We start from the raw sequence: 56,766 nt of genomic DNA, 5'->3' as shown, positions 1-56,766 counted from the left end.
CCGCGCCAAGACGCAGCTCGACGCCGTCGTCGCGCTGGTCGACGCCAAGCACCTGCCGATGCGGCTGAAGGATGCGCGCGAGGCCGAGGACCAGATCGCCTTTGCCGACGTCGTCCTCCTCAACAAGACCGACCTCGTGACGCCGGAAGAACTGGCGAAGGTCGAGGCGACGGTGCGGGCGATCAATCCCCATGCCGTCATTCACCGCACCGAGCGCGCCGGCATCGACCTGACGAAGGTGCTCGGCCAGAGCGCCTTCGACCTGAAGCGCGTTCTCGAAGACGATCCGGCGTTTCTCGAAGCGGCGGCGCAGGCCCATGACGATCACGTCTGCGGGCCGGACTGCGACCATGATCACCATCATCATGATCATCACGGGCACGATCATCACCACCATGATCACGGCCATTCGCATGATCACCACGCCGTCTCGCCCATTCACGACGTGACGGTTACCTCGATCTCGCTGCGCGGCGGGCCGCTCGATCCGAAGAAGTTCTTCCCGTGGATCCAGGCGCTGACCCAGGAGCAGGGGCCGAACATCCTGCGCCTCAAGGGCATCATCGCCTTTGACGGCGATCCGGACCGCTATGTCGTGCAGGGCGTCCACATGATCATCGAGGGAGACCACCAGCGCCCCTGGCGCGACGACGAGGCAAAGCTCAGCCGGCTCGTCTTTATCGGTCGGAAGCTCGACGCCGAAGAGCTGGAAGCCGGCTTTGCCGCCTGCGCCGCGAAAGTGAAGGCGCCGGCCTGATGCCGTCGATCGCTGCCTATGAGTTCGGCGACTTCGTCGAGACCGCCTGTTTCCTGAAGGACCGCCCGGCCTTCGCGCTCGCCGACGGCACGCTGCGGCTGCCGGCCGGCGGCGAGAAGGCGCTGACGCTGCACGAGGGCGGGCTGCTTTGCGCCGTTGTCGACGAGTTCGGCAAGCGGCTCCTCAGCGGCGGCGAGGATGGGCGGGTGGTCGCCACCGCCGACGGCGAGACGTCGCAGGAATTGGCGAGCATCGGCCGCAAATGGGTCGGCGCCGTTGCCGGCGGCCCGAACGGCGCGATCGGCTTTGCGTCCGGCCGCAGCGCCTGGTTCCAGCCGGCAAAGGGCGATCTGAAAGAGCTGAAGCATGAGCGCACCGTCGAAGGCCTCGCCTTCGCGCCGAAGGGGACCCGGCTCGCCACCGCCCGCTACGACGGCGCCTCGCTGTTCTTCCCGGCGACCGACGCAGCCCCCGTCTCGCTCGACTGGAAGGGCGCCCACCTCGCCGCCAGCTTCTCGCCGGATGGCCGCTTCCTCGTCACCATGATGCAGGAAAACGCCCTGCATGGCTGGCGCATCGACGACGGCAAGCACATGCGCATGACCGGCTATCCGGCCAAGGTGAAGGACTGGTCGTGGTCGGCGAAGGGCAAGTTCCTCGCCACGTCCGGGGCGCCGGCGGCGATCCTCTGGCCGTTTTCCGGCAAGGACGGGCCGATGGGCAAGGCGCCGCTGGAACTCGGCACGAGGGGCGACTCGGTCGTCACCGCCGTCGCCTGTCATCCGGCCGAGGACATGCTGGCGGTCGGCTATCAGGACGGCATGATCCTCGCCGTGCGCTTCGCCGATTCCAAGGAAGCGCTGCTGCGCAGGGGCGGCGCCTCGCCGCTGCGGACGATGGCCTGGGACGCGAAAGGCGGCCTTCTGGCCTTCGGCGCGGAAAACGGCGAGGCCGGCGTCGTCGACATCGCGGGGTGACGCGGCGCGGATCGGGATGCTGGGCGATCCGGGCCGAGACGGCGTCGCCGCGGCGACCGACCACGCATCAGCGACGGTCGACGGGCGCCTTCCACGTGCGCTCGAGGACGCTCAGCCAGTTGCCGTGGGCGATCTTTTCGATCAGCGCCCTGCCGTAGCCGCGGCGATCCAGTGCATCGAAGAGGGCCGGCAGACCCGAGGCGTTGCCGATAGGGGCCGGGATGACGGCACCGTCGAAATCCGAGCCGAGCGCGACGCCGTCCTCGCCCAGCGCCTCGATGAGGGCGTCGAGATGCCGGACCATGGTTTCGATCGAGGTGTCGGCGTTCATCGCCCCGTCCTCGCGCAGGAAGGCGGTGGCGAAGTTGAGGCCGACGACGCCCTTCGATTCCGCGATGGCCGCCAGTTGCCGTCCAGTGAGGTTGCGGCTGACGGTACAGAGCGCGTGGACGTTGGAGTGGGTCGCGACCAGCGGCGCGTCTGAGAGGCGCGCCACGTCCCAGAAGCCCTTTTCGTTCAGGTGGGACAGGTCGAGGAGGATGCCGAGTTCGTTGCAGCGTTTGACCAGCCGCTCTCCCGCCTCGGTCAGGCCGTCCCCGATGTCGGGTGACGAGGGGAAGCGCATCGGCACGCCATGGGCGAAGATGTTGTCGCGGCTCCAGACCATGCCGATCGAGCGCAGACCCGCCGCGTGAAGGACGTCGAGCATCGCGAGATCAGCGTCGATCGCCTCGGCGCCCTCGATGTGCAGCACCGCCGCCATGGCGTCTTCTGCCCAGGCGGCGCGGATGTCTGCGACCGAGCGGCAGACGCGCAGGCGGCCGTTCGAGCCGCGCTCCAGCCGAAACAGGATCGCCGCCATGCCGATCGTCGCAGCCTGTGCGAAGACGATCTCCAACGGTTCGGGAAGGAGGCAGTCGTAGCCGCCCGGCGACATGCGATCGAAATCGATGGCGCCTTTCGGCGACGGCGGAAAGATCGCGAACATCCCGCCGCGGAAGTTCCCGGCCTTGGCCTTGACGAGGTCGATGTGACCGGGACCCGTGCCGGCGAGGAAGGCATCGATCGCCTGCTGCGACCCGTCCATATAGAGGCGCAGCAGCGCGTCGTTGTGGCCGTCGAAGACGACTGGAGCGTTCATGAAATCGGATCCTCGAAATATGGCGAAGGTCGCGAGAAGCTAAACACGCATTATCGTCCCGACCGCAACCCGTCCATCCGCACTAATGCCCGAGCGTCGCATTGCGGGCGCCGGATGTGTCCGTCCCGCGGCGGATCGAAGCTGCCTCAGCGCACGTAGCCCTCGCTCGCCGTGAGAAGGGCGCGCGTGTAGTCCGACGAGACCTTACGGTCCGCCAGCGAAGACCGGTCGAGCGCCTCCACCGCCTCGCCGCCGCGCATGACCAGAAGGCGCTCGCACATGTGATCGATCACGGCGAGGTCGTGACTGACCATGATGACGGTGAGGCTGCGCTCCTCGCGCAGCCGATTGAGGAGGTTCAAGACCTCGGCCTGGATGGAAGCGTCGAGGGCCGAGGTTGGTTCGTCGAGGAGGAGGATCTCCGGCTCGACGATCAGCGCCCTCGCGATCGCGACCCGCTGGCGCTGGCCGCCGGACAGCTGGTGCGGCAGGCGGAAGCGGAATCGCGCGTCGAGGCCGACATCCTTCAGTGCCTGGACGATGCGCTCCTCGCGGTCGGCGAAGCGGTGGATCGAAAGCGGCTCCGAGAGGACGCGATCGATCGTGTGGCGGGGATGCAGCGAGCCGTAGGGATCCTGGAAGACCATCTGGACCCGGCGAGCAAACGCCTTGTCGCGCGGTTGTTGGATGGCGCCGCCATCGATCCGGATGTCGCCGCCGGAGACCGGGGCGAGACCGCAGATGGCCCGCAGCACCGTCGACTTGCCGGAGCCGGACTCGCCGACGAGGCCGAAGGATTCCAGCGGCTTCACCGAAAAACTCACACCCTTGACCGCCCGGATACGGCGCCGGCCCTGGACGAACGTCACCGACAGATCGGAAACGGCGATCTTGCCGCCCGTCATGTGCTGCGCTTCGCTCATGCCCACGCCGCGTCCCGTTTCAGCACCTTCAGCGGCGTCCGAGGAGCACCGATCTCGGGCAGGCACTCCAGGAGACCGCGCGTATAGGGATGTTTCGCCTCATCCAGCCGCGACGCCTCGATCTCCTCGACGATCCTGCCGAGATACATGACGAGGACCCGGTCGCAGAAGGTCGAGACGAGCCTGAGGTCGTGGCTGATGAAGATCAGCCCCATTCCGCGATCCTTCACGAGATCGTCGAGAATGCGCAGGACTTCGAGCTGCACCGTCACGTCGAGCGCCGAGGTCGGCTCGTCGGCGATCAAAAGGTCGGGCCGTGGGATCAGCATCATCGCGATCATCACCCTCTGGCCCATGCCGCCGGAAAGCTCGTGCGGATAGGCGGCGAGCACCCGCTCGGGATCGCGGATCTGGACGTCTGCGAGCATGTCGAGTGCGCGGCGCTGGGCTTCCTTCGAGGAAATCCGCTCATGCACCTTCAATGCCTCGATCAGTTGCCGACCGATTCGCATCACCGGGTTGAGCGAATATTTCGGGTCCTGCATGACCATGGACATGCGGCGCCCCCGCATCGCCCGCATCCGCCGTTCGGACAGCGCCATGAGATCTGTTCCCTGGAAGGCCAGGCGGTCGGCGGTGGCGATGCCCGGCGGGCGGACCAGCCGCAGGATGGCGCGGCCGGTCATCGACTTGCCGGAGCCGGATTCGCCGACGATGCCGATGCGCTCGCGCCCGACCGTGAATGAGACGCCGCGTACCGCCTCGGTGACGCCGCGAGTGGTCTCGAAGCGGACGCGAAGGTTCTTCACGTCGAGAAGCGGCGCCTCGCTCGATGCAGGGCTCATTTCTGCGCTCCGCGGGGATCGAGGACGTCGCGCAGGGAGTCGCCCAAGAGGTTGAAGCCAAGCGAGACGATCAGGATGGCGAGGCCGGGCATTGTCGCGACCCACCAGTGGCTGAGGAGGTATTGCCGGCCGGTCGAGATCATCGCGCCCCATTCGGCGAGCGGCGGCTGCGCACCGAGGCCGAGAAAGCCGAGGCCGGCGGCGGTGAGGATGATGCCGGCCATGTCGAGGGTCACCCGGATGATCACCGAGGAAAGGCACATCGGCATGATGTGGCCGGTGATGATCCGCAGCGTACCGGCGCCCTGCAGTCTCGCCGCGGCGATGTAGTCGGCGCGGCGCACCGACAGCGTCTCGGCCCGGGCGACGCGGGCGTAGGGCGGCCATGCCGTCAGGGCGATGGCGAAGATCGCGTTGACGATGCCCGGCCCGAGCGCGGCGACGAAGGCGAGGGCCAGGATCAGCCGGGGAAAGGCGAGGAAGATGTCGGTGATGCGCATCAGCACCCGGTCGGTCCAGCCGCCTATCGTGCCCGCGACCGTGCCGACGACGAGGCCGAAGACCGGTGCCGTCAGGGCGACGAGGGCCACCACCTGCAGCGTCACCCGCGAGCCGTAGACGATGCGGCTCCAGATGTCGCGGCCGAGTTCGTCGGTTCCGAGCAGGTGGCCGCCGGCGCCGGGCGCCATCAGCCGATCGGCCAGGTTCTGCTGGTTCGGCGGATCGGAGGCGATCAGCGGGGCGAAGACCGCCATCAGGATCAGAAGGGTGATGATGACGAGCCCGACCACGGCGAGCGGATTGCGGACGAGGTCGCTCCAGGCGAACCACAGATTGATCGCTCGGGCCTGCAGCCGCGAGCCCGGCGTGTCGCTAGTCAGCCAGGCCTTCACGCTACCGGCGGGTTTGGAAACGGTCTCGCTCATCGCGCCCTCGGATCGACGACGGTATAGAGGAGGTCGGACAGAAGGTTGAGCACGATGAAGGCGACGCCGATCACCACAGTGCCGCCGAGCACGGCGTTGAGATCGGCGGCAAACAGCGCCTGGGTGATGTAGAGGCCGAGCCCCGGCCAGGCGAAGACGGTCTCCGTCAGCACCGAGCCCTCGAGCAGCGCCGCGTAGGACAAGGCGATTACCGTGATCAGCGGCACCATGGCGTTGCCGAGCGCGTGCACCCAGACCACGCGCCGCTCCGGCACGCCCTTCACCCGCGCGGCGGTGACGTATTCCTGGCCGAGTTGCTCCAGCATGAAGGACCGGGTCATCCGCGAGATGTAGGCGAGCGAGAAATAGCCGAGGACGAAGACCGGCAAGGCGATGTGGGTGATGGCGTTGAAGAACACGTCCCAGGCGCCCGACAGTGCGGAATCGATCAGGATCGATCCGGTATAGGCGGTGACGTCGAGTTCGTAGGAGAGTTCGTAGGAGACGTCGAGCCGGCCCGGGCCCCCGACCCACCCAAGTTGGCCGTAGAAGATCAAAAGCGCGATCAGCCCAAGCCAGAAGACCGGCATCGAATAGCCGAGCAGGCCGACGACGCGCAGGACATGATCCGGCCATCGGCCCTGATTGACCGCCGAGACGACGCCGGCCGGAACGCCTAGAAGGACGCCGAGGACTGTCGCCAGCGTCGCCAGCTCCAGGGTCGCGGGGAAGGCGGCGCGGACGTCTTCGATCACCGGGCGGGCGGTGAGGTTGGAGCGGCCGAAATCGCCCCGAACGACGTCGCCGAGATAGGTCGCGAACTGCACCGGGATCGGCCGGTCGAGCCCCATCTCGGCGCGCACCGCCTCGTATTGCGCCTGCGTCGCGCGCGGCCCGACGACCGCGAGCGCCGGATCGATGGGCACGAGGCGGGCGATGGCGAAGGTTACGACCAGCAGCCCGAACAGCGTGACGACGAGGCTGAACAGCGTCTTGCCGAAGCGCCCCGCGATGCGGGGCAGGAGCGACGTGCCGGCGATGGCGGATTCTTCTTCCGCCGTCGCCGGATCATGAGCGGTGTTCGAGTGGCTCATTGCCGGCGCCTGCGAATGCGCCACGGCACGGTGGCAGTCAGCAGCGAGTTCACTCGGCGGACTTCGTCACCGCCTTGTAGAAGGCCGAGGAGACGGCGCCGCCGGTCGAGAAGCCCTCGACGTTCTTCTGCATGCCGTCCTGCTCCTGCTGCTGGAACATCAGGACGAAAGGCGACTTCTCGTTGCCGATCCGCTGCATCTCCTCATATATCTTGGCGCGCTTGTCCGTGTCCTTCTCCACGACGGCGGCCTCGGCCATCGGGGTCGTCTCCTCGGCGGCATAGGCGTTGCGCCAGGAAAGATTGCCGGTCAGCTGGGCCTCGTCGGAATTGTCCGGATTTTCGGCGAAGACGGACGCGTTGGTGTTCGGATCGGGATAGTCCGGACCCCACACTTCCAGCGTCAGCTCGGCCTTGCGGGCGCGGTAGATCGACAGGACTTCCGAGCCGGTGGCCGGCTTGATGTTCACCTTGATGCCGGCCTGTCCGAGCGTGTTCTGGACCGACTGGGCGATCGCGAGGCGATCCTGGGCGTTGCGCACCAGAAGTTCGACGGTGAAGCCGTCGGGATAGCCGGCGTCGGCCAGCATCTTCTTGGCCTTTTCGACGTCGAGCTTGAACGGCTTGTCGTCGATCGCGCCGAGGAAGCCGATCGGCAGGAACTGCTGGTTGACGACGACCTGGCCCTTGAGGAACGAGTTGGCGATGCCCTCATAGTCGACGAGATACTTGATCGCCTGCATGACGCCGGGCGTCCCGAGCTCCTTCATCTTCTGATTGCCCGAGATGTAGTAGATCCGGCCACGCGGCTGCTCGAACACCTTGAGCTTGTCGTTGCTCTCGACCGCCTGGATGTCTTCCGGCGTCAGATTGCGGGCGATGTCGATGTCGCCGCGCTCGAGCAGCAGCCGCTGGGTCGCCGGTTCCGGCACGTGCCGGACGAAGACGCGCTTCATCGCAAGCTCGCTCGGATAGGTCTCGCTCGCTTCCAGAATCACCGATTCGTTCGGCTTCCACGAGCGCAGCGTGTAGGGACCGGCACCGGCCGAATGGGTCTTCAGCCACTCGTTGCCCATGTCGTCGCCCGAGGCGTTCTCCATCGCCAGCTTCTCGTCGACGATGCCGCCGACGTCGGCGGTCAGGGCGTTGTAGAGGAAGGAGGGCGCATAGGGCCGATCGACGGTGATCGTCACGGTCTCGTCGTCGACCTGCTTGATGGTCTCCTCGACGTTGTCCTTGGTCAGGCCGAACTGGGTGATGATGAAGGACGGGGTCTTGTCGAGCTTGACGACGCGCCGGAGCGACCAGACGACGTCCTCGGCGCGCACCGGATTGCCCGAGGCGAACTTGCGGCTGGTGTCGATCTTGAAGGTGAAGGTCTTGCCGTCGTCAGAGACGTCCCAGCTCTTGGCGAGGCCGGGGCCCATCTTCAGCGTCTCGGGGTCGAGCTCGATCAGCTTGTCGTAGAGGCTGTTGATGACGTCGCCGCCGGAGAACTCGAAGCTTTCGGCCGGGTCGAGGCTCTTCAGGTCGTCGATGGTGTTGGCGATGACCAGCGTGTCCGCCGGCGTCTCGGCGAAAGCCGAGGGCGCCGCCAGAAGGCCCGCGGTGGAAAGCAGCGCTGCGGCAGCCGTACGGCGAAGCGCGCGAGAGGACGGGAACGGCAGGAGGTAACCCATGGACACCCTTTCTTCTCACCCGGTTCAACGCCGGGATTGCTTTGAAGCTCAATGAGAAGCTAGGCCATCGCCCATTCCGGAGGCAAGCCCATTTTCAGCGCATGTCCACCGATTGCGGGAGGGACGGGATTGTTCCGCGACGTCGGCCCGAGGCTCTTCCCGGGCCGAATGTCGCTTTCTGCGAATGAGGGCGACCGTGTTCGCGGCCGATTGCCCGCCCCTGTTTTCCGAACTGTTTCTCCGCAGCTTGCGGTCTAGTGCGGCCCCGGCAATCGTGGGGCCTGGATGAACCTACGCTGCCGACTGGCGGCGGGGCAATTTCCAGTTCGGCCGGACGAAATGGCAGGTGTAGCCGTTCGGAATGCGTTCCAGATAGTCCTGATGCTCCGGCTCGGCCTCCCAGAAGTCGCCGGCCTCGACCACTTCGGTGACGACCTTGCCCGGCCAGATCCCGGAGGCGTCGACGTCGGCGATCGTCTCCTCGGCAATGCGCTTCTGCTCCTCGCTCGTATAGAAGATCGCCGAGCGATAGCTCATGCCGCGATCGTTGCCCTGGCGGTTGAGGGTCGAGGGGTCATGGATCTGGAAGAAGAACTCGAGCAGATCGCGAAAGCTCGTCTGCTCCGGATCGAAGGTGATCTCGATCGCCTCGGCATGGGTGCCGTGATTGCGGTAGGTGGCATTCTCGACGTCGCCGCCGGAATAGCCCACCCGGGTCGAGACGACGCCCGGCATCCGCCGGATGAGTTGCTGCATGCCCCAGAAGCAGCCGCCGGCGAGGATGGCGCGTTCGGTCGTGGAAGTCATGGCTGAGCCTCATGGTTGGAAGAGGCCATATGTGTCGTCGCGACCCTCGGTCTTCAACTCGGCGCATATGGGGCGTCCGAAAATGAGCCTCCTGCGCCGTCAGGGGTGGGGCGGCAGGGGCGATCCGCTCCGCTTGGCGGTCAGCCACTCCTTCGCGCGGTGATAGCGCAGCGACAGCTGCGGCCCGAATGTCATGTAGAAGGGCGCTGCGCGCAGTGGCTCCAGTCGCAGCGAGAGCTCCTTGTCCGGCACGCCCATTGCCCATTCCGACAGGATGCCCCCGAGCATCGAGCCGGTCGGAACGCCGCGTCCGGACAGGCCGGTGAGGCCGACGACGCCGGGCGCCAGATCGTAGAGCCGCGGCACCGTGCGGTACTGCATGTCGAGTTCGCCGAACCAGAGATACTCCCAGCGGATGTCCTCGCGAATATCCGGATGCAGCCATTTCAGCCGGTCGGTCATCACCTGCCGGGTGAAGGCGAGATCGACGCCGCGCCGGCCCATCGGGAACATCGAGGCGACGATCCGCCCGTCGCGGTCGTATTTGTAGACGTAGATGTCGCCGCGCCCGTCATGCATCGTGGTGTTCTGCGGCAGGACGTGGCGCCGCGTCTCCTCCGACAGAGGCTGGGTGGCCGCGACGAAGACGCGCATGATCCTGAAGGTCCGGTCGAGTTTCGGCCAGCCGCCCACCGTGTAGGCCCCGGTGGCGAAGACCACCTTGTCGGCCGACACCGCGCCCTTCGGCGTCTCGACCCGCCAGCGTCCGGTCTGTCGCTCGACGGCCTTGACCGGCGAGGTGGTGAACAGCCGGCCGCCCTCCTGGATCACCGCGCGGGCAAGGCCGCGGGCGTAGCCGAGCGGGTTCAGATGGCCACCTTCCTCGTGCTGCCAGCCGGCCATGAGCCTGGGCGAGCCGGTGATTTCCCGCGCCTCGTCGGCACCGAGCAGCCGGGTCTTCGCGCCGACGGCGTTGTATTCCTCGACCTTGTGCTCGAGCGTCCGGAGGTTCGCCGGCTGCAGCGCCCCCATCACATAGCCGTTCTGCTGCCACTCGCAGGCGATCTGGTAGTCGCGGATCATCGCCGCGACCCTGTCGTTGGCGCGGGTCTGGCGCTGGATCAGCCGTTCGGCCCATGGCTCGCCCAGCATCCTGCGCAACTCACTCAGCGAATAATGGGTGAAGGTCGGCGTGCAGTGGCCGGCATTGCGGCCCGATCCGCCGAAGCCGGCTTCCTGGGCTTCGAGGACGACGACCGAGACGCCCTTCCTGGCCAGTTCGAGCGCCGTCGTCAGGCCGGAATAGCCCGCCCCGACGATGCAAACGTCGGCGTCGAGGCTTTCCTCCAACTCCCGCGTCGGCGGTGCCGCCTCGGCCGTGGCGGACCAGAGGGAAGCCTCGAAGGGCGAGAAGCGGGGCCCGGCGTTCCTCAAGGCAATGTCTCCCGTCGTTCTCGCTGTCTCAGGTCACGCAATGTCGCTGCGGGCGTCCAGCGCGTCGCGCAGGCCGTCGCCGACGAAGTTGAAGCCGGTGACGGCGAGCGTGATCGCGACGCCCGGCACGATCGCCAGCCAAGGGGCCGAATCGAGATATTGCTGGGCGCCGTTCAACATGTTGCCCCAGCTCGGCAGCGGCGGCTGGATGCCGTAGCCGAGGAAGCTGACATAGGCTTCGAGCAGGATCGCCCGGGCGACGGTGAGCGTCGCCGCAACGATGATCGGCCCCATGGCGTTCGGCAGTAGTTCGCGGAACATGATCTGGCTGTTGGAGAGGCCCAGCGTCCGCGCCGCCATGATGAAGTCGCGTTCGCGAAGGGACTTGATCTCGGCCTCGACGATGCGGGTGATTTCCATCCAGCTCGTCGCGGCGATGATCAGCGTGATCATGATCGGGCTTGGCTTGATGAAGGCGGCCAGCGCGAGCAGCAGAAATATGCTCGGAAAGGACAGCATCGCGTCGACGAAGCGCATCAGCACCGCGCCGATCTTGCCGCCGTAATAGCCCGCGACGATGCCGACCAGGCTGCCGAAGACGGTGGAGATCAGCATCGCGGCGAAGCCGACGAGCAGCGATATCCGGCCCGCCATGAACAGACGGGCGGCAAGGTCCCGGCCGAGCGGGTCGGTGCCGAAGATGTGCGATCCGGTCATGGGGGGCGCGAAGCGCGCGCGCAGGTCGATGTAGAGGTCGTCGAAGGGCAGGAGATATGGCCCGATGACGCAGGCAAGGACCAGGAGGACTATGATCGCAAGGCCGAACAAGGCCAGGCGATGACGCAGGAACCGCCTGACCGCGCGCCGCTGCCACCAGCGCTGCGTCGGGGCGGGATCGGCCTTGAATGCCATGTCGGTCATGTGCTTCGCCCCCTCAGCCGAGCCGGATGCGCGGATCGATGATGGCGACCGTCACATCCGCCATGAGATTGCCGATCAGGACAAGGATCGCCGACAGCATCAGGAGGCCCATGACCACGGGGTAGTCGCTGTAGCCGAGGCTATCGAGGAACAGCCGGCCCATGCCAGGCCAGGTGAAGACGGTTTCCGTGACCAGCGCGCCGCCGAGGATCGTCGGCAACTGCAGGCCGAGCAGCGTGATCATCGGCACCAGCGCGTTGCGCAGGATGTGACGCGTCAGGACGGCCCAGCGGGTGAGCCCCTTGGCCCGTGCCGTGCGGACGAAATCCTGGTTCATCACGTCGAGCACCGCGGTGCGCATGTAGCGGCTCCAGACGGCGACGTTGACCAGCGCGAGAACGAGGCTCGGCATGATCAGATGGACGGCATAGTCGAGCACCGAGCCATCGCCGATCGTGTACATGTTGCCGGCCGGCAGCCAGCCGAGGCGCAGCGCGAAGAGATAGATGGCGATCAGGCCGAACCAGAAGGTCGGGATCGACAGCGCCACCATGGCGCCGACGGTCGCGGCATAGTCGAAGATCGAGTAGCGCTTCAAGGCTCCCAGAACGCCGACCCATGTGCCGATCAGCACCGAGATGACCGTCGAGGTGCCCATCAAGAGCAGCGTCGCCAGGAGATGGTCGTAGATGACCGAGAGCACCGGCTGGTTGTCGCGGTAGGAGCGGCCCCAGTCGCCCTGCAGGAGCCGGGTGAACCACTCCCAGTACTGAACCGGCAGCGGTCGATCGAGGCCCATCTGGTGCGCGATGCGGGCGAGCTGTGCCTGGGTCATGCCTGGCGTCAGCGCGAATTGCGACAGCGGGCCGCCGGGCGCCAGCGTCAGCACGGCGAACCCGATCATCGAGACGATGACGAGGAGAACGAGGCTCTGCCAGAGCCGTCCGAAGAGAAAGCGCAGCATCGGCAAGGTCGCTTCCGCTAGATCCGCCCCGGCCCGCAAAGGCCAGGCGACGGGTTTGAGACGTGGAACGAGGGTGTCACGGCCGGCAGATGCGCCGGCCGTGACAAGAAGGGCCTACTTGTTCCAGTACCAGGTGGCGACGTCCCAGCTGTCGATGCGCACGTTGATGTTCGGCACCACGCCCTCGACGTCGCTCTTGTGGCCGCGAACAGTCGCGTACTGGAACATCGGCAGGAACGGCAGGTCGTTGCGGATGACTTCCTGCAGCTTGAGGTAGGCCGCCTTGCGTTCTTCCGTCACGAAGGTCGATCCGCCCGCCTTCAGGAGCTTGCCGACCTCCTCGCTGTCATACTGCCAGGTATTCTGGCCGGCGCCGCCCTTGGCGGGGATCGAACTCGGGGCGAGGTAGTTCGACACGTCCGGATCCGAACCGGTGAGGAAGTTGATGCCGACGACGACGGAATCGAATTTCGACATCATCCAGTAGTCGCCCCACATGACCGCTGGCGGCAGGTTGGAGATCGTCATGTCGACGCCGATCTCCTTGAACGACTGCTGAATGAACTGCTGGGCCTGCTCACGGATGTGGTTGCCGGCGGTGGTCGAGTTGGTGAAGGCGAGCTTCACCCCATCCTTCTCGCGGATGCCGTCGCTGCCCGGTTTCCAGCCGGCTTCGTCGAGCATGCTCTTGGCCTTTTCCGGGTCGTATTCGTGCTTCGGCAGGTCGGCATTGTAGTAGGCCGACTGCTGCGGCATGAAGGTCTCGGTGGGCGAAGGCAGTCCGTAATAGAGCGCGTCGATGATCGTCTGCTTGTCGAGCGCGTGATAGAGCGCCTGACGGACCTTCGGATCCTTGAACTGCGGGCGCTCCATGTTGAAGGACAGGGATTCGACCGTGGCGGCGGGGACGACGGCGACCGACTTGCCGTCGAGATCCTTGGCCTCCTGGTATTTGTCCGGCGTGATCCACTGCAGCCCGACCACGTCGATGTCGCCGGTCTTGAACTGGGTGTAGAGGACGGTGAGGTCTGGAATGTACTTGTAGATCAGCCGCTCGAGATAGGGCCCCTCGCCGAAATAGTCCTTGTTGGCCTCGAGCGTGATGTGGTCGCCGGCCATCCGCTCGACCCACTTGAACGGCCCGGTACCGACGGGCGCGTTGTTGTAGGGCGCGTTGTTCTTGTCTTCCGCTGCGCCGAGAATGTGCTTGGGCACGATGAATGTCGCGGCGAGGATCGAGGGATAGGGCGCGTAAGGGCTCTTCAGGTCGAAGGTCAGCTCGGTCGGCGAGACGACCGTCAGGTTCTCGACCAGTTCGTGGCCGTCGCGCCGCCAGGAGCGGAAATCCGGGTCGACCAGCAGCTCGATGGTGAACTTGACGTCCTCGGCGGTGAACGGTTCGCCGTCGTGCCATTTGACGTCGTCGCGCAGCTTGATCTTCCAGTGCAGCCCGTCCTTGGAAATGCCGCCGTTTTCGACGGTCGGTACCTCCGTCGCGAGAGACGGCTGGAACTCGCCCTTGTCGTCGACGATGAAGAGGGGATCGAAGACCGAGAAGTGGATGCCCTCGTCCACCTCGATATGCGGCATGTGCGGGTTGAAGACGGTCGGCTCCTGGGAGAAGCCGACGATCACCTGACCTGTCGGTTCGGCCGGCGGCGCGGCCATGGCCGAGCCCTTGCCGAACAGCCCCGGTACGGCGAGGCCCGCAGCCGAGGCTCCCATGAGCGAAAGAACCCGGCGCCGCGACGGGCGGCTCCACGACGGGAAATGCTGGTCTGCCATGTCCATGATCCTTCTGGTTTGCCGAGTGGAAGTCAGGATGGTCAAAAGCCGCTGTCGGGTCGCACCGTCGAACCGTCGGTGAAGCGGGAGAAGCGGAATTCGGTCGGGTCGACGACCGGCGTTCGGTTCGTCACGATGTCCGCCATCAGCCGCCCGGCGCCCGGCCCGATGCCGAAACCGTGGCCGGAAAAGCCAGTGGCGACGTGGAAGCCGGGGATTTCGTCGATGGCGGAGATGACCGGAATGGCATCCGGCGTCACGTCGATGCGGCCGCCCCAGTGCTGGTCGACCTCGGCCTTGGCAAAGGCCGGGAAGGCGCGGGTGAGCTCGGTGAGCGCCTTCTCCGTCATGCGCTTTTCGGGCCTGGGATCGAGCACGCGGCAATATTCGAAGGGGCTCGCCTCGTCGAGCGACCACTTTTTCGGCGTCCGCGCCTCCTCGAAGAAACGCGACGAGAGGCGGAAGTTGAGTGAATTCCAATCCTCGCGCAGCGCCGGCAGGAAGCGCCGGGCATAGCGGAAGGAATTCGGCACGATGTCGACGACGTTCTCGTGGCCGCAGGCGATGGTGTAGCCGCCGTCCTTGCGCTTGCGGCAGGCGAAGTCCTTCGCCCAGATCGCCTGATCCGGACCGCCTTCGAGCGGCTTCGTCCGCAACACCGATGCGAGGACGGTCAACTGCGGCAGATCGAGGCCGTAGAGTCCGCAGAAGAGGTTCGACCAGGCACCGCCGGCGAGCACCACCGAGGAGCAGGCGATCGGTCCGCGCTCGGTGACGACACCGGAGACCTTGCCGCCGCTGGTCTCGATGCCGCGGACGGCGCATTCGGTGAAGATGAAGGCGCCCTTGTCGCGCGCCGCCTCGGCGATGGCCGGCGCGGCGATCTGCGGCTCGGCGCGCCCGTCGGCGGGGGTGTAGAGCGCGCCCTTCACGTCGAAGCGCGCCTCCGGATACATCGCCTTGAACTCGTCGGGGCTCAGCATCCGCGACTCGATCTGCCAGGGTTCCAGGTGGCGGATCCAGCTTGTGTAGTTCTCGACGTCCTTGTCACTCTCGCAGGTGAAGACGATGCCCGACCGCGTATAGCCGGTGGCTCGGCCTGTGCGCCGGTCGATGTCCTTCCACAGGCGCAGCGCCTCTGCCATCAGCGGCACTTCGCGCGGATCGCGGCGCGAGATCCGCACCCAGCCCCAGTTTCGGCTAGACTGTTCCTGGCCGATACCACCCTTTTCGCACAGGGCGACGCGGACCCCGCGCTCGGCGAGTTCGAGCGCCGTCGAGACGCCGACGATCCCGCCGCCGATGACGACGACGTCGACCTTCTCGGGCAGATCGAGATCGCCGTGGACGGGGGTGACGAATGGGCCGGGCATGATCAGTATTGCTCCTCGAGCTGACAGTTCACGGCAAACTCGGCGACGCTCGCCGTATTGGACAGGCCGATCAGCATGGCGACGACCTCGGCGAGTTCGTCCGGGTCGGTCATCAGCGCGGCGTCGCGATCGGTGATCGCGCGCGCCATGTCGGTGGCGACGAAGCCCGGGCAGACGGCCGTTGCCCGGATGCCGCGGGCAAAACCGGCCTGGCGGATGCCGTGGGACAGAGCCACGGCGGCGAACTTGGTCATGGAATAGAGCCCGGACTTTTCCGACTTGACCCGCTTGCCGGAGAGCGAGGCGAGGATGATCACCCGGCCGCGGCCACAGGCGGAGAGTGGCTCGAAGGCCGCTTTCACCAGACGGCGCGGCGCCTTGACGTTCACGGCCAGCATGGCGTCGAGATCGTCGTCCTCCGCCTCGATCACCGATTTCGGGATCATCAAGCCGGCATTGGCGACGACTGCGTCGATCCGGCCGAAGCGCTCCAGGGCCGCTGCCGTCCACGCGTCTTCGCCACCGGTGGCCGCGTCATAGGCGGAGAGATGCGTGTGGGCCGGGTCGACACCCTCCGGCATGACCGGACTGCGCATGCCGAGCGACAGCGCCCATCCGTCCCGCGAGAGGCGCCGGGCGACGGCCAGTCCGATGCCGCGGCTGGCACCGGAAATCATCGCGGCGGGCCTCGTCATAACCGTGTCCCCTTTGCCTGATGGCTCTTGACGATGCGCCAGTACAGCCCCCGCAGGAGGTCGATCACCTGGGCATATTCCTCTTCGGAAATGTCGTGGAAGAAGTCCCGGGACTGGCGGACGATCGCCTGGACCTCCCGCGACACCTTCTCGCCCTTCTCCGTCAGGTGAAGGGCCTGGACGCGGCCGTCCTCCGGATCGGGCTCCCGCCGGATCAAGCCGTTCTTTTCCATGTCGTCGAGGATCCGTGCCATGGCCGAACGATCCTTCATCGAAGCGGCGGCGATCACGGATGGGCGAATGCCGGGGTGGCGGTCGATCAGGAAGAGGGCCGTGATCTTTCCGGTCCCGCGAGCGACCTCCATCCCGTCCAGCCTGGCGTCGAGGTCGCGGGTCACGGCGAGATTGAGCGAGCGGATGAAGAAGCTGAGAGTGCCGTCGAGAACGCCGAGATCGACGTCCTCGACACGCGTTATCGGAGGTGTCGAACTGCGTTTGTCGTCGGCCGTCATGTCCGGCTCCGGAAGATCGTGGACGGGTTCCGGCACTTCGCCGCTCAGCCCGCCGTCGATTGCTCACCGGACTGACTATCGAAAATATGGTGGATAGTGTCAATCATTTCTGCCGGGATTTTTGGCGGTGAAAGAATTGCCTATCCATTGTGCACTGCGAAGTGGCGCAGTGCATTCACCACGCACGGAATGCCTGCGGTGGAGCCCTCGTCAGGAACTCGGCCGAGCTTTCGCATCATCGGATGCCTGTCAGGCGGCGTTTTCCCAGCGCCCGCCCGGAATGGCCGCGACGAGCGTGCGCGTGTAGTCCTCGCGTGGCGCCCTGAAGACCTGCGCGGGCGGCCCGGCCTCGACCATGCGGCCGTGCTGCATGACGACGACCTCGTCGCAGATGCGGCTGGCGATGCGCAGGTCGTGGGTGATGAAGATCATCGCGAGCTTCATCTCGTCCTGAATTTCCGCCAGAAGGTCGAGGATCTGCGCCTGCACCGAGACGTCGAGAGCCGAGACGGCCTCGTCGGCGATGATCAACTGCGGATCGAACATCAGCGCCCGGGCAATGCCGACGCGCTGGCGCTGCCCGCCGGAGAATTCGTGCGGGTAGCGCTCGAAGGCCGACGGATCGAGTCCGACTCGCGACAAGAGCCGGTGCGCCTTGGTCTTCGCCTCGGCCGAGGAGATGCCATGGGCCATCGGCCCGGCGGTCAGGATGCGCCCGACGGTCTGGCGCGGATTGAGCGATGCGAACGGATCCTGGAAGATCATCTGGATCAGCGGCCGGTGGCGGCGGAACTCCGCCTCCGGCATGCGGGCGACCTCCTGGCCGTCGAAGATGATCGAGCCTTCATCCGCATCGAGGATCTTCATCAGGATGCGGCCGAGCGTCGATTTGCCCGAGCCGGATTCGCCGACGATGCCGACGGTCTGACCCTTGCGCACCGTGAGGCTGACGTCGTCGACGGCGTTGACGATGCGCGGCGGCTTGAAGAAGGCGCCTGGGAGGCGGAAGGTCTTCTTCAGACCGCTCGCCGCCAGCACGATCGGCGCCTCGCTCGCCGCAGCTGCGTGGGCTTCGCTCATCCGCGGGACCGCCGCGACGAGGCGTTGCGTATAGGGATGGCTCGGCGCGCCGAGGACGTCGGTCGCCCTGCCTTCCTCGACGATCCGGCCGCGTTCCATGACGATCACCCTGTCGGCGATCTCGGCGACGACGCCGAAATCATGGGTGATGAACATGACGCCCATGGCCTTTTTCGTCTGGATCGTCCGGATCAGATCGAGGATCTGCGCCTGGGTGGTCACGTCGAGGGCGGTCGTCGGCTCGTCGGCGATCAAAACGGCGGGCTCCAGCGCCAGCGCCATGGCGATCATCACCCGCTGGCGCTGGCCGCCCGACAGCCGAAACGGATATTGCGTCTTGATGATCTCGGGATGGGGCAGTCCGACCTCGTCGAGCAATTCGACGACGCGCGCCTTCTTGTCGATCGTCTCGTGGCCGCGATGCGCGTCGATCACCTCGGCGATCTGATCGCCGATGGTCATCAGCGGATTGAGGGCAGACAGCGGGTCCTGAAAGACGATCGAGACGATCCGCCCGCGCATGTCCCGCAGTTCGGCAGGTGTGGCGCCGAGAAGATCCTCGCCGCGGAGGACGATCCGGCCGGCCTTGATCTCGAGGGCGTCGGGCAGGAGGCCCATGATGGCATTGGCGGTGACCGATTTGCCCGAGCCGGATTCGCCGACGATGCACAAGGTTTCACCGGCGGCGAGTTTGAAGGAGATCGCCTCGACGGCAAAATCGCGATCCATCCCGCCGGGCAGCGAGACGGTCAGCGCGTCGACCGTCAACAGCGGCTCTACGGCGGCTCGGGAGTGGGGCATCGCGGGCTCCTCGGTTTTCACGTTCGTCGATCCTGTCGATACCCGGTCGTGAATGCAATTCCCGGACCATCATCCAACCGTCGCCCTCAGCCTCGACGCCGCCGACGCGGTGATGCCCGTTCAGAGCCTAAACCAGCTTTGCGAGGATCTCGTAGGCGTCGTCGATGTCGCTCGCTATGGCGGCCCGGGCCGATGCGCCGTCCCCATCGACCATCGCCCGGAAGAGCTTGGCGTGGTGGTCGTTTGAGATCCTGAAGTTCCCGGATTCGCGCAGGAGGTGAAAGAACGGGCTCACCTGCAGCCACAGGCTCTCGATGATCGAGAACAGCGTCGGCGAGCCGGACTGCCGGTAGACGGCGAAGTGGAACTCGTAGTTCGCCTCGACATACATCTTGGCGTCCTCGGCGGCCTCGCTCTCGACGAGCCGGCCGTAGAGCCGCTCCAGTTCGGCGGTGAAGTCGGCGGTGGCGTTACCGGCCGCCCATTCCGCGGCGATCGTCTCGATCTCCAGCCGCACCCGGCGCAGGTCGTCCAGCCGCTCGCGCGTCAGCTTCGGCACGCCGATCGTCCGGCCGGAGACGACGGTGAGGGCGCCGGCGGCCGTCAGCCGCGTCAGCGCCTCGCGGACCGGCATGGGGCTGACCCCGAAAGCCTTGGCGAGCGTGGCGACGGTGATCGATTCGCCGGGGGCGATGCCGCCCTGAAGGATGAGGTCGCACAATCGGGCGTAGACGCCGGTTTGCAGCGTTTCCCGGCGCAATGGCACGACCTGGTCCTCGATTTTCGACATCCGCTTTTCACGCTCCGAACTCCGCATTTCCACCTGTCATAGCGGGATTCGGGGATGAGGTGAACACATCTTGATTTTTGATCAAAAATCAAAGACAGTGTTTCGCATTCGTCGGCACATGGCTGGAGGGCCGCACGGCGAAGGATGGTTTCGGGAGGATCCACATGACGACGATCGTGAAGTCGCTGGCGCTTGCCGCCGGGCTGACATGTGCTTTTGCGGCCAATGTTCAGGCCGCGGAGAAGCACAAGGTGTTTCTGTCGATGAGCTACATCGGCAATGACTGGCAGGCCGAGGCCGCCAACATGGTCAAGGCGCTCGCCGCCTCGAAGGACTATGCGGACAAGATCGATTTGCAGGTGCAGGTCGCCGGCCCCAACGCGCAGCGCCAGATCCAGCAGATCAACGCCATGGTGCAGGCCGGGGCGGACGCTATCGTGGTCTACCCGATTTCGCCGACCGCCCTGAACCAGGTCGTCAAGAACGCCTGTTCGAAGGGGGTGAAGGTCGTCGCCTACGACGCCGAGATCACCGAGCCCTGCGCCTACAACGTCACCATCGATCAGGAGGAGGCGGGCCGCAAGACGGCCGAATGGCTGGCCGACAAGCTCGGCGGCAAGGGCGACGTCGTCCTGGTGACGGGCGTTCCGGGAACCTCGGTCGACATCGCCCGGACCAAGGCGGCCAAGGAGGTCTTCGCCAAGCATCCCGACATCCGCATCGTCGGCGAGGCGGTCGGCATGTGGAGCCAGGCGGTGGCGCGCACCGAATTGTCGAAGCTTCTGGCGACGCGCAAGTGGGACGACATCGACGGCCTGTGGATGCAGGTCGGCTGCTACACCGCCAACGCCATGCAGCTGGAAGCGGGCAAGACCGACGACCAGCTGCTTCCCTGCGCCGGCGAGGGCTCCAATGGCGGCCGCATCCAGGCGCTGCCGAAAGGGACCGAGGTCGAGGGTGCCAACAGCCCCTATGCGCCGCTCGGCGCGCCGCGCATCTCCTACGCCTCGCCGCCTTATTCGGGGGCGCTGGCGCTGAAGCTCGCGGTCGACATGATCGAAGGCAAGGACGTGCCGCATCACACGACGCTGCCGCTGCCGCTCGTCACCAACGAGACGGTCCAGCTCTGCGAGACCGGCAGCTGGGAGGAAATGAAGAGCGGCTGCAACACCTTCAAGCCGTCGATCGTCGCCAATCCCGGCTGGTTCGGATCGATCTTCTCCGACCAGCTGCCCCAGCTCGGCCTGAACGCGGCGCTGGTCGGCCAGCCCGAGACCTGAGCGGGCCGTCGCCGCCGGGGCGATCGAGCCGCCGGCGGCGCCACCTGCGCGCATTTCATCCAGACGACGAGGGTTGAGGATGTCCAACGATCGGCCACCGGCGATCGCGATCGAGGGTCTGTCGAAGGCGTTCGGCGCCACCCGGGCGCTCGACGACGTCTCCTTCACGGTCGCTCCGGGCACCGTTCACGCGCTGCTCGGCGAGAACGGCGCGGGCAAGTCGACGACGATGAAGCTGTTGTCGGGACTGATCGAGCCCGATGCCGGGACGATCCAAGTCGACGGCCGCGCGATGCGTCTGCGCAAGCCGCGCGACGCCCACCGGGCCGGCATCCAGACCGCCTTCCAGGAACTGACCCTGGTGCCGGACCTGACGGTGCTGGAAAACATGATCATGCCCTATGCGCCGGTCGGGCTCGCCGGGACGATGCGCAAGCGGGCGGCGGGAAGGGCGGTCGCCGAGCATTTCGACCGGCTCGACGTTTCGATCGATCCGAACGCGCTTGCCGCCTCGCTCGATCTCGCCGAACGCCAGAAGATCGAGATCGCCAGGGCGCTGTTCCGCCAGCCGCAGATCCTCCTCCTCGACGAGCCGACCTCGGCGCTCGCCGGCGGCGACGTGGCGTGGCTCGGACGGATCGTCGCCGACGCCAAGCGACGGGGCGTCACCATCCTGTTCATCTCGCACCGGATGCCGGAGGTGCGCGAGTTCTGCGACCGGCTGACGATCCTGCGCAACGGTCGCCACATCGTCACCTGCGACGTCGACGACATCACCGATGCGGCGGTGGTGGAAAAGATCATCGGCCGCTCGATCTCGAAGACCTTTCCCCCCAAGCCCGCGCAGTCCGACGCGCCGGCAGCCGAGCCCGTGCTCGAACTGCGCGGCGTATCGGCCGGCACCAAGCTCCGCGACATCGACCTCGACCTCAGGCCGGGCGAGATCCACGGCGTCGCCGGGCTCCAGGGGATGGGGCAGGTCGCGCTGTTCCGCGCCTGCTTCGGCGCGACGCCGATCCTGGCCGGCGAATTGCGGGTCGACGGGCGCCCGGTCCGCCTGTCCTCGCCGGCCGACGCCCTGCATCCCTCGCTGCGCATCGGGCTTCTGCCGGAGGACCGCAAGAGTGAGGGGCTCTTCCTCAAGCTCGACGGCAGCAAGAACGCGACGCTGCCGACCATCGCCCGATTTTCGCGGCACGGACTGATCGACCGCGCCGCCGAGCGCGAGGCGACGCTCGCCGCGTTCCGTGCCGTCGAGGTGGACGATCGGGCGATCTACATGCCGGCGGGGTCGTTCTCCGGCGGCAACCAGCAGAAGATCGCGATCGCCAAGTGGATCCTGGCCGAGAGCCGGATCCTTCTCCTCTTCGACCCGACGCGCGGCATCGACGTCGGCACCAAGCACCAGCTCTACCAGCTGATGCGCGACTTCGCCGATGCCGGCGGGGCGGTGCTGTTCCACTCCACCGAAGTGCCGGAGCTGGTCCATCTCTCCGACCGCGTCTCGGTGCTCTATGAAGGCGAGATCGTCGCCCGGCTCGAAGGGGACGCGATCAGCGAAATCTCGGTGATGGCAGCGGCGCTCGGCGGCGCCGATCCCGTGGCCGTGCCAAGGCTGGAGATGATCCATTGAACCAGGCCGTCGTCATCGACAAAAGCCCGCATACGCGCGCACCGATCGGGGCTTCCAACTGGCTCGGCGGGATCGGCCGCAGCGCCGCCCGCAGCCGCGCGACGCTGGTCGCGATCGTGGTCTTCGCCTTCCTCTTCCTCGTCACCGACTGGATCAGCCCCGGTCCGATCACCTATTTCGACGTCTCGTTCCTCGCCAGCGGCGGCACGACGCTGGCGCTCGCGGCGATCGGTCAGACGCTGGTCATCCTCTCCGGCGGCTTCGACCTGTCCGCCGGCGCGGTGATCTCGCTCGTCAACGCGGTTCTCGCCGCGAATATGAGCATGACCGACATGGATGCCTCGGTCGTCGAATGGACCGCCATCGGCATCGCCGTCGGCATGCTCGTCGGCGCCTTCAACGGCATCTTCATCGCCTTCCTGCGGTTGCAGCCGATCGTCGTGACGCTGTCGACGATGTTCATCGTCCAGGGCGGCACGCTGCTGATCCTGGAGCAGCCGGGCGGTTTCGTCGCACCGACCCTCGGCGCCGTCTACATGGGCGATGCCGTGCCGAACCTCCTGCCGGCGCCGATCCTGCTCCTCGGCATCGTCCTCCTGCTCTGGGCCTGGCTCAAGCGCACGCGCTACGGCCTCGCGCTCTACGCGTCGGGTAGCGATCCGGCCTCAGCGGCGGCGATCGGCATCTCGGTGCCGTGGGTGCGCTTCGCCACCTATGTCATCGCCGGCGGTCTCTACGGACTGGCCGGGGTCTTCATCAGCGCCCAGACCGGCTCGGGCGACCCGCTGGTCGGCAATTCGCTGCTTTTGTCGATCTTCGCTGCGGTGGTCATCGGCGGCACGCGGCTCGGCGGCGGCAAGGGCGGTCCGGTCGGCAGCGTGTTCGGTGCCTTCACGCTGATGATCGTCGTCAACATCCTCCTCGCGCTCAACGTCTCGGCCTATTTCTCCACGGTGGCCGAAGGCGGGGTGTTGCTTCTCGCCGTGCTGTTCGCCTCGCTGTCACGGGACTCCGTCCTCGCCGAGCAGATCCGCCAGGGTCTCGCCGCCCTCAGGGCGCGCAGCGTCGGCCTCCTGGTGACGCAGCGCCCGAAGGTCGACCGCCGGCTCGCCTTCGCCGCGCGGCGCGGCGTCGAAACCGGCACGGCGACGCCCGTCCCGAGCTTTCTCAAGCGCAACGTCGAAACGATTCGCTATGCCGCGCCCGCCTATGTCGCGCTCGTTCTGGTGCTGATCGCGACGCAGTTCGTCCTCGGCAACGTCCTCACCAACTTCAGCTACTGGAACGCGCTCCTCGTACTCTCGACCTTCCTGGCGATCCTGGCGCTCGGGCAGGGGGCGGTCATCCTCACCGGCGGGCTCGATTTGTCGCTGCCCTGGACGATCGCCTTGTCGGGCATCCTCCTCGCCGGCATGGTGCGGGGCTCCGACCCGGCGCTCGTCTATGCCCTGCCGCTCGTCTTCGCCGTCGCGGCGGGAATCGGCCTGATGAACGGGATCGGCGTCGTCATGCTCGGCCTGTCGCCCATCGTCGTGACGCTCGCCATGAACGGCATCCTCCAGGGTGCCGCGCTGCTCTATTCGAACGGTACGCCCTCCGGCTTCGCCTCGCCCGCTCTCAGATGGTTCATGACCGGGTATCTCGGCGGCGTGACGCCCGTGGTCGTCTTTCTGGCCGCCTTCGTAATCGGCGCGACGGTGCTGCTCGGACGCACCAGTTTCGGCCGCCGCGTCTACGCCATCGGCAACAGTCTGGAAGCGGCGCGTCTTTCGGGCGTGCGCACGGGCAGGGTGGTGATCGCGGTCTACGTCCTGTCGGCGCTCTGCGCGGCCCTCGTCGGCATTCTCCTGACTGGCTTTTCCGGCCAGGCGAGCCTCGGCATGGGCGACGACTATCTGCTTCCCTCGATCGCCGTCGTGGTGGTCGGCGGTGCGCTGATCACCGGCGGCCGCGGGCACTATCTCGGCATGTTCGGCGGGGCGCTGCTCTTGACGGCGCTGCAGACGCTTCTCGCCGGCACCACCTTGCCCTACGCCTTCAGGGCCATTCTCTTCGGCTGCGTCGTTCTTGCCGCGGTCATCGCCCTTCGTGAACGCAGGACCTCCTGACATGGCAGATCAAGATCCAAACATCCTCGCCGGCCTGTCCGGCCAACGCGTCGTCGTCACGGCCGGAGCTTCCGGCATCGGCCTCGCCATCGCCAGGCTGCTTCATGCGATGGGCTGCCGCCTGGCGATCTGCGACATCTCGCCGGCGGCGCTTGATGCGGCCCGGGCCGCGCTGCCGGGTTGTCTGGCAGTCGAGGCGGACGTTTCCGACGAGGCTGCGGTCGAACGGTTTTTCGAGGCTGTCACCGACGGTCTCGGCGGGCTCGACGCGCTGATCAACAATGCCGGCATCGCCGGGCCGACCGGCGGCGTCGAGGACATCTCGCCCGCCGACTGGCGGCGCTGCCTCGACATCGGGCTGACCGGCCAGTTCCTGTGCACGCGGCTGGCCGTGCCGCTTCTCAAGGCGGCCGGCGGCGGCGCGATCGTCAACATGTCCTCGGCCGCCGGCCGCCACGGCTATGCCTACCGTACGCCCTACGCCTCGGCGAAGTTCGGCGTCATCGGCTTTACCCAGAGCCTGGCCAAGGAACTCGGCCCGGCCGGGATCCGCGTCAACGCGATCCTTCCCGGGATCGTCTCCGGCCCGCGCATGGAAGGCGTCATCCGCGACCGTGCCATGCAGCTGGGCGTGCCTTACGAGGAGATGGAGGCGCGCTATCTGGAGAAGATCTCGCTGCGCCGGATGGTGACGCCGGAGGACGTGGCGACGACGACCGCATTTCTCCTGTCGAATGCCGGCCGCAACCTGTCCGGCCAGTCGCTCGGCGTCGACGGCAACATGGAGACGCTGTGATGATCCCGTCAGAGACCACCGTCGCGATCGTCGGCTCCGGCCTGATCGGACGTGCCTGGGCGATCACCTTCGCCCGCGCCGGCTGCAAGGTGCGTCTCTTTGATCCCGATCCCGCCGTGCCCGAGCAGGCGGTGGCCTTCGTCGGCTCGGTGGCGGACGATCTCGCGGCGAACGATCTTTTGCACGGCTCGACGCCGGCCGAGACGCTCTCCCGCCTCAGCTGTCATGCCGCGATCGAGGACGCGCTCGACGGCGCGGCCTGGGTGCAGGAATGCGGACCGGAGGTGATCGCGGTCAAGCGCGAGACTTTCGCCAGGCTCGACGCGATCGCCGCGCCCGAGACGATCCTTGCAAGTTCCAGTTCGGCGCTCCTGCCCTCGGCGATCTCCGAGGGGTTGACGGGGCGTTCGCGCTGCCTCGTCGCCCATCCGATCAATCCGCCTTATCTCGTGCCGGCGGTCGAGCTCGTGCCCGCCCCCTGGACGGCGGCCGAGGTGATGGCGCGCGGCGAGGCGTTGTTGCGGGCCATCGGGCAGACGCCGCTCGTCATGGCGCGGGAAATCGACGGTTTCATCATGAACCGGCTGCAGGGGGCGCTCCTGGAGGAGGCCTTCCGGCTGGTCGCCGGCGGCTACGCCTCGCCGGAGGACGTCGATGCCGGCATCGCCGAGGGGCTGGCGCTGCGCTGGTCGTTCATGGGGCCGTTCGAGACGATCGACCTCAACGCTCCCGGCGGTGTCGCGGACTACGTCTCTCGTTATCAGGGACTCTATAGCGGCCTGTTCGAGGGCATGAAGCAGCGCGTCGACTGGGCAGGACCGGTCCTCGAAACGGTTCTCAAGTCGCGGCGCGACCGACTACCCGAGGAGCGGCTGGCCGAGCGCCAGCTCTGGCGGGACCGGCGCCTGATGGCGCTTTCGGCCCACAAGAAACGCGCAGACGAAGACGTCGGCCGCTGAAACAGGACGAGACTCTCATGAGCACCCAAGGCAAAGTCATCATCACCTGCGCGGTGACCGGCGCGATCCATACGCCGACCATGTCGCCGCATCTGCCGATTACGCCGGACGAGATCACCGAGGCGGCGATCGGCGCCGCGGAGGCGGGTGCGGCCATCCTGCACCTGCACGCCCGCGATCCCGAGACCGGCAAGCCGGACCAGACACCAAAGGCCTTCGCCCGCTTCCTGCCGCGCATCAAGCAGGGCACCGATGCGGCGATCAACATCACCACCGGCGGCAGCCCCTACATGAAGGTCGAGGAGCGGGTTCGCCCGGCCGCGCAGTTCAAGCCGGAGGTCGCCTCGCTCAACATGGGCTCGATCAACTTCGGCCTCTTTCACCTCGTCCAGAGGTACGACAGCTTCAAGTTCGACTGGGAGAAGCCGCATCTGGAGGCCACCAAGGACCTCGTCTTCCGCAACTCGTTCAAGGACATCGAGTACATTCTCGAGACCTGCTACGACAACGGCACGCGCTTCGAATTCGAGTGCTACGACATCGCCCATCTCTACAACCTGGCGCATTTCGCCGACCGGGGCCTCGTCAAGGCACCGTTCTTCGTCCAGTCGGTGTTCGGCCTTCTCGGCGGTATCGGCACCCATCCCGAAGACGTCCAGCACATGAAGCGCACCGCCGACCGGCTGTTCGGAGCGGACTTCCGCTGGTCGGTGCTCGGGGCCGGCGCGAGCCAGCTTCGGATCGCGGCACAGTCCGCCGCGCTCGGCGGCAACGTCCGCGTCGGGCTCGAAGACAGCCTGTGGGCGGGCAAGGGCAAGCTCGCGACCTCGAATGCCGAGCAGGTCACGATGGTCCGCAAGATCATCGAGGGGCTCGGCCTTGCCGTCGCGACGCCGGACGAGGCCCGGCAGATCCTGTCGCTGAAGGGCGGCGATCAGGTCGGCTTCTGAGACGGAGGGAAAGCCGATGCTGCGGATCGAACTCCTCAATGACCAGCGCGACAGCCTCGGCGAAGGGCCGCTGTGGGACGTCGCCGAACAGCGGCTCTACTGGATCGATTCCTATGGGCCGGCGGTCTATTCCTGCGACGCGCGCGGCGGCGACCGCAAGAGTTGGCGCGTACCGGAGCCGATCGGCTCGCTGGCGCTGCGGGAAAAGGGTGGCGCGATCGTTGCGCTGCGCTCGGGCTTCTTCACGCTCGACTTCGACACCGGCGCTGTCGAGCGGATCGCCCAAACCCAGCCGGGTGAGCTGCGCCCGCGGCTCAACGACGGCAAGGTCGACCGCCAGGGCCGCTTTCTCGCCGGGTCGATGGACTTCGAGGAGAGCGATCCGGTCGGCGCGCTGTTCCGGCTCGATCCCGACCTGTCGGTGCACGAGCTCGACCGCGGCATCGTCTGTTCCAATGGTCCCTGCTTCAGCCCCGACGGCGGGACCCTTTATTTCGCCGACACCGGCCGGCGCGTCATCTATGCCTACGACTACGACACCGGAACGGGCGCGGTCCGCTCGCGGCGTGTCTTCGCGAGCTTCGAGGGGATGCGCGGCCTGCCGGACGGCGCGACGGTCGACGCAGAGGGGTTCGTCTGGAGCGTCGAGGTCTATTCGGGGCGGCTCGTGCGCTTCGACCCGAACGGGGTGATCGACCGGATCGTCAACCTGCCGGTCGAGTCCACCACCAGCCTGACCTTCGGCGGTCCCGAACTCGACGTCGTCTACGTCACCTCCATGGCCCGGCCGTACCAGGGCAGCTACCACCGCCACCGCGAGGCGGGCGGGCTGTTCGCGGTCACCGGCCTCGGCGTGCGAGGTCTGCCGGAACCACGCTTTCTCGGATAGGAGCAAACGCATGCGCATCGAAGTTCTTCTCGACGTGAAGACGACGCTGGGCGAGGGCCCGCTCTGGGACGTCGACCAGGAGCGGCTCTACTTCATCGACAGTTTCGATGGCCGGGTGTTCCGCACGACCGCGGATGGCCGGGAACTGCGCGCCTGGGACGTGCCGGAAAAGATCGGCTCGATGGCGTTGCGAAAGGACGGTGAGGGCGCAATCGTCTCGCTGCAGGGCGGCTTTCACGCCCTCGACTTCAACACCGGCGACGTCGATCTCATCCACGATCCCGAGCCGGACCGGCCCGCCAACCGCATCAACGACGGCAAGGTCGACCGGAAGGGCCGCTTCTTCGCCGGCTCCATGGACACGATGGAGGAGGGGCCTTTCGGCGCGCTGTATCGTCTCGATCCGGACTTTTCGGTCACCAAGGTCGACAGCGACATCATCTGCTCGAACGGACCGTGCTTCAGCCCGGACGACAAGACCTTCTACTTCGCCGATACGTGGACCGGCGAGATCTGGGCCTACGACTTCGACGTCGAGACCGGGGCGATCTCCAACCGGCGCACCTTCACCAAGGTCGACACCGCGGGCGGCGGTGCGGCCGACGGCGCGACGGTCGACGCCGAGGGCTGTCTCTGGAATGCGCTCGTCTATGCCGGCAAGCTGGTGCGGTACACGCCGGACGGCACGGTCGACCGGGTGATCGAAATGCCGGTCAAGAAGGTCACCAGCGTGATGTTCGGCGGCCCCGACCTCGACATTCTCTACGTCACATCGATGGCCAAGCCGCCGCTGCCCCGCTTTCCCGGCGACGGCGTGATGCGCGGCAGCCTCTTTGCCATCCACGACCTCGGCATCCGCGGCGTGCCGGAGCCGCGCTTCGGCGCGTGAGCGAGATGGCCAGGCCGCGGTCGGGGCGCGCTCGTCGCAACCGGGAACTCACGTCGTGGTCCCGCCCCGATCTGCCGATGGGCAGCGAATCTGAAGACCCTCGCCCTCCTCGAGGCCGCCTATCGCTCGGCCGCGAACGGGCAGATGGTCCGGCCGGCGGATCTTTGAGCGGGCGGCCGGCCCGCCGCCGCCGGAGCAAAGCTCCGGCGCGGGTGCTGCACGGCTGACGCTTGCGGGACGCCGTTTCATCGCGAACTTGACCGCCGCGCCGCTTCGTGGATTGAAGCTCTATGGCTGGTCCGAAGATCCTCTGGTCGGCTGAAGCGCATCTGAGGAAAGCCCGTGGCGTCGCAACTCTCCCCAGGCCCCGACGGGGACAAGATCGTTCGCCGAAAACTGTCGGATCAGGTCCTTGCGCGGCTGCGCGAGCTGATCCGGGCGGGCGAACTGAAGCCGGGTGACGCGATGCCGTCGGAACGGGCGCTGATGGAGCGCTTCGGCGTCGGCCGCCCGGCGGTGCGTGAGGCGCTGCAGTCGCTGCACAATTCCGGCCTGATCACCATCAACCACGGCGAGCGCAGCCGGGTGAACGAGATCACCGCCGGCACCGTGCTCGACCGTTCCGACGAGATTGCCCGCTTGCTGCTCGATTCGGTGCCCTCCAATCTCGAGCACCTGAAGCAGGCCCGCCGGATGTTCGAACTCGGCATCGTCTGGCTCGCCGCCGAAAAGGCGACGGACGACGACGTTGCGGCGCTCAGGGAGCTCGTCGCCCACCAGCGCGCGCTGCTCGGCACCGATGCCGTGCCCTTCATCCAGACCGACATGGCGTTTCACGCCCGCATCGCCGAAATCGTCGGCAACCCGATCATCGCGGCCGTCTCGGTGGCGATGCTGCGCTGGCTGTTCGAGTATCACACCGCGCTGCTGCACTGGTCGGGCAAGGAGGACGTCACCCTTGCCGAACACGAGCGCATCGTCGATCTCATCGAAGCACACGACGCCGAAGGGGCGGTGGCTACGATGCGCGACCACCTCGACCGCTCGCTCGACCTCTACGCGCGCAGCGACGGGCCGACGCAACCGGGCGGGTGAGGGCAGGTCGGTGGGCGAGCTCGATCAGCTGGCATTCCTGCTGGCCATGCTCCCGACATCTCCTTTGAACAGCGCCATGACTAGATCGGTCTGGGTAACGAGCCCAATCAGATGGTCCGTCTCGTCTACGACGGCGACATGGTGAAGCCGAGCTTTCGCAAGGAACGGAACGAGCTCGGCAATAGAGGTATTCGCCAAGGCCTTTTGTGGATCCTTCGAGACGATTTTGTCGACCGTCATCTGCGTCGAGAACCCCTTGTTGAAGCCGTTCGCCAAGCGCCTGTCGGCGCGCAGAGACGGGCGGCCGAGACCTCTTCCGACGGCTTCCATGAAATTCTCCCGCGACAACATCGCGACGATCTTCCGGTCCTCGGTCGTGACGGGAAGAACGCTGAAATCTCGATCCTGGATGATGTGCCATGCCTCGCCGATCGTCGTCGTCGGCGAGATCGTCACTACATCGCGAGACATGACATCCCCGCAGGTCAGATTGCCGGAGCGCCGCCGATAGGCCTCCTGTTCCGCCGTCGTGAGTATGGTCATCAGATCGCTCCGATCGATGTCGACGACCTTGCCATAGCGCTTCAACACCGCGTCGAGATCGGCCAGCGTAAATCCCACGCGATCATGAGGTGATGCGTCCGCGGTCCCATGGGCGTTCTTGTTCTCCAATGCCCTGAGGTGCGGATAGCGCCTTCCCGTCAACCGATTGAAAGCAAGTGCCACGGCGAGCAGGAGCGCCGAGTTGAGGCCGATCGGAACTACGGCGAAAGCAAAACCCAAAGCATCGGCGCTCGGCCCTGCCAGAACGGCCGTCACGGCGACGGCGCCACCGGGAGGATGCAGGCAACGCAGGACGAACATCAGTGCGATGGCGAGGCACACCGCGACAGCCGCAGCCAGTAGCGGGTCCGGGATCAGCATGCGGCAAGTGATGCCGACCAGAGCGGCCGACACGTTGCCACCGATGATCGACCAAGGCTGAGCAAGCGGACTGGATGGCACCGCAAACAGAAGGACGGCCGACGCCCCCATGGGCGCGACCAGCAGGGGCACGATGGTATCGGGGCCGAGGATGAGAAGCGTGGTGAAGCCGGTGAGCGCAATCCCGACGAGAGCGCCGACGCTCGCCCGCAACTGCTCTTGCGCGGTGACATGACCGAGCTCGGGGACGAGCCGAACGAGAAATTGCCGAACCATTCGAGATTGCCTTCATGCGAAATCGATGCCGCAGTTATCAGCATTCTGCGCAAATGAAAGGCAGCGTGGTGCGGCCGGCCGAGCTGGCTGTATCTGCCTCATTGGGTCCGTCGTCCTCTCCGGATACGCCACCAAGATTCATTCGAACTGATCTGGCTCCTCTTGGACGCGTTCTGCAGATCGTCATGAGGACCGCGGCCGGGGCCGACAGAATTGACATTCCTCGCCCAATCATTATCTCATCATACCAGTTGATGCCGCCCCTCCGGGCGACGACGGAGAGACTGTGATGACGAGTGTTGCGCTGTTCGGGGCCGGTGGGAAGATGGGCGTCCGGCTGTCGAAGAACTTGGCCAAGACCGATTTCGACGTGCGGCACGTCGAGGTCATGCCGGCCGGGCAGGCGCGGCTGAAGGAAGCCGTCGGCGCCGACTGCGTCGAGCCGGATGCGGCGATCGACGGCGCCGAGGTGGTGGTGCTGGCGGTGCCCGATACGGCGATCGGCAAGGTTGCCGGGATGGTCGTCCCGAAGCTCGCGCCCGGCACGATCGTGGTGATTCTGGACGCTGCGGCCCCCTTTGCCGGCCATCTGCCGGAGCGTGCCGACATCACCTATTTCGTCACCCATCCCTGCCATCCGACGATCTTCACCAAGGAGACGACGGAGGCGGGCCGCAACGACCATTTCGGCGGCGTCGCGGCGGAGCAGGCGGTGGTCAACGCCCTGATGCAAGGGCCGGACGAGCATTACGCGATCGGCGACAAGGTCGCCCGGGCGATCTATGCGCCGGTTCATCGGACCCACCGCGTCACCGTCGAGCAGATGGCCTATCTCGAGCCGGGCCTGTCGGAGACGGTTTGCGCGTCCCTCCTCGTCGTCATGCGCGAGGCGATGGAAGAGGTGATCAAGACCGGCGTGCCACGAGAATGCGCCCGGGACTTCCTGCTCGGCCACATGAACATCCTCGGCGCGGTGATCTTCGAGGAGGTCGACGGGGTGTTTTCCGACGCCTGCAACAAGGCGATTGAATTCGGCAAGCCGATGTTGATGCGCGACGACTGGAAGAAGGTCTTCGAGCCCGACGAGATCGCGGCGAGCATCAAGCGGATCACCTGATGGCGCGAGACCTCGGCAAGACCGGGACGAACAGGGCGGCGCCGAAGCGCCGCCCTCGGATCGCGTCCGCCGGACCCGGCCGTCAGCCGTGCCTGATCGACACGGTCTTCAGTCTCGAGAACCCGTAAAGCGCTTCGAAGCCCTTCTCGCGCCCGTGGCCGGACTTGCCGACGCCGCCGAAGGGCAGCTCGACGCCGCCCCCGGCGCCGTAATTGTTGACGAAGACCTGGCCGCAATGAAGCTTACGGGCGAGCCGCATCTGCCGGCGGCCATTCTCGGTCCAGATCCCCGCGACGAGACCGTATTCCGTGCCGTTGGCGATGCGGATCGCCTCGGCTTCGTCCGCAAAGGGGATCATCACCTGCACCGGCCCGAAGATTTCCTCCTGGGCGAGCGCGTGATCCGCCGGAACGTCGGAAAACAGCACCGGCGCTACGTAGTGCCCCGCAGCCGGGGCGCTTTCGTGGATCCGTCCTTCGGCGGCGACGGTGAGTTCTGCGCGGCCCTTGGCGATGTAGCGGGCGACGATGTCCTTCTGTTTGGCCGAGACGAGCGGGCCGAGGTCGAAGCTTTCCGAGGCCGGGCCGGCGACGAGGGCGCGATAGGCCGCGGCCATGCGGTTCTTCACCTCGTCATAGATGCCGCGCTGGACGAGGACGCGGGAGGCGGCCGAGCAGGTCTGGCCGGCGGCCTGGATACAGGCGCCGACGAGGGTCGGCAGCGCCGCGCCCAGATCGCAGTCGTCGAAGACGATGTGCGGGCTCTTGCCGCCGAGTTCGAGCGTCACCGGCACGACGTTCTCGGCCGCCGCGGTCTGGATGCGCCGGCCGGTGCCGACCGAGCCGGTGAAGGAGACGTGATGGACGCGCGGGTGGGCCGACAGCGCGGCACCGACTTCGTGGCCCCAGCCGGTGACCACGTTGAGCGCCCCGGCCGGCAGCCCGGCCTCTTCGGCTAGCGCGGCGACGGCAAGGGCGCTGAGCGATGCGTCCTCGGCCGGCTTGAGAACGCAGGCATTGCCCATGGCCAGCGCCGCCCCGACCGAGCGGCCGAGGATCTGCATCGGATAGTTCCAGGGGATGATGTGGGCGGTGACGCCATGCGGCTCGCGCAGGGTGAGGACGGTGGTGCCGGCCTGATAGGGGATCGTCTCGCCCATCACCTTGTCGGCCGCCCCGCCGTAGAACTCGAAATAGCGCGCAAGGGCCTTGGCGTCGTTGCGCGCCTGGGCGATCGGTTTGCCGATATCGGCCGATTCCAGGTGGGCGAGCGTTTCGGCGCGTTCCTCGACGAGGCGGGAGAGGCGCATCAGGATGCGCCCGCGCTCCGTCGCGGTCATGGCGCCCCATTCGCCGTCGAGAGCGACTTCCCCGGCCGAGACGGCCGCCTCGACATCATCGGCGGTGCCGGCGGCGATGCTGGCGATCGCTTCGCCGGTCGAGGGGTTTTCCACCGGGATCGACGCGCCGCCCGTTGCCGGGCGCCAATGCCCCCCGATGAGAAGCTTCGCTGGGTCGAACCAGAGGCCCGTCTGTATCGTCATCGTGTCGTTTCCTTCCCTGAAGTGTCGAGCCGCCGGGATGCGAGAGGCGTGCTTCCGCTGCGGCTTTTGAAATTTGCACCGGATCGATCGTCGGCGCCCGGTCGCGCGACGCCTGCAGCGGAGCTGCGCCGCTCAGTCGTGCTGGCGAACGTGGGTCTCGATCCGCTCGCGCCCGGCCTCGATGTGGCCGCGCATCGCCGCCTCGGCCCGCGCCGGATCGCGCGCTTCGATCGCTGCGAGGATGTCGAGATGCTCCGCGATCACCGCATGAGCGACGTCGGAGTGATAGCGCAGGCGAAAGATGTGCATCTGCGTGAACAAGCGGCCGAGCGTGTCCTCGATCAACTCGTTGCCGCAGGCCGCGGCGATCGCAGTGTGGAACCGGCTGTCGAGGACGACGAGCCTGGCTCGATGATCGGCGATGTCCTCGGCGATGAGCTTCTGCATCTCCTCGGCGATCGCGCCGAGATCTTCCAGCGCCGCGGGCGAGGCGTGCCGGGCCGCCCGCGCCGCGCTTGCCGGCTCGATCAGGCCGCGCAGCTCGAAGATCTTCTCGAACTGGTCGAGCGTCGGGAGCGGCCCGACGCTCCAGCCGGAATACTGCTTCTTGACGACGAGCCCCTCCGCTTCGAGGCGGATGAGGGCGGCCCTGGTGGGTGTCTGCGACACGCCGAAGCGCCGCGCCAGCCCGTCGATGGAAAGCCGCTCGCCGGGCGGGATGCGCAGCGAGATCAGGTCGTCGACGAGGCGCTGATAGATCTCGTCCCCGAGCGAGGGGCGCAGCGTGATCTGGTCCTTCGCCTCGCTTTGCCAGTCCGCGGCCGAGCCGGATGATGCGTCCCTCGCGACCAAAAAAGTGCGTCCTTGACCGATGGCTTTCCTTTCCATACGAATATCGTATCGGATATCTGGTGTAAACACTGGGGCCGATCGGGCCAGCGCCCGGCGCGAGGGAGACGCGCGGCGCATTCGGCGGCCCTTTCAACGGGAGGAGAAATCCATGAATTGCAGGTCGATGCTCGCCGGATTGTTGCTGGCGACGAGCGCACTCGCCACGACGATGGCGGACGCGAAGGAAATGAACTTTGCCATCGTCACGCCGCCCGAGGGTCACTATGGCCAAGGTGCCAAGGCGTTCGCCGAAAAGATGAAGGAGCTTTCGGGCGGAGACTTCGTCGTCAACGTCAAGGCCGGCGGCTCGCTCGGCGGCGAGCGGGAGCTGCTGGAGGGCGAGCAGATCGGGACGATCGAACTTGCCATGACCTCGACCGGCCCAGTCGGCTCATTTGTGCCGGAGATCTACGCCCTCGATTTTCCCTTCCTTTTCAAGGATTACGCCAGCGCCCGAAAAATCCTCGATGGCGAGATCGGCCAGGAGCTGCTGTCGAAGTTCGAGGACAAGGGCATGATCGGGCTGGCCTGGTCGGAAAACGGCTTTCGCCACGTCACCAATTCGGTCCATCCGGTGAAGACGCCGGAAGACCTCGCGGGGCTGAAGCTTCGGACCATGGAGAACCAGGTCCATATCGACGCCTTCAAGGAACTCGGCGCCTCGCCGACGCCGATGAGCTGGACGGAGGTCCTGACCTCGCTCCAGCAGGGCACGATCGACGGGCAGGAGAACCCGATCCCGATCATCGTCTCCAACAACATGTGGGACATGCAGAAATACGTGACTCTCACCGGCCACGTCTATTCGCCGGCGGTGATCACCATGTCGAAGATCCACTGGGACCAGCTGTCCGACGAGGAGAAGGGCTGGATCAGGGAAGCTTCGCAGGCCGCCGTCGAAGCGACCCGCAAGGTCGTCGACCAGACCGAGGCGGATGGCGTGAAGACCATGCGCGAGCATGGGATGGAAGTCGTCGAGGACGTCGACAAGGCGGCCTTCCAGTCCGTCGTCGAGCCGACCTACGAGCGCTACGGCAAGGAATATGGCGAGCAGATGATCCAGCGGATCCGCGACGCGCAGCAGTAGGCATCGACGTGTCCGGCTCCGTCTTTTCACAGGCGGGGCCGGGCCCGCATTCTGGCAAGAGCGGTCCCACCCGTTCGTAACCGCGACGTCTGACGTGTCGATCTTGCCGAGCCGTGCGGCTCGTACTCGTCTCCGCCCGCTGACGCCCCCGATCTCAGCCGCCCGTCACTCGCAGTCCCTGTCACCCGCCGTCTCTGTCACCCGAAGGTGTCGCCGATGCGCAAGACCGCCCTCAACGTCGCCGAGCGGGTGATCTCGCTCACCCACAATCTCGCGGCCCTGCTGCTCGCATTGGCGACGCTGCTGGTCTTCTGGCAGGTCGTCACGCGCTTCATCCTCGGCGATGCGGCAGCATGGTCGGAGGTGCTGGCCCGTGGCGTCGTCATCTGGATGGTCTTCCTCGTCGCGGGGGCCGGTTTCCGCCTGAGCGCGATGATCCCGCTCGAATTCGTCCGCTCCGTCCTGCCGGACCATCTGCAGCGCGTCGTCGGCTTCGTCGTGATGGCGCTGATCCTTTGCTTTCTCGGCGTCCTCGTCTGGTTCGGCACGGCGATGACGATCCGCGTCTCGACCCAGCAGGTGGCGATGCTCGGCGTGCCGATTTCCTGGTTCTATGCGGCGATCCCGGTCGGTGCGGCGCTGGCCTCGCCCGGCGTCCTGCTCGAATTCTTCAGGCCCATCGACGGGGTTCGCGACGACGCGGCGGCGCGGGACGAGGTGTTCGAATGAACGCCGCGCTCGTCTCGGCGCTGATCTTCTTCTTCGTCCTGTCGGTTCCCGTCGGGGTGGCGATCGGACTTGCCGCGATCGTCGGTGTGGGCTTCTTCTCGCCGCTGCCGCTGCTCGTCGTTCCCCAGAAGATCTTCACCTCGCTCGACAGCTTCCCGCTGCTTGCCGTGCCCTTCTTCATCCTTGCCGGCAATCTGATGACCCATGGCGGCGTCTCGCGCCGGCTGGTCGGCTTCGCCAAGTCGCTGGTCGGCGGCGTCCAGGGAGGGCTCGCCTCGACCTGCGTCGTCACCTGCATGATCTTCGCGGCGATCTCCGGCTCCTCGGTCGCCACCACCTTCGCCATCGGCGCGATCCTCGTGCCCGCGATGGCACGGCACGGCTATCCGCTGCCGATGGCCGCGACCATCCAGGCGAGCTCAGCCGAACTCGGCGTCATCATCCCGCCCTCGGTGCCGATGATCATCTTCGGCGTCGCCACGGAGACCTCGATCACCCAGCTGTTCATGGCCGGCATCGGTCCCGGCCTCCTCGTCGCCACGGCGCTGATCTTGATGACCCAGGTCTGGTGCCGCGTGAAGGGCATTGGCAAGCAAGACGGCGAGGAGAGCGCGCCGGTTCTCACCAGCTTCGTCGACGCCTTCTGGGCGCTGATGCTGCCCGTCATCATCCTCGGCGGCATCTATGGCGGCATCTTCACGCCGACCGAGGCGGCGGCGGTCTCGGTGGTCTACGCGCTCGTCGTCGGCCTGTTCGTCTACCGGGAGATGACGATCGCCGACCTGCCGCAGATCTTCCGCTCGGCCGCCGTCTCGACCGGCGCGATCATGCTGATCATCGCCACGGCTGGGCTGTTCTCGTTCCTGGTCAGCCTGTCGGGCCTGCCGAACCTGATCGGCGGATGGGCAGAGGCGAATTTCGACAGCGCCGTCGGCTTCCTGCTCTTCGTCAACGTGCTCCTGCTCGTCGTCGGCATGTTCGTCGAGACCTCGGCGGCGATCCTTGTGCTCGCCCCGATTCTGACGCCGATCGCCATCGGCTTCGGCGTCGATCCGGTGCATTTCGGCATCGTCGTCATCGTCAACCTGGCGCTCGGCATGATCACGCCGCCGCTCGGCGTCAATCTCTTCGCCGCCGCCCAGGTGGCGAAAATCCCGGTGCAGCGGATGTTTGCCTCGCTGGTGATCCCTGTGACGGTCGTCTTCGGAACGCTGCTCCTCATCACCTACGTGCCGCAGATCTCCCTGTTCCTGCGCGATCTCTTCACCTGAGGTCTTTCGCTCGCCTTTCGGCCGATCCCGCAACGAGACTCGACGCCATGACGAAGACGGCAAAGCAGGCGAACGGATCGCGACCGTCGAAGGCGAGGGCATCGGGCCGCGTCCGGACGGAGCCGGGGCGGGGGAATACGTTCCCACCGACCTCGGCGGCAGGGCCCGGTGCAGCGAGATGAGCAAGGCGATCCAGCGGGCTCTCGCCTGACATTCGAAAACGGACGGAAGACCTCATGAGCAAACAGACCATCGGCATCGTCGGCGTCGGCATGATGGGCCACGGCATCGCCCGCAACGTCCTGAAGGCCGGCTGGCCGCTCGGCTATCTCGCCCATCCCGGCAACCAGCCGACGGCGGATCTCGACGAGGCCGGCGCACGGCGCTTCGATAAGGTGGCGGATCTCGTCGCCGCGAGCGACGTCGTCATCCTCGTCGTCACCGGCAGCGCGCAGATCGAGGAGTTGATCCTTCGCGAGGACAGCCTCGTCGACGCGCTGCAACCGGGAACGATCGTCGTCGACTGCTCGACCGGCATTCCCGCCGTGACCATGCGTGCGGCCGGGCGCGTGGCGGCGGGCGGCGGCCGCTTCGTCGATGCGGCGATGACGCGAACGCCGAAGGAGGCGGAGGAGGGGCGGCTGAACCTTCTGATCGGCGGCGAGGACGCGACCGTCGCGGAACTGACGCCGCTGTTCGAGGCCTTTTCGGAAAACCGCTTCCATGCCGGCCCGGTCGGCTCCGGACAGATGCTGAAGCTGATCCACAACTTCGTCTCGCTCGGTACGGTGACGCTGATCAGCGAGGCGGCGGCCTGCGCCGCCGAGAACGGCATTGCCGCGGAGATTCTCGTCGACTGTCTGCGGCGGGGCGGCGGCCACGGCGCGGCGCTGGAGCGGGTGGCGCCCTTCCTGCTGGAAGGCGAGACCAGCCAGATGCGCTTCACCAATGCCAATGCCCTGAAGGACCTCGGCTATTACGGCAAGCTCGTCGAGGCGACCGGAACCCGCCGGGACGTTGCCGAAGGCGTGCTCTCGGCGCTGGGATGGCTTAACGAAAGCGGCTTCGGCGAGGCGATGGCGCCGGAGGCGGCGAAGGCGTTCCGGCAGAAGGGGTAGGGCGCGAGGCCTGCCGATCGCCCCGTCGGGGTCGATCCTAGCGAAATGTCTGCAATGCTGCCGCGAGCGCCGGATGGGTCTTGGCATGGACGTCGAGCGGCGTGCCGGCCATCGCCGCCTCCCAGGCCTCGCGCATGCTGGCGACGCCGCCGGCCGGGCCGTGCGGATGTGCCATGATGCCGCCGCCGGCGGCGTGAATCAGATCGCTCGATCCCAGCCTGACGAAGGTCTCCGGCGCCTGCCGCGCCGTCTGGCCGGAGGAGAATACCGGCATGGCGAGGCAGGGCGCGTCGTCGGAAAGCGGCGTCAGGCAGGCGCGCGCCGCCTCGATGACGCTGGCGTCGTCCTCGGAGAACTTGTTCTGAAGACCGTTGACATGCATGTGGTCGCAGCCGGCCAGCCGCCAGATCTTCTGCCAGGCGCCGTAGGACCAGCCGAGCGCCGGGTGGCGCGAAAGGTAGCCCCAGCCGTTGCGATGGGCGTGGATCGGCAGCTGCGAATGGCGGGCGAGCTCGATCATGCCGACGAGACCGATCGAATTGATGCTGGCCATGACGCAGGTGCCCCCGAGGTCGCGCACGAGGTCGTGCCGGCGACGCATTTCGTCGAGATCGCCGGTGATGTTGAAGGCGAACATCGCCTTCTTGCCGGTGCGCTGGGCATGGCGATCGATCACCGCCATCACAGCGCGGGCGCGCGCCTCGAACGGGCAACCGGGCCCGTCCGACTGGAGTTCGTCGTCCTTGACGAAATCGATGCCGGCGGCGGCGAGAGTGTCGACGATCTCGGCCGTTCCCTCAGCCGTCAGCCCGATGCTCGGCTTGACGATCGTGCCGATCAGCGGGCGATCGAAGACCCCGGCGAGGCGCCGGGTGCCGTCGATGCCGAATTGCGGGCCACGATATCGGGCCGCGAAGGCCCGCGGCAGGCGGATGTCGAGGAGGCGCAGGCCGGACACCTGCTTCAGTTCGAAGAGATTGCCGGCGATGGTGGCGAGAAGGTTGGGCAGCGAGGCGCCGATGTTGTCGAGCGGCCAGGAGAGCGTCACCCGGGCCCTGGTGAAACGGCCCGTCTCGGCCGGCTCCGCGGCTTCGGGCAGCGAAGGCTCCCCGATGGTGTCGATTACCTCGATCCGTTCGACCCGTGCCGCCGCCCGCGCCTTCAGTTCCGGCGTCTCGCCGGGGACGGGCAGGAACGTGCCGCTCGACTGCTCGCCCGCCATGACCTCCGCCGCCTTCTCGACTGCGCCGGGCGTTTCGAGAAGGTAGTCGGCCTCGATGCGATCCCCGGTGGGATGGCTGGGCCCAGGCACGACGTCGGTCTGAGGCATGGATTCGATGGGGCTCGATCGATGGCATCACGTGTCATCATCTCATTATACCAGACGTCCGTTTGCGACAAGGGTCTCCTCAAGGGGCAGTCGACCTGAAGCCGTGCCCATTGCGCCGATAGCCGCTCGGGGAGATCGCGCATTTCGGCCGCGACCTCCACGGCAGCGGCTCCGATGAGCGCTGGCGCATGGACCGGGTAGCTGTGGAGGCCACCGGTGAAGCCGATCACCCGCCTGCCGGCGGGGTGGTGGGCGATGCCGGGAACCGGGGCGACGGTGCCGTTGATCTGGACGACGGCGACGCCGAGGCGGCTCACGCTTTTCTCGGTGTCCTCTTTCATGCCGCAGGCTCCTTCGACGATCCGTCGGACAGGGCATGCAGGATGGGCGTCAGCATGTCGACCGCCTCGCGGTACTGGGCGAGCAGGCGCCGGTACTGGGCGTGACAGGCCGGATCGGGCCGGGCGTGGCGGGGCGCGCCGCGACTGGCGTGCCCGGAAGCATGACCATGGCGGAGGCGCTGGAGCTCTGCGGCACGGCGGGAATGGGCGGGATGATCGTCCACCATTCGATCTCTTCGCTTTCAACACCGTTCCCCGCCGCGAGGCGGAGGCGCTTGCATGCCGAAGCGATCTCCTTCATGCGGTGGCGGCCCGTATCGGCCGAGCCTATGGTCTCGGGCAACGGCAGGCGGACTGAGACGATGAACCACCCGGCGGAAGCGGCGCCGCCGCGCAACATGCTCGAGATGATCCGGTTGATCCGGCCGGATCTGCGCAAGTCCGACCGCAAGGTGGCGGACGCGCTGCTGGAGAACCCGCACCGGATCCTCAATTCGTCGCCCGCCGTCTCGACCGGGTGCAGAACCAGCGACTCGTCTGGATGAAGCGGTACCTCGCTTAGGTGCGAAAGAACGGACTGTTCTAGGCCTAGGGGGGCACCGGCGGCCGGGCGCGTCCTCGACTTCGGTACCGTCCACAGTGGACGAGGCCGCGTGGCAGGTTCGGCTCCTTCCGAACCGTTCCAATCATGGAGGCGATGATCGCATGGCACTTTCGGGCACCGCAGCAGTCGTCATATGGAATGACGTGACCCCCGAAGCGCGGGCCGAGTTCGTTGCCTGGCACAACCGGGAGCATATCCCCGAGCGCGTTTCCATCGCGGGCTTTCGCCGCGGACGGAGGGGCCGGGCGGTCTCCGGCGGTCCGGAATTCTTCACGCTCTACGAGGTGGAGAGCGAGGCGTTTCTCGGCGGCGAGTATCTGCGCCGGCTGAACGACCCGACGCCGTGGACGCGGCGCGTCATGCCGGCGTTCCGGCACGCTTCACGCGCCTTGTGCCGGGTCGAGTTCAGCCTCGGGGCGGGGGTGGGTGGCTTCGTCGCCACCGCCGTCCTGCCGGAACTCGGCGATGCCGACGCAACCTTCAGGGGGGCCCTGCAGCGGACGGCCGAGACGCTCTTTGCGAGGGAGCCCGCGCTGACCGGCCTGCACTTTCTGCGCTGCGACGCCGGGGCAAGCCGCGCGAAGACGGCCGAACATGTCCTCCGCCGCGAAACCGGAGAACTGCCGGCCGGCATCCTTCTGGCGGAGGCCGGCGATGCGGCGCCGCTTGCCGACATGGTCGCCGGGTTTACGGAGAGGATGGCGGGCGAGACGGGAAGGCGGATCGAAACGGGACGGACCGCGATCTACCGGCACGAACTCTGTCTGTCCGCCGGCGAGGTTCTGCCGCCTTGGGACGGTGCCCCGTCTATGGGTGGCGAAGGCCCGGCCGAAGGCACCGCCTGATACGGAGCGGTCGCCTGCCTGCAAAACGGCGAACTGCGAGCCCGCTCGATCACCCGGGCGGGCTCGACCGACGGCCCGATCGATCGACCGGGCCGCCCATCGGTTCATGCATGCGGGTTCAAACGTCCGCGTTCGCCAGGCTGTTCTGGACCGCGCGGGCGAGAACGGCATTCTTGTCGGCGAGACTGCCGGCCGCCTCATAGGCCTCGATCGTCTCGAGGATCTCCTGGCGAAACGCGACGGCCGTCGCCTCGCTCAGCGCCTGATCGAAATAGTAGTCGCAGAACGGCTGGACGATCTTGGCCAACACGAAGAGCGCCACGGCGTCTTCGCCGCCCTGGGCGGCCTTCTGGAGGCTTGACTGGGCGAACTCTTCGTAGGTCCGAACGCCGAGATGGCCTTCGGCGATGATGCGCTTGACGTCGCTCAACATAAACTGCTGCTCCTAGTCCTTGGGATACGAGCTCGCACCGCCATGGGCGGCCGACCAACTCATCGGATTGTGGAGGAAGGCTTCGACTTCCTGCAGGATCGATTCTTCGAAGTAGCCCTGGTCGCGCGCCACCTTCAGGACGTCCCACCATGTGGCGAGGGCGTGCATCTGGATGCCGTTGTCCTTCAGGGTCTGCTTGGTCTCGGGGAAGATGTCGTAGTGGAAGATGACGAAGGTGTGCTCGACCGTCAGGCCGGCCTTGCGCAGCGCTTCGCAGAAGCGGATCTTGCTGCGGCCGTCGGTGGAGAGATCCTCGACCAGCACGATCCGCGAGCCCTCGCGGTAGTCGCCCTCGATCTGCGCGTCGCGCCCGAAGCCCTTCGGCTTCTTGCGGACATACTGCATCGGCATCGACAGGCGATCGGCGATCCAGGCGGCGAAGGGGATGCCGGCGGTCTCGCCGCCGGCGATGGCGTCGAGGGATTCAAAGCCGATGTCGCGCAGGATCACCGAGGAGGCGAAGTCCATCAGCGTATTGCGCACCCGCGGATAGGAGATCAGCTTGCGGCAGTCGATATAGACTGGGCTCGCCCAGCCGGAGGTGAAGCGGAAGGGCTCATCCGCGCGAAAATGGACCGCCTTGACCTCGAGGAGCATCTTGGCGGTCATTTCGGCGATCAGGGTTTTGTCGGTGAAGCTCGTCAAGTCCGGTGCCTTTCCTGGAATGAGTGAGGCCCGTCGGGCGAGCGCCAGTCTCTTCCCGACCACTGCAAATCCGCATCAGGCCTCCCCACCCTTACTCGCACCCTGCCGCCGGCTTCAATATCAAGGGCGCGGCTTTCCTCCGGTGGTTTGGCTTCGCGGGCGACCACGGCGGCATCGACGCCGAATTTGGTAAACTCGGCGGCATGCCAACACGCTATGGCCGGCGGCAGAGCCCGAACGGCCGCGGCGACGATTCGGGCGATCTCGGCGCCTCGGCTCACTGCGTCAGATCCCGCGCCACCCGCCGCATCACGCCGACGGCTGCGACGAGATCCTCGATCTCCATGTGTTCGTCGGGATTGTGCGAGCCGTTGCGGTTGCGCACGAAGATCATGCCGGTCGGAACACCTGCCTGGGCAAAGATCGCGGCGTCGTGGCCGGCGCCGCTGGGGATCGCCTCGGCCGGCAGACCCTCCGCGGAAGCCGCCTTGAGGATGGCATCGACCATCGCCGGATCGAGTTCGGCTGGATCGCTGCGCACGGCCTCGTCGAAGACGAACTTCACCCGCCGCTCGCGCTCGATGATTCGGCACTCGGATTTCAACAGTTCCTCGAACGCCCGCAAGGTGCCGCTGTCCTGGCTGCGCGCCTCGAAGCTGAAGGTGCATTCGCCGGGAATGCGCGACATGGCGTGACGGGCGGGATCGGTCTGGAAGATGCCGGCGGTCAGGACGAGATCGCCGCCATGCTGCTGGATGGTCGCCCAGTGATCGTCCATGCGCATGATCAGTTCGGACGTCGCGAACACCGCGTCGCGCCTCAGCCAGCGCGGCACCGCGCCGGAATGACCGGCCTGGCCGATGCACTGGACTTCCCGGTGGCGGACGTTGCCGCGGATCCCGGTGACGGCCGCGACGGGCCACTGACGCTCGACGAGGACCGGGCCCTGTTCGATGTGGAGTTCGAGGAAGAAGCGGATCTTCTCAGTGTCGACGAGCGGCTCGCCCGCCTCGATCCTCTCCATGGCGATGCCGGTCTCGCGCATGGCGTCGGCGAGCGTCCCCCGGCCGTCGCGGCGGCGGGTCGAGAGGGCCTTTTCGCCGAGCCGGCCGAACAGCGCCTGGGAGCCCATATAGGCGTTGCCGAACCAGGCGCTCTCCTCGCCCCGCAGGGCGAGGACGCGCAGCGGAACGCGCATCGGCGCGCCCTCCCGCACCAGCGCGATCAACGTCAAGAGCGCCGCGACGACGCCGGCGAGCCCGTCGAAATTGCCGCCCTGGGGAACCGAATCGACATGCGAACCGAAGTAGCCGCATGGCGCTTCCGGCGAGGTGTCGCCGGGCGCGGCGATCACCAGGTTTTCGCCCGTGTCCCGCCAGGTGCGAAGGCCGAACTCTCGGGCGAAGGTCTCCAGATAGTCGAGAGTCTCGGTCTCGACCGTGCTGTAGGCCGGCCGCGAGACGCCGAGGACGTCCGGCGACAGTGCCGCGACGTCGGCGAAGATCTTCTCGGCCAGACCCGCGAGGTCGGACAGGTCGGCGGTTTCGACGGGCCTTGCGCCAGCGGCGATGGGGGGCGTCAGGCTCACGCGATGGCTTCCCATTCCAGCGAGGCGTCGTGGGCCTCGGCGCTCAGCGTCCCGGTGAGATCGGCGATGCGATCGATCCCGTTCTGCCGGCAATAATCTTCCAGCCCGTCGATGACGGTGAGCATCGCGCCCGGATGGACGAAGGTGGCGGTGCCCACCTGAACGGCCCGGCAACCGACGATCAGATATTCGAGTGCGTCCGCGGCGGTCATGATGCCGCCGCAGCCGATCACCGGAATCTGGACGGCGCGCACGCACTGATACGCCATGCGCAGGATGATCGGCTTGATCGCCGGACCGGACAGCCCGCCCATGACCCTGCCGAGGCTGGCGCGGCGGGTGCGGATGTCGACGCTCATGGCAAGGATGGTGTTGGCGACGACCAGCGCGTCGGCGCCGCCTTCCTCCGCCGCCTGCGCCACGGCGGGGATCTCGCCGGTGTTGGGGGTCAGCTTCGCCCAGAGCGGCAGGTCGGTCGCCTGGCGCAGCTTGCGCATGACGGCGAGGGTGGTTTCGGGCCGCATGGCGAAGGCCCGTCCATCATCCTCGATGTTGGGGCAGGAAATGTTCACCTCGACCGCCGCGACGCCGGGAACGCTGACGCGCCGGCAGATGTCGGCGAAGCCGTCCGGCGTGTCGGCGGAGATCGAGACGACGAGCGGCACGTCGTAGTCTGCGTAAAGCGGGATCGTCTCGTCGATGAAGGCATCGACGCCCTTCGACGGGATGCCGATCGAGTTCAGCATGCCGCCAGGAACCTCGGAGACGCGCGGCGTCGGATTGCCCTGGCGCTTGCCGGGGGTGACGGTCTTGGTGACGAAGGCGCCGAGGCGCTGGAGCTCGATGATGTCGGCAAGCTCGGAGGCGAAGGTGCCGGAGGCCGGCATCACCGGATTGGCAAGACGGATCCCGCCGCAGTCGACCGACAGGTCTACCATTCGAGTGCCTCCAGGAGCGGGAAGACCGGGCCTTCGCTGCAGACCCGGCGGTGGACGATTTCGTCGCCCTGGCGGAACGGCCGGACGCAGCAGAAGCACATGCCGACGCCGCAGGCCATCTGCTGCTCCAGCGCGGCCTCGCCGAACAGGCCGAGGCGGCGGGCGACCCGCTGCGCCGCCAGCATCAGCCGGTTGGACCCGCAGACATAGAGAGCGCCGAGGCGGCCCTCGGCGTGCAGCCCGTGCAGCATGTCCTCGACGTTCTCGACCGCCGAAGTCCCCTGCGAATCGGTGACGGCGAGGACGTTGGCTCCGGCGTCGACGAACTCTGCCTCGGACATCACCAGCTCCGGCGTGCGGGCGCTGAGGATGGCGGTGACGGCGTGGCCGGCCTTGCGGGCGAAGGGCACCAGCGGCGCCATGGTGGCGAGGCCGACGCCGCGGCCGAGGAGGACGATCGGCGCGCCGTCTTCCGGCAGGGTGAAGCCGTTGCCGAGCGGACCGAAGAGGTTGATCGTGGCGTCGGGTTCGAGCTCCGCCATGGTGCGGGTCCCGGTGCCGGTCACCTTGTATAGGAAGGACAACTGCCCGGCGGCCGGATCGATGCGGTAGATGCTCATCGGCCGGCGGAAGAAGGGCTGCAGCGCGCCGCTGTGGGGGCAGAGGATCTGGAAGAACTGCCCGGGCCGCGCTTCGGCCGCGCCATCCGGGACTTCCACGGTCATCAGCCGGTACTCGGCGTTGACCGGCTCGTTGGAGACGATCCGGGCGTCGAACTCGCCGGCGCGCGGCGGCGCCAGGGGCGTCGGAGAGGGCAAAGGATGGGGCGTCGCTTGCATCGGTTTTTCCTCAGCCCAGAATGAGTTTCGGCAGGAAGGTCGACAGCTGGGGCACGTAGGTGACGACGAGGAGCGTCGCGATGTTGATCAGGACGAAGGGCCAGACACCCGCGATGATGGTCATCACCGGCTTGTCGAGGGTCGACGATGCCACGAAGATGTCGAGCCCGAAGGGCGGCGTGATCATGCCGATGCAGATGTTGAGGCAGACGATCAGGCCGAAATGGATGGGGTCGATGCCGAAGGTCATGGCGACGGGATAGAGCGCCGGCACCAGGAGGAGCAGGGCCGAGTTCGGGTCGATGAACATCCCGGCGAGGAGGAACAGGACGTTGACGATCAGAAGGAAGACCAGCCAGTTGGCGCCGATCGTCTGCATGAAGTCGATCACCAGCGCCGGGAACTGGCCGAGGGTGATGAAGTAGGAGACGAGGCTGCCCATGCCGAGGAGGATGAAGATCACCGAATTGGTGATCGCCGCCTGCCCGGCGACCCGGAAGAGGTCGCGCAAGCCGAGTTCGCGATAGACCACCGCCTCGACGAGGACGGCATAGACGACGCTGACCGCCGCCGCCTCGGTGGGGGTGAAGATGCCGCCATAGATGCCGCCGAGGATGATGACGGGCAGGCCGAGCGCCCATCCGGCGGCGCGGATCACCGCCAGCCGCTCGCCCCAGGGCATCGCCGGCGTGCCCTTGCGGTCGCTGAAGATGCTGTCGACGAAGACGTAGAGGCCGAAGGCCAGCGCCAGGAAGATGCCGATGACGAGGCCGCCGGCGAACAGCCCGGCGATCGAGGTTCCGGTCAGCCAGCCATAGATGATCAGCGTGATCGAGGGCGGGATGAGCAGCGCCGTCTCGGCCGAGGAGACGATCAGGCCGAGGGCGAAGCGCTCGCGGTAGCCGGCCTTGATCAGCTCCGGATACATGATCCGGCCAAGCGCCGCGACGGTGGCGGGAGCCGAACCGGAGACCGCGCCGAAGGCGGCGCAGCCGGCGATGGTGGTGTAGCCGATGCCGCCGGCGCGGTGGCCGAGGAAGGCCTTGACGAGGCTCGTAAGGTCGCGGGCGATGCGTCCGCTCGCCATCAGCTCGGCGGCGAAGATGAAGAAGGGAATGGCGAGCAGCGTCGACTGGTTGATGCCGGCGACGATCTTCTGGCCGACGACGATGTCGGGCAGGGCGCCGAAATAGCCGCTCTTGATCGCGAGGCCCGGCAGGCCGAGCACCAGGAACATCTCGAAGCCGAGGCCGAGAAGGACGAGGGCGAGGAGGAAGATGACGAGCGCGAGCATCAGTGGGCGTCCGCCGGGGTTGTGGCGGCCCATCGGTCGTAGACGCCGAAGAGGCTCGCGAGGTAACGGATGGCGAGAAGCGCGAACCCGACCGGCAGCGCCGCATAAAGGAGCGCCGTGGTGACGCCGAGCGTCGGGCTCGCCTGGCCGGAGCGCAGCACCAGGAGCGCGATGTCGGTGCCAAACCAGGCGATGAAGCCGCTGAAGCCGAGGCCGGCGACGTCGATCAGCTTGCACACGAGGCTCTGCGGCAGCTGCGGCAGGCGTTCGAGCAACGAGCCCATGGCGATATGGCGGCCGCGCTGGAGGGCGAGGCCGAGGCCGAGGAAGACCATCCATACCATCAGGTAGCGCGTCGCCTCGTCGACCCAGGCGATCTGGCGAAACAGATCGTCGGACAGGGCTCTGACCAGCACCGACCCGCTGAACAGCACGGTCATGACGATCATGATGCTGGCGAGCAGGAATTCTTCCACCCGCCCCAAGGTCTCGAGGACCGCCTTCATGCGGCATTTCCTTCAGACTTCAGGAAAGAAAAGGCCCGCCGCGCGGTGCACGGCGGGCGCGAAAAGGCCGGCGATTACTTTTCGCCGGTGACCTTCTGGTACTCGGCCTCGTAGGCGTCGACGATCGTCTTGCCGGCATCGCCGGCCTGGGCGAGATAGGCCTCGCGGGCCTTCGGATACATCTTCTCGCGCATCGTCTGGCGCTCCTCGTCGGTCAGCTCGCGCACGTTCATGCCGGCGTCCTTGAGGGTCTTGAGCGCCTTGTCCTGCGAGGCTTCCTTGATCGCCTCGACCTTCGGGCTGACGTCGTCGAAGGCCTCGACGATGATCGTCTGGTACTCGGCGGGAAGCGAGTTCCACCAGGCCGGGTTGAACAGGACGACGTCCTCGTTGGCGCCGTGGCCGGAGACGAGGAGGTTCTTCTGGACCTCGTTGTATTTCATCGTCGCGATCGTATCGAGGGCGTTCTCCTGGCCGTCGACCACGCCGGTCTGCAGCGCGGTATAGAGCTCGCCGAAGGGCAGCGGCACGGCGGAGGCGCCGACGGCGTTGAACTGAGCCATCAGCACCTGCGAGTCCATGACCCGAAAGCGCTGGCCGTCGAAGGCGTCGACGCTTTCCATCGGCTTGTTGGAGGTGAAGCTCTTGCGGCCGTTCGGCCAGATCGCCACCGCCTTGAAGCCGAGCGGCTCGAAGCTGTCGAGCACGGCATCGCCGAAGGGACCATCGCGCAGCTCGGACGCCTTTTTGCGGTCGGCCGGGTAGAGGAAGGGAACGTCGAGGATCGACACCGCCGGATTGAAGCCGGCGAGGAAGGCGGCGGGCGAAACCGTGCCCTCGATGACGCCGAGCTGGACGCCCTCGTTCATCTCACGCGCCTGACCGAGCTGTCCGGCCGGGTAGATGGTGAATTCGACCGCGCCCTTGGTCCGCTCCTTGACGAGGTCCGCGACCATTTCGAGGCCCTGGTGGCGCGCCTGCTGCGGCGACTCCAGATGGCCGATGCGCGCCGTGAATTCCTGCGCGGCGGCGGTGCCGGCCAAAAGCGTCGCCGCCAGTGCGACGACGCCGGCAATGCGAAAATGCGTCCCAATCATCGAAGAAGTACCCCTGCCCATGGTTGACGGAAGGCGTGAGAAGAGCCGCCCGGGGCGAGGGTGTCAAGCGGAAATCTCAAAAATGAGACGACTGGCCTTTGCCGTCGATGCCGTATCGACCGAGCAGGCCGTCGAGGAAGTCCGCCGCGGCGTCACCCTTCAGCGCTCCTTCCCACAATCTGCGCGCGATGTCCTCGTGCAGTCGCATCGGCTCCGGCGCCGAGGTGATCAGCGCGACGCCGATTCTCACGTTCGGCTGCTCGCCGAGTCGGAAGGGGCTTATCGCCAGCGTCGAGCGGTGGCGTTGGCGGAAGATCTGGAAGGTCGTCGCGGGCGTCGGCTCGAGCGCGATGCCGATCTGGACGCCCGGAGGCGGGCGGCGCAGCATGGTCGCGATCCGCTCGACCTCGCTGCGGGCGAGGTGCCGGCGCTCCGCCACGGTTTCCGGGGGCAGATCGTGGCGGCCGAGGGCGCCGTGCAGGAGAAAGCGCTCGAGGTCGGAGGAAGCGATCAGGCTGACGATCAGCGGTTGCCGTCGCTTGTACCAGCTCTTGCGCTGGCGCAGCACGGACATCAGCGCGTCCACCGACTGTCGGGCCGCCCCAAACGCATCCTCGCCGGGCGGGATCGCGTCCAGCATCACCTCCTGGAGCATCCCGTCATAGGCATCGGAGGTGAGAAGGTAGGAGACCGGACCGAACAGGCCGATGATCTGCTCGGCCTCTTCCTCGATCTGTCGCATGCGCTCGAAGAAGGCGATGGCGGTGTCGACATATTCGACGCCGACGCCGAGCAGGCTGGGCAGCGAGGTGCCGAGGACGTCGGCGATGCGCGTCAGCGTCTCGATCTTCGGGATCTCCCCTTTCTCGGCCCGGTAAAGCGCTGCCCGGGAAATGCCGAGGCTCGCGGCAACCGCTTCGGGCGTCAGCCCGCGGCCCATGCGAAAGGCGCGTAGCCGCGCGCCGATGTCGCTCAGCCGGATCGGCGCGTTCTCGCCGGTCTCGGACAGCATCTCGCCGACATCCTTGCGCCTCCACTGCGGCCACTCCGTACGGTTGCGGCCGCTCGGGTGCCGCGCTTCGCTTTCGAAGGAGTTCAGGTCGGAGCGTGTCACTCGAGGATCTCCCGAACGTTCGAGGGCGGCGCGACGAACCGCTTGGATGACGGATCTCTGCGACGAGGATTAATCCAGCTTCGCCCGAACCGGAACAGGCAAGCGTTCATCCCGTCTCGCAGCGCGAAATGGCATCGGCCGGTCGAAAATTCCAGAGAGCGCGGGCCGGCCGGCTCGCCTTCGCCGCCTGTGCACGCTTGGTCATCGCCCCAGCCGGAAGACGGCACTATGCTGATGTGGCGGCTTTGGTACGCTCGATCATATCTCAAAAATGAGATGCAGCCCATCGTCCTCTCCCGCCGTCACCGAAGTCCCTTGCAATCACCGAAGGGGCAAGGCGTGAAAGGGCCGCGCGGCGCTTGCCTCGGGGCCGAGCGCGGCGATGTGGCCTCGATCCGGATGCCGCCCGCACCGTCAGGCGGGAACGCTCGGCAAGCTTCGGATCGCTTCCAGGCTGCGCGCCATCTGCTCGGCAAATTTTGCCGCCGCGACCGGCAGGGCCCGCCCCTTCAACTGACAGACGACGAGCGGGCCGTGGGCGAGATCGCGGTCGCTGAGGACGCGGTAGACCAACTCGTCGTCCGGGTCCTCGCGCGGCGCGCCGATCTCGGCCTGGAAGGTCACGACTTCACCGGACAGGGCGAGATTGCGCAGCATCTCGAAGGAGTTGGACTGCAGCTGGACGTCGAAGCGGGTGGAGCTTCCCGCCAGGAGGTCGTCGATGATCGCGCGGGTGCCGAAGCCGCTGCTCGGCAGGGCGACCGGATAGGCGGCGCAGTCGCGCAGCCGCAGCTGGTCCTTTTCGGCCAGCGGATGGTCCCGGTGCATGATTGCGACGAGCCGCTGGCCGAGGACGAACAGGGGATGGATGTCGGGGCTGCGGTCCGGGCGAAAGACGATCGCGAGATCGCTCTCGAAGTCGCGGAGCATGCGCAGGGCGACGCCGTGATCCTGCACCTCGACGGAAAAGCGGACCTGCGGAAAGCGGCTGCGGAACTCGGAGATTTCCTGCGGCAGGAAGAACGGCACCAGGGCCTGGCTGCAGGCGATGCGGACGTTGCCGCGTCTGAGGCCGGACATGTCCTCGATCTGCGACTTCAGCCGCTCCAGATCGGCCGACTGGCCGCGGATCCACCGCACCATGCCTTCGCCGGCGGCCGTCAGGTGAATGCCCTGGGCGGTCCGCTCGAAGATCGGCGTGCCGAGGTCCTCCTCGACGTCGCGGATGCGTCGCTGCAGTGCCGAGGGCGTGATGTTCAGCTTTTCCGCGGCCTTGCGAAGCGAGCCGAGGCGGGCCGCCTCGTCGACATAGGTCCAGATCCGCATGTGACGCATGGCGCCGGCCTCCTCGTGTATACCTTCCGGCATCACGCTAGCAGTCAATCGGCGTTTGAGCTGCGCAGTCGGCGTCGCTAGGCTCGAACGATTCCCGGCAGGCCGACGGCGGCCGGCCCTTCCCTTTGCCGGCGGGTTTGACCCCCGGCCATTTTTCCCCGAGCAGGACCTGCATGAGCAAGCTGAAGATCACCGCCGGACCGTTCACCTTCGACGCCCGGCTCGAAACCGAGAAGGCGCCGAAGACCTGCGAGGCCTTCGCCAGGCTGCTCCTCTACGAGAGCAAGATCGTCCATGTCCGCTGGAGCGGCGAGGGCGTCTGGATTCCGCTCGGCGACCACGATTTCGGCCTCGGCTACGAGAATCACACCAGCTACCCGGCGCCCGGCCAGTTCATCCTCTATCCCGGCGGCATCAGCGAGACCGAGATCCTGCTCGCCTATGGCGGCGTCCACTTCGCCTCGAAGATGGGCCAGCTCGCGGGCAATCACTTCATCACCCTGACCTCGGGCCTTGAAAATCTTGCCGAACTCGGGCCGATGGTGCTGTGGCAGGGCGCCCAGGACATTCGCTTCGAACGGGCGGACTGACATCAGGCGCGCGGCGAACGGCGCGTCGCCGCCGCTCGCCCCTCCATCCGCGTCCCGTCGATGGCTGCCGCTCGACCCGCGCCGTTGCTCAGCAGCACGGCGCGTCGCGGAAGTGCCGGTGCATGGCCTTGCCGAGTTCCGGCAGCGCCTCGGCGAGCGGTCCGCCCGATTGCATTCCATGCCGGAAGCGCTCGACGAGCTCGCCTTGCAGGGCCGCGTGGTCGATGCCGGTCAGCCGCCCGTCCTTGACGATCGAGCGGCCGGCGACGATTAGCTCGGCGATGTGCCGCGCCCGGCCGTGGGCGAACAGCTGGTCGACCGGCGAGAGTTCGGCGACGAGGCGGTACTCGTCCAGCGCCGCCTCGTCGAGCAGGAGGACGTCGGCGGGCATGCCTGCCGAAAGGATGCCGCCCTCTGCCGATCCCGTGACGCTCGCACGGCCGTTGCGGGTCGCGATCCGCAGCATCCCCGGCTCCGAGATCGTTTCGTCGAAGCCCCAGCCGCGATGCAGTTCGAAGGCGAGGCGCATTTCGCTGAAGGCGTCGTCGTCCTCGTCGAAGCTGGTGCCGTCGAGGCCGAGTGCGACGTTGCATCCGGCAGCGAGCATAGAGGCGACGGGTGCGATGCCCGATTTCAGCGCGAGGTTGGAATGGGTATTGACGGCGATCGTCGCGCCGGACTCGGCGATCAGCTCGAGTTCGTCCGGTCGGGCATGGGTGCAGTGCGCCAGCGTCAGCCGCAGACCGAGCAGCCCGATCTCCTTCAGGAAGCGTATCATGCCGTCAGGGAACTCCCGGTCGGCCCAGTCCCGCTGGTAGCCGGTTTCGAGGCAGTGCATGTGGACGCGGCGTCCGGTCTCGGCAGAAGCCCGGGCGACGGCTTCGAGAAGCTCGGGCGTGCACCACTGGACGCCCGTCGGCCCGTACTGGACGTCGACGAGATCACATCCGGCCGCCTCGGCGACCTCGTCGACAAGCCTGATCTGGTCGGTCGGGGAAAGCGGCGGCTTCGACAGCCGCTGCTCGATGGTCCGACGCCCCTGCTCGGGCATCAGTGAAAGCACCGCCTCCGACGGGCCGTAGACCAGCGGGTTGCGGTCCTTCAGCGCGACCGCGAAGCCGATCCGCACGCCGACGTCCCGTGCCGCCCGCGCGACTTCGGCCGCTTCCTGCGGCAGGGCGGTGAACCCGTTCGTCCGGGTATAGTGGACCATCACCGCGCCGCAGCCGCCGAGGGCGCTGCGCCCGAGCGAGGCCGTCGCCGCGAGATAGGGATCGACCGCCGGTAGCAGCGCCAGATACTGCAGCCACAATTCCAGAGGGATGCCGAGGGCGCCGAAGGCGCTCGACCGGATCGGCCGGGCGTGATCGTGAGCGTTGACGAGCGCGGGCATGGCGAACAGCCTTGGCTCTCGTCCCGGTGCTTGCGTCGACGCGTCGGTGATCGCGGCGATACGCCCGTCCACGAGGCTGATGGCGCGGCCGCGGCGGAGGCGGTAGTCCTCGCCCTCGGCGGCCGAGGCGCAGAGGATCGTCCGTTCGGTCATGGTGCCCGCTGTCCCTCGATGCTGGTCTCTGCCATGTCGCTTGCTCCGATCGCCTCAGCCCATGGCCAGTTCGGCCTTGCGGTTGGCCCAGCCGGTGACCCGTTTCTCGATCGCGGCGAAGATCAGATAGAGGCCGATTCCCATGGCGGCGAGGATGAACAGGCCGGCGAAGGTCAGCGGCACGTTGAAGTTGGCCGAGGCGATCAGCATCATGTTGCCGATGCCGCGATTGCCGGCGACCGTCTCGGCGATGACCGAACCGACGAAGGCGAGGGTCACCGCAACCTTCAGCGAGGCGAAGAAATAGGGCATCGCCCGCGGCAGACCGACATTGAAAAGAATGTCGGTGCGGCTCGCCCGCAGCGTCCGCAGAACGTCTTCCAGTTCCGGCTCCGTCGTGGCGAGGCCGGTGGCGACATTGACCACCACCGGGAAGATCGAGATCACCACGGCCGTCAGCACGGCCGGCACAGTCCCGGCCCCGAACCACAGGACGAAGATCGGCACCACCGCTACCTTCGGGATGGAGGACAGCCCGACGAGCAGCGGGAAGGCGACGTTGTAGGCGACGCGCGAGGAGCCGATGATCATGCCGATCACCACCCCGATCCCGACCCCGAGCGCGAAGCCGACCAGCGTCGTATAGAGCGTCTGGACGGTGTGCGGCACCAGCGCCGGCCAGCGCTCGATCAGCGTCATGAGGATCTGCGAGGGCCGCGGCAGCACGATCTCGCTGATGCCGAAGGCAATGCAGGCGAGTTCCCAGACAAGGAAGAAGCCGACGATCAGCGCCGTGGAGGCGAAGCGTTCCGTGTTCTTCATGCGGCAGCTCCCGCCGGGACGGCGCCGGGTCCCGCCGCGCGGGCCTCGAAGATCAGCGAGCGCAGACGGTGGTTGAGTTCGACGAAATCGGGGCGGAAGGTGGTCTCGATCGACCGAGGCCGCGCGTAGTCGACCCTTTCGTCGACGATGATCCGGCCGGGACGGGCGCTCATCACCACGATCCGGTTGGCGAGATAGGCGCTTTCCCTGAGGTCGTGGGTGACGAGCAGCACCGTCGGCTTCTGCTCCATCCACAGCGCCTGCAGTACGTCCCACAGCTCTTCGCGGGTAAACTGGTCGAGGGCGCCGAAGGGTTCGTCGAGAAGCAGCAGCGTCGGCTCGTGGACGAGCGCGCGGCAGAGCGAGGCGCGTTGCTGCATGCCGCCGGAGAGTTGCCAGGGATAGTGGCCGGCGAAACCGCTAAGGCCAACCTTGGCGAGCAGCGCCTCGGCGCGGTCGCGATATTCGCCGTTCTTCTTGCGCCGCCAGTCGCGCCGGAACGGCTGGGAGATCTTCAAGGGCAGCATGACGTTGTCGCGGATCGACAGCCAGGGCAGCAGCGTCGGGTTCTGGAAGGCCATGCCGATGCGGATGGCGACGGCGCCGATCTCGCGGCCCACGACGAAGACGTGCCCCTCGCTCGGCGAGAGCAGCTGCGCGACGATCTTGAGGATCGTCGACTTGCCGCAGCCGGACGGTCCGACGAGCGCGACGAAATCGCCGTTCGGCACGTCAAGCGAGGTGCGAGACAGCGCCTGCACCTCGCGCTCGCCCCGGCCATAGGTGAGCGAGACGTCCTCGATCTGGATCAGCGGCCGCGACAGGCTTTCCGTGGGTGCTATCGCCCCCGGCGGCGAGGGGATGGCGGTTCGCTCGGCAGCCATGGTCATCGGGCACCCTCCGGACCGAAGCGTCCCGCGGCCGGCCGCGTCACCGCTTCCATGGTTAGGTCGACGTTGCGCGGGGCGGGCGGCGGCATCTTCTGCTTGGCCGAAACGTTGCGGCCCCAGCCGGCGGCGTCTTCCACCAGCTTGCGGTCGCGCATGACGAAGCGGCCGCGCACCAGCGTGTGGATCGGAGCGCCGACCGTCTCCATGCCTTCGAACGGGTTGATCCGGGAGCGCGAATGCAGCCCCGCCGCGCGGATCGTCTCGCGCCGCGACAGATCGACGATGGCGATGTCGGCGTCGCTGCCGGGCAGGAGCGTTCCCTTCCGGGGATAGAGCCCGAAGCTGCGCGCCGGCGCGGCGCTCGACAGACGCACATAGTCCTGCAGGCTCAGCCGACCCCGATGAACTTCCGTCAGCATCAGCGGCATCTGTGTTTCGACCCCCGGAAAACCGCAGTCGGCCTGCCAGATGTCGGCATTGACCTTCTCGGCCTCGGTATGGGGCGCGTGGTCGGTGGCGATCATGTCGATCGTGCCGTCGGCGATGCCTTCCCACAGCGCCAACTGATGGGCGCGCTCGCGCACCGGCGGATTGACCCGGACGATCGAGCCGTGCCGCTCATAGGCGGTCTCGTCGAGGAGGAGGTAGTGCGGGCAGGTCTCGCCGGTGATGTCGACGCCGCGCGCCCTCGCTTCGCGCAAGGGGCGCAACTCGTCGCCGGAGGAAATGTGCAGGATATGGATGCGCGCACCCGTCCATTCCGCCAGCACCGCCGCGCGGGACACCGCTTCCACCGCGACCAGGGGCGGGCGGGCCTGGAGATGGGCGATGGCATCGTGTCGGCCGGCCTCGGTCAGCCGCCGCTGCCGCCACTTGTTGATCGAGGCGGTT

Annotated in this window: 53 protein-coding genes (2 of these 53 only partly in view); 19 read left to right on the top strand and 34 right to left on the bottom strand. The window is 66.9% G+C overall.

What is annotated here, in order from left to right; translation table 11 throughout:
* Nucleotides 1-757, top strand: partial view of a CobW family GTP-binding protein gene (locus tag GTK09_RS04635; RefSeq protein ID WP_163461311.1) — the 3' portion only. It extends 353 nt beyond the left edge of the window; the window shows 757 of its 1,110 coding nt (coding positions 354-1,110); its start codon lies beyond the left edge, outside the window; its stop codon occupies nt 755-757.
* The gene (locus tag GTK09_RS04630) at nt 757-1,734 is read left to right on the top strand and encodes a WD40 repeat domain-containing protein (protein WP_163461310.1); all 978 of its coding nucleotides are present in this window, start codon (nt 757-759) and stop codon (nt 1,732-1,734) included. Before GTK09_RS04635 ends, GTK09_RS04630 begins: the two co-directional genes overlap by 1 nt.
* Nucleotides 1,735-1,801: 67 nt before the next feature.
* On the opposite strand, the gene GTK09_RS04625 is transcribed toward GTK09_RS04630, so the two are convergent.
* The 16 genes from GTK09_RS04625 to GTK09_RS04550 form a co-directional block, all read right to left on the bottom strand.
* On the bottom strand, nt 1,802-2,875 hold the full coding sequence (locus GTK09_RS04625) for a dipeptidase (RefSeq protein ID WP_163461309.1): 1,074 nt from the start codon (nt 2,873-2,875) through the stop codon (nt 1,802-1,804).
* A 146-nt stretch (nt 2,876-3,021) separates the two neighbouring features.
* The gene (locus tag GTK09_RS04620) at nt 3,022-3,780 is read right to left on the bottom strand and encodes an ABC transporter ATP-binding protein (RefSeq protein WP_163461464.1); all 759 of its coding nucleotides are present in this window, start codon (nt 3,778-3,780) and stop codon (nt 3,022-3,024) included.
* Between the two features lie 14 nt (nt 3,781-3,794).
* On the bottom strand, nt 3,795-4,643 hold the full coding sequence (locus GTK09_RS04615) for an ABC transporter ATP-binding protein (protein ID WP_163461308.1): 849 nt from the start codon (nt 4,641-4,643) through the stop codon (nt 3,795-3,797).
* The gene (locus GTK09_RS04610; RefSeq protein ID WP_163461307.1) at nt 4,640-5,569 is read right to left on the bottom strand and encodes an ABC transporter permease; all 930 of its coding nucleotides are present in this window, start codon (nt 5,567-5,569) and stop codon (nt 4,640-4,642) included. Before GTK09_RS04610 ends, GTK09_RS04615 begins: the two co-directional genes overlap by 4 nt.
* Nucleotides 5,566-6,663: an ABC transporter permease gene (locus tag GTK09_RS04605; RefSeq protein ID WP_163461306.1), complete on the bottom strand. Its 1,098-nt coding sequence runs from the start codon at nt 6,661-6,663 to the stop codon at nt 5,566-5,568. Before GTK09_RS04605 ends, GTK09_RS04610 begins: the two co-directional genes overlap by 4 nt.
* A 49-nt stretch (nt 6,664-6,712) precedes the next feature.
* Nucleotides 6,713-8,341, bottom strand: a complete 1,629-nt coding sequence (locus GTK09_RS04600; RefSeq protein ID WP_163461305.1) for an ABC transporter substrate-binding protein — start codon at nt 8,339-8,341, stop codon at nt 6,713-6,715.
* 291 nt (nt 8,342-8,632) lie between these two features.
* Nucleotides 8,633-9,148, bottom strand: a complete 516-nt coding sequence (msrA, locus tag GTK09_RS04595; protein WP_163461304.1) for a peptide-methionine (S)-S-oxide reductase MsrA — start codon at nt 9,146-9,148, stop codon at nt 8,633-8,635.
* 99 nt (nt 9,149-9,247) lie between these two features.
* On the bottom strand, nt 9,248-10,582 hold the full coding sequence (locus tag GTK09_RS04590; RefSeq protein WP_163461303.1) for an NAD(P)/FAD-dependent oxidoreductase: 1,335 nt from the start codon (nt 10,580-10,582) through the stop codon (nt 9,248-9,250).
* Nucleotides 10,583-10,615: 33 nt separating this feature from the next.
* Nucleotides 10,616-11,503, bottom strand: a complete 888-nt coding sequence (locus tag GTK09_RS04585) for an ABC transporter permease (protein ID WP_163461302.1) — start codon at nt 11,501-11,503, stop codon at nt 10,616-10,618.
* 13 nt (nt 11,504-11,516) lie between these two features.
* Entirely contained in the window at nt 11,517-12,467 is a 951-nt protein-coding gene (locus GTK09_RS04580; protein ID WP_163461301.1) for an ABC transporter permease, read from the bottom strand.
* A 114-nt stretch (nt 12,468-12,581) separates the two neighbouring features.
* Nucleotides 12,582-14,252: a peptide ABC transporter substrate-binding protein gene (locus tag GTK09_RS04575; protein WP_163461300.1), complete on the bottom strand. Its 1,671-nt coding sequence runs from the start codon at nt 14,250-14,252 to the stop codon at nt 12,582-12,584.
* A gap of 41 nt (nt 14,253-14,293) precedes the next feature.
* On the bottom strand, nt 14,294-15,625 hold the full coding sequence (locus GTK09_RS04570) for an NAD(P)/FAD-dependent oxidoreductase (protein WP_163461299.1): 1,332 nt from the start codon (nt 15,623-15,625) through the stop codon (nt 14,294-14,296).
* Between the two features lie 2 nt (nt 15,626-15,627).
* Complete coding sequence (locus tag GTK09_RS04565) at nt 15,628-16,320, bottom strand: SDR family NAD(P)-dependent oxidoreductase (protein ID WP_163461298.1); 693 nt, start codon at nt 16,318-16,320, stop codon at nt 15,628-15,630.
* Nucleotides 16,317-16,832: a MarR family winged helix-turn-helix transcriptional regulator gene (locus GTK09_RS04560; RefSeq protein WP_163461297.1), complete on the bottom strand. Its 516-nt coding sequence runs from the start codon at nt 16,830-16,832 to the stop codon at nt 16,317-16,319. The genes GTK09_RS04565 and GTK09_RS04560 overlap by 4 nt, the downstream gene beginning before the upstream one ends.
* A 249-nt stretch (nt 16,833-17,081) precedes the next feature.
* Entirely contained in the window at nt 17,082-18,713 is a 1,632-nt protein-coding gene (locus tag GTK09_RS04555) for an ABC transporter ATP-binding protein (RefSeq protein WP_163461296.1), read from the bottom strand.
* A gap of 127 nt (nt 18,714-18,840) precedes the next feature.
* Nucleotides 18,841-19,503, bottom strand: coding sequence for a GntR family transcriptional regulator (locus GTK09_RS04550; protein WP_163461295.1), 663 nt, complete (start codon nt 19,501-19,503; stop codon nt 18,841-18,843).
* Nucleotides 19,504-19,667: 164 nt separating this feature from the next.
* Here GTK09_RS04550 and GTK09_RS04545 point away from each other — a divergent pair, with 164 nt between their 5' ends.
* From GTK09_RS04545 to GTK09_RS04505, 9 genes are all read left to right on the top strand, one after another.
* Nucleotides 19,668-20,783 carry a sugar ABC transporter substrate-binding protein gene (locus GTK09_RS04545; RefSeq protein WP_163461294.1) on the top strand — a complete coding sequence of 372 codons (1,116 nt, stop codon included), beginning with the start codon at nt 19,668-19,670 and terminating at the stop codon, nt 20,781-20,783.
* A gap of 79 nt (nt 20,784-20,862) precedes the next feature.
* Nucleotides 20,863-22,416 (top strand): sugar ABC transporter ATP-binding protein, encoded by a 1,554-nt coding sequence (locus tag GTK09_RS04540; protein ID WP_163461293.1) that lies wholly within the window; start codon nt 20,863-20,865, stop codon nt 22,414-22,416.
* Nucleotides 22,417-22,460: 44 nt separating this feature from the next.
* Nucleotides 22,461-24,524 carry an ABC transporter permease gene (locus tag GTK09_RS04535; protein WP_376767946.1) on the top strand — a complete coding sequence of 688 codons (2,064 nt, stop codon included), beginning with the start codon at nt 22,461-22,463 and terminating at the stop codon, nt 24,522-24,524.
* Between the two features lies 1 nt (nt 24,525).
* Entirely contained in the window at nt 24,526-25,320 is a 795-nt protein-coding gene (locus GTK09_RS04530) for an SDR family oxidoreductase (protein ID WP_163461292.1), read from the top strand.
* Entirely contained in the window at nt 25,320-26,279 is a 960-nt protein-coding gene (locus tag GTK09_RS04525) for a 3-hydroxyacyl-CoA dehydrogenase (RefSeq protein ID WP_163461291.1), read from the top strand. The genes GTK09_RS04530 and GTK09_RS04525 overlap by 1 nt, the downstream gene beginning before the upstream one ends.
* A 17-nt stretch (nt 26,280-26,296) precedes the next feature.
* Entirely contained in the window at nt 26,297-27,229 is a 933-nt protein-coding gene (gene kce / locus GTK09_RS04520) for a 3,5-dioxohexanoate:acetyl-CoA acetone transferase (protein ID WP_163461290.1), read from the top strand.
* A 16-nt stretch (nt 27,230-27,245) separates the two neighbouring features.
* On the top strand, nt 27,246-28,118 hold the full coding sequence (locus GTK09_RS04515; RefSeq protein WP_163461289.1) for an SMP-30/gluconolactonase/LRE family protein: 873 nt from the start codon (nt 27,246-27,248) through the stop codon (nt 28,116-28,118).
* A 10-nt stretch (nt 28,119-28,128) separates the two neighbouring features.
* Entirely contained in the window at nt 28,129-29,007 is an 879-nt protein-coding gene (locus GTK09_RS04510) for an SMP-30/gluconolactonase/LRE family protein (protein ID WP_163461288.1), read from the top strand.
* A gap of 342 nt (nt 29,008-29,349) precedes the next feature.
* The gene (locus GTK09_RS04505; protein ID WP_163461287.1) at nt 29,350-30,102 is read left to right on the top strand and encodes a transcriptional regulator NanR; all 753 of its coding nucleotides are present in this window, start codon (nt 29,350-29,352) and stop codon (nt 30,100-30,102) included.
* Between the two features lie 24 nt (nt 30,103-30,126).
* On the opposite strand, the gene GTK09_RS04500 is transcribed toward GTK09_RS04505, so the two are convergent.
* The gene (locus GTK09_RS04500) at nt 30,127-31,302 is read right to left on the bottom strand and encodes an HPP family protein (RefSeq protein WP_446685265.1); all 1,176 of its coding nucleotides are present in this window, start codon (nt 31,300-31,302) and stop codon (nt 30,127-30,129) included.
* 289 nt (nt 31,303-31,591) lie between these two features.
* On the opposite strand from GTK09_RS04500, the gene GTK09_RS04495 reads away from it, so the two are divergent.
* The gene (locus tag GTK09_RS04495) at nt 31,592-32,419 is read left to right on the top strand and encodes a phosphogluconate dehydrogenase C-terminal domain-containing protein (protein ID WP_163461285.1); all 828 of its coding nucleotides are present in this window, start codon (nt 31,592-31,594) and stop codon (nt 32,417-32,419) included.
* 82 nt (nt 32,420-32,501) lie between these two features.
* Here GTK09_RS04495 and GTK09_RS04490 read toward each other — a convergent pair whose 3' ends face one another.
* A complete protein-coding gene (locus tag GTK09_RS04490; protein ID WP_163461284.1) occupies nt 32,502-33,962 on the bottom strand; it encodes an aldehyde dehydrogenase family protein in 1,461 nt (486 codons plus the stop codon).
* Between the two features lie 132 nt (nt 33,963-34,094).
* Entirely contained in the window at nt 34,095-34,814 is a 720-nt protein-coding gene (locus tag GTK09_RS04485; protein WP_163461283.1) for a GntR family transcriptional regulator, read from the bottom strand.
* A 148-nt stretch (nt 34,815-34,962) separates the two neighbouring features.
* On the opposite strand from GTK09_RS04485, the gene GTK09_RS04480 reads away from it, so the two are divergent.
* The 4 genes from GTK09_RS04480 to GTK09_RS04465 all read left to right on the top strand — a co-directional run bounded on the left by GTK09_RS04480 (nt 34,963) and on the right by GTK09_RS04465 (nt 39,058).
* Nucleotides 34,963-35,940 carry a TRAP transporter substrate-binding protein gene (locus GTK09_RS04480; protein ID WP_163461282.1) on the top strand — a complete coding sequence of 326 codons (978 nt, stop codon included), beginning with the start codon at nt 34,963-34,965 and terminating at the stop codon, nt 35,938-35,940.
* Between the two features lie 216 nt (nt 35,941-36,156).
* Nucleotides 36,157-36,669, top strand: a complete 513-nt coding sequence (locus GTK09_RS04475) for a TRAP transporter small permease (protein ID WP_163461281.1) — start codon at nt 36,157-36,159, stop codon at nt 36,667-36,669.
* Nucleotides 36,666-37,940, top strand: coding sequence for a TRAP transporter large permease (locus GTK09_RS04470; protein WP_163461280.1), 1,275 nt, complete (start codon nt 36,666-36,668; stop codon nt 37,938-37,940). Before GTK09_RS04475 ends, GTK09_RS04470 begins: the two co-directional genes overlap by 4 nt.
* 236 nt (nt 37,941-38,176) lie before the next feature.
* Nucleotides 38,177-39,058: an NAD(P)-dependent oxidoreductase gene (locus GTK09_RS04465; protein ID WP_163461279.1), complete on the top strand. Its 882-nt coding sequence runs from the start codon at nt 38,177-38,179 to the stop codon at nt 39,056-39,058.
* Nucleotides 39,059-39,095: 37 nt separating this feature from the next.
* On the opposite strand, the gene GTK09_RS04460 is transcribed toward GTK09_RS04465, so the two are convergent.
* Nucleotides 39,096-40,388 (bottom strand): ribulose-bisphosphate carboxylase large subunit family protein, encoded by a 1,293-nt coding sequence (locus tag GTK09_RS04460; RefSeq protein WP_163461278.1) that lies wholly within the window; start codon nt 40,386-40,388, stop codon nt 39,096-39,098.
* 376 nt (nt 40,389-40,764) lie between these two features.
* On the opposite strand from GTK09_RS04460, the gene GTK09_RS04455 reads away from it, so the two are divergent.
* Both GTK09_RS04455 and GTK09_RS04450 read left to right on the top strand, forming a co-directional pair.
* On the top strand, nt 40,765-41,274 hold the full coding sequence (locus GTK09_RS04455; protein WP_163461277.1) for a hypothetical protein: 510 nt from the start codon (nt 40,765-40,767) through the stop codon (nt 41,272-41,274).
* A gap of 160 nt (nt 41,275-41,434) precedes the next feature.
* Nucleotides 41,435-42,178 (top strand): DUF4286 family protein, encoded by a 744-nt coding sequence (locus GTK09_RS04450; RefSeq protein WP_163461276.1) that lies wholly within the window; start codon nt 41,435-41,437, stop codon nt 42,176-42,178.
* A 118-nt stretch (nt 42,179-42,296) separates the two neighbouring features.
* On the opposite strand, the gene GTK09_RS04445 is transcribed toward GTK09_RS04450, so the two are convergent.
* From GTK09_RS04445 to GTK09_RS04400, 10 genes are all read right to left on the bottom strand, one after another.
* Nucleotides 42,297-42,611 (bottom strand): hypothetical protein, encoded by a 315-nt coding sequence (locus GTK09_RS04445; RefSeq protein ID WP_163461275.1) that lies wholly within the window; start codon nt 42,609-42,611, stop codon nt 42,297-42,299.
* 12 nt (nt 42,612-42,623) lie between these two features.
* Complete coding sequence (locus GTK09_RS04440; RefSeq protein WP_163461274.1) at nt 42,624-43,316, bottom strand: orotate phosphoribosyltransferase; 693 nt, start codon at nt 43,314-43,316, stop codon at nt 42,624-42,626.
* Between the two features lie 277 nt (nt 43,317-43,593).
* Nucleotides 43,594-44,904, bottom strand: coding sequence for a hydantoinase/carbamoylase family amidase (locus GTK09_RS04435; protein ID WP_312869617.1), 1,311 nt, complete (start codon nt 44,902-44,904; stop codon nt 43,594-43,596).
* Nucleotides 44,901-45,842, bottom strand: a complete 942-nt coding sequence (locus GTK09_RS04430) for a dihydroorotate dehydrogenase (RefSeq protein ID WP_163461272.1) — start codon at nt 45,840-45,842, stop codon at nt 44,901-44,903. Before GTK09_RS04430 ends, GTK09_RS04435 begins: the two co-directional genes overlap by 4 nt.
* A complete protein-coding gene (locus tag GTK09_RS04425) occupies nt 45,836-46,681 on the bottom strand; it encodes a dihydroorotate dehydrogenase electron transfer subunit (protein WP_163461271.1) in 846 nt (281 codons plus the stop codon). The genes GTK09_RS04430 and GTK09_RS04425 overlap by 7 nt, the downstream gene beginning before the upstream one ends.
* Nucleotides 46,682-46,691: 10 nt before the next feature.
* The gene (locus GTK09_RS04420; RefSeq protein ID WP_163461270.1) at nt 46,692-47,975 is read right to left on the bottom strand and encodes a TRAP transporter large permease; all 1,284 of its coding nucleotides are present in this window, start codon (nt 47,973-47,975) and stop codon (nt 46,692-46,694) included.
* On the bottom strand, nt 47,975-48,481 hold the full coding sequence (locus GTK09_RS04415) for a TRAP transporter small permease (RefSeq protein WP_163461269.1): 507 nt from the start codon (nt 48,479-48,481) through the stop codon (nt 47,975-47,977). The genes GTK09_RS04420 and GTK09_RS04415 overlap by 1 nt, the downstream gene beginning before the upstream one ends.
* Nucleotides 48,482-48,555: 74 nt before the next feature.
* Entirely contained in the window at nt 48,556-49,578 is a 1,023-nt protein-coding gene (locus GTK09_RS04410; protein WP_163461268.1) for a TRAP transporter substrate-binding protein, read from the bottom strand.
* A 76-nt stretch (nt 49,579-49,654) separates the two neighbouring features.
* Nucleotides 49,655-50,692 carry a helix-turn-helix domain-containing protein gene (locus GTK09_RS04405; RefSeq protein WP_312869616.1) on the bottom strand — a complete coding sequence of 346 codons (1,038 nt, stop codon included), beginning with the start codon at nt 50,690-50,692 and terminating at the stop codon, nt 49,655-49,657.
* 414 nt (nt 50,693-51,106) lie between these two features.
* Complete coding sequence (locus GTK09_RS04400) at nt 51,107-52,027, bottom strand: LysR family transcriptional regulator (RefSeq protein WP_163461267.1); 921 nt, start codon at nt 52,025-52,027, stop codon at nt 51,107-51,109.
* A 173-nt stretch (nt 52,028-52,200) separates the two neighbouring features.
* Here GTK09_RS04400 and GTK09_RS04395 point away from each other — a divergent pair, with 173 nt between their 5' ends.
* On the top strand, nt 52,201-52,617 hold the full coding sequence (locus GTK09_RS04395; RefSeq protein ID WP_163461266.1) for a DUF3830 family protein: 417 nt from the start codon (nt 52,201-52,203) through the stop codon (nt 52,615-52,617).
* Nucleotides 52,618-52,705: 88 nt separating this feature from the next.
* Here GTK09_RS04395 and GTK09_RS04390 read toward each other — a convergent pair whose 3' ends face one another.
* The 4 genes in view from GTK09_RS04390 to allB are tightly spaced (at most 54 nt apart) and all read right to left on the bottom strand, a layout consistent with a single transcriptional unit that may run on beyond the window.
* Entirely contained in the window at nt 52,706-54,163 is a 1,458-nt protein-coding gene (locus tag GTK09_RS04390) for an amidohydrolase family protein (RefSeq protein WP_163461265.1), read from the bottom strand.
* Nucleotides 54,164-54,217: 54 nt separating this feature from the next.
* On the bottom strand, nt 54,218-54,985 hold the full coding sequence (locus GTK09_RS04385; RefSeq protein WP_163461264.1) for an ABC transporter permease: 768 nt from the start codon (nt 54,983-54,985) through the stop codon (nt 54,218-54,220).
* A complete protein-coding gene (locus GTK09_RS04380; protein WP_376767944.1) occupies nt 54,982-55,875 on the bottom strand; it encodes an ABC transporter ATP-binding protein in 894 nt (297 codons plus the stop codon). Before GTK09_RS04380 ends, GTK09_RS04385 begins: the two co-directional genes overlap by 4 nt.
* Nucleotides 55,872-56,766 carry the 3' portion of an allantoinase AllB gene (allB, locus tag GTK09_RS04375; RefSeq protein ID WP_163461263.1) on the bottom strand. It continues 581 nt past the right edge of the window, so 895 of the gene's 1,476 nt are visible here — the last part of the coding sequence; its start codon lies off the right edge, out of view; its stop codon occupies nt 55,872-55,874. Before allB ends, GTK09_RS04380 begins: the two co-directional genes overlap by 4 nt.

This window comes from Jiella pacifica (genome assembly GCF_010500815.1).
GTDB lineage: Bacteria > Pseudomonadota > Alphaproteobacteria > Rhizobiales > Rhizobiaceae > Jiella > Jiella pacifica.
This window is presented reverse-complemented; position numbering and strand designations above follow the sequence as displayed.

Coding starts and splice junctions, on each gene's coding strand:
- GTK09_RS04630 (WP_163461310.1), top strand. CDS start 757: ATGCCGTCGATCGCTGCCTATGAGTTCGGCGACTTCGTCGAGACCGCC.
- GTK09_RS04625 (WP_163461309.1), bottom strand. CDS start 2,875: ATGAACGCTCCAGTCGTCTTCGACGGCCACAACGACGCGCTGCTGCGC.
- GTK09_RS04620 (WP_163461464.1), bottom strand. CDS start 3,780: ATGACGGGCGGCAAGATCGCCGTTTCCGATCTGTCGGTGACGTTCGTC.
- GTK09_RS04615 (WP_163461308.1), bottom strand. CDS start 4,643: ATGAGCCCTGCATCGAGCGAGGCGCCGCTTCTCGACGTGAAGAACCTT.
- GTK09_RS04610 (WP_163461307.1), bottom strand. CDS start 5,569: ATGAGCGAGACCGTTTCCAAACCCGCCGGTAGCGTGAAGGCCTGGCTG.
- GTK09_RS04605 (WP_163461306.1), bottom strand. CDS start 6,663: ATGAGCCACTCGAACACCGCTCATGATCCGGCGACGGCGGAAGAAGAA.
- GTK09_RS04600 (WP_163461305.1), bottom strand. CDS start 8,341: ATGGGTTACCTCCTGCCGTTCCCGTCCTCTCGCGCGCTTCGCCGTACG.
- msrA (WP_163461304.1), bottom strand. CDS start 9,148: ATGACTTCCACGACCGAACGCGCCATCCTCGCCGGCGGCTGCTTCTGG.
- GTK09_RS04585 (WP_163461302.1), bottom strand. CDS start 11,503: ATGACCGACATGGCATTCAAGGCCGATCCCGCCCCGACGCAGCGCTGG.
- GTK09_RS04580 (WP_163461301.1), bottom strand. CDS start 12,467: ATGCTGCGCTTTCTCTTCGGACGGCTCTGGCAGAGCCTCGTTCTCCTC.
- GTK09_RS04575 (WP_163461300.1), bottom strand. CDS start 14,252: ATGGCAGACCAGCATTTCCCGTCGTGGAGCCGCCCGTCGCGGCGCCGG.
- GTK09_RS04570 (WP_163461299.1), bottom strand. CDS start 15,625: ATGCCCGGCCCATTCGTCACCCCCGTCCACGGCGATCTCGATCTGCCC.
- GTK09_RS04565 (WP_163461298.1), bottom strand. CDS start 16,320: ATGACGAGGCCCGCCGCGATGATTTCCGGTGCCAGCCGCGGCATCGGA.
- GTK09_RS04560 (WP_163461297.1), bottom strand. CDS start 16,832: ATGACGGCCGACGACAAACGCAGTTCGACACCTCCGATAACGCGTGTC.
- GTK09_RS04555 (WP_163461296.1), bottom strand. CDS start 18,713: ATGCCCCACTCCCGAGCCGCCGTAGAGCCGCTGTTGACGGTCGACGCG.
- GTK09_RS04550 (WP_163461295.1), bottom strand. CDS start 19,503: ATGTCGAAAATCGAGGACCAGGTCGTGCCATTGCGCCGGGAAACGCTG.
- GTK09_RS04545 (WP_163461294.1), top strand. CDS start 19,668: ATGACGACGATCGTGAAGTCGCTGGCGCTTGCCGCCGGGCTGACATGT.
- GTK09_RS04540 (WP_163461293.1), top strand. CDS start 20,863: ATGTCCAACGATCGGCCACCGGCGATCGCGATCGAGGGTCTGTCGAAG.
- GTK09_RS04530 (WP_163461292.1), top strand. CDS start 24,526: ATGGCAGATCAAGATCCAAACATCCTCGCCGGCCTGTCCGGCCAACGC.
- GTK09_RS04525 (WP_163461291.1), top strand. CDS start 25,320: ATGATCCCGTCAGAGACCACCGTCGCGATCGTCGGCTCCGGCCTGATC.
- kce (WP_163461290.1), top strand. CDS start 26,297: ATGAGCACCCAAGGCAAAGTCATCATCACCTGCGCGGTGACCGGCGCG.
- GTK09_RS04515 (WP_163461289.1), top strand. CDS start 27,246: ATGCTGCGGATCGAACTCCTCAATGACCAGCGCGACAGCCTCGGCGAA.
- GTK09_RS04510 (WP_163461288.1), top strand. CDS start 28,129: ATGCGCATCGAAGTTCTTCTCGACGTGAAGACGACGCTGGGCGAGGGC.
- GTK09_RS04500 (WP_446685265.1), bottom strand. CDS start 31,302: ATGGTTCGGCAATTTCTCGTTCGGCTCGTCCCCGAGCTCGGTCATGTC.
- GTK09_RS04495 (WP_163461285.1), top strand. CDS start 31,592: ATGACGAGTGTTGCGCTGTTCGGGGCCGGTGGGAAGATGGGCGTCCGG.
- GTK09_RS04490 (WP_163461284.1), bottom strand. CDS start 33,962: ATGACGATACAGACGGGCCTCTGGTTCGACCCAGCGAAGCTTCTCATC.
- GTK09_RS04480 (WP_163461282.1), top strand. CDS start 34,963: ATGAATTGCAGGTCGATGCTCGCCGGATTGTTGCTGGCGACGAGCGCA.
- GTK09_RS04475 (WP_163461281.1), top strand. CDS start 36,157: ATGCGCAAGACCGCCCTCAACGTCGCCGAGCGGGTGATCTCGCTCACC.
- GTK09_RS04470 (WP_163461280.1), top strand. CDS start 36,666: ATGAACGCCGCGCTCGTCTCGGCGCTGATCTTCTTCTTCGTCCTGTCG.
- GTK09_RS04465 (WP_163461279.1), top strand. CDS start 38,177: ATGAGCAAACAGACCATCGGCATCGTCGGCGTCGGCATGATGGGCCAC.
- GTK09_RS04460 (WP_163461278.1), bottom strand. CDS start 40,388: ATGCCTCAGACCGACGTCGTGCCTGGGCCCAGCCATCCCACCGGGGAT.
- GTK09_RS04455 (WP_163461277.1), top strand. CDS start 40,765: ATGCAGGATGGGCGTCAGCATGTCGACCGCCTCGCGGTACTGGGCGAG.
- GTK09_RS04450 (WP_163461276.1), top strand. CDS start 41,435: ATGGCACTTTCGGGCACCGCAGCAGTCGTCATATGGAATGACGTGACC.
- GTK09_RS04445 (WP_163461275.1), bottom strand. CDS start 42,611: ATGTTGAGCGACGTCAAGCGCATCATCGCCGAAGGCCATCTCGGCGTT.
- GTK09_RS04430 (WP_163461272.1), bottom strand. CDS start 45,842: ATGGTAGACCTGTCGGTCGACTGCGGCGGGATCCGTCTTGCCAATCCG.
- GTK09_RS04425 (WP_163461271.1), bottom strand. CDS start 46,681: ATGCAAGCGACGCCCCATCCTTTGCCCTCTCCGACGCCCCTGGCGCCG.
- GTK09_RS04420 (WP_163461270.1), bottom strand. CDS start 47,975: ATGCTCGCGCTCGTCATCTTCCTCCTCGCCCTCGTCCTTCTCGGCCTC.
- GTK09_RS04415 (WP_163461269.1), bottom strand. CDS start 48,481: ATGAAGGCGGTCCTCGAGACCTTGGGGCGGGTGGAAGAATTCCTGCTC.
- GTK09_RS04410 (WP_163461268.1), bottom strand. CDS start 49,578: ATGATTGGGACGCATTTTCGCATTGCCGGCGTCGTCGCACTGGCGGCG.
- GTK09_RS04400 (WP_163461267.1), bottom strand. CDS start 52,027: ATGCGTCACATGCGGATCTGGACCTATGTCGACGAGGCGGCCCGCCTC.
- GTK09_RS04395 (WP_163461266.1), top strand. CDS start 52,201: ATGAGCAAGCTGAAGATCACCGCCGGACCGTTCACCTTCGACGCCCGG.
- GTK09_RS04390 (WP_163461265.1), bottom strand. CDS start 54,163: ATGACCGAACGGACGATCCTCTGCGCCTCGGCCGCCGAGGGCGAGGAC.
- GTK09_RS04385 (WP_163461264.1), bottom strand. CDS start 54,985: ATGAAGAACACGGAACGCTTCGCCTCCACGGCGCTGATCGTCGGCTTC.
- GTK09_RS04380 (WP_376767944.1), bottom strand. CDS start 55,875: ATGACCATGGCTGCCGAGCGAACCGCCATCCCCTCGCCGCCGGGGGCG.